At 71.4% G+C, this 55,895-nt stretch carries 54 protein-coding genes (2 of these 54 only partly in view); 27 read left to right on the top strand and 27 right to left on the bottom strand.

What is annotated here, in order from left to right:
* The 4 genes in view from B7438_RS07075 to B7438_RS07090 are tightly spaced (at most 22 nt apart) and all read right to left on the bottom strand, a layout consistent with a single transcriptional unit that may run on beyond the window.
* Positions 1 to 804 carry the 5' portion of an aldehyde reductase gene (locus tag B7438_RS07075; RefSeq protein ID WP_256921900.1) on the bottom strand. 222 nt of this gene lie to the left of the window's left edge, so only the first 804 of its 1,026 coding nucleotides appear in the window; the start codon lies at positions 802 to 804; the stop codon falls past the left edge of the window.
* Between the two features lie 22 nt (positions 805 to 826).
* Positions 827 to 1,480, bottom strand: a complete 654-nt coding sequence (locus tag B7438_RS07080) for a response regulator transcription factor (RefSeq protein ID WP_085368844.1) — start codon at positions 1,478 to 1,480, stop codon at positions 827 to 829.
* On the bottom strand, positions 1,477 to 2,625 hold the full coding sequence (locus B7438_RS07085) for a sensor histidine kinase (protein ID WP_085368845.1): 1,149 nt from the start codon (positions 2,623 to 2,625) through the stop codon (positions 1,477 to 1,479). The genes B7438_RS07080 and B7438_RS07085 overlap by 4 nt, the downstream gene beginning before the upstream one ends.
* Positions 2,622 to 3,176, bottom strand: a complete 555-nt coding sequence (locus B7438_RS07090; protein ID WP_085368846.1) for a hypothetical protein — start codon at positions 3,174 to 3,176, stop codon at positions 2,622 to 2,624. Before B7438_RS07090 ends, B7438_RS07085 begins: the two co-directional genes overlap by 4 nt.
* Positions 3,177 to 3,271: 95 nt before the next feature.
* On the opposite strand from B7438_RS07090, the gene B7438_RS07095 reads away from it, so the two are divergent.
* Positions 3,272 to 4,186, top strand: coding sequence for a fused MFS/spermidine synthase (locus tag B7438_RS07095; RefSeq protein ID WP_085368934.1), 915 nt, complete (start codon positions 3,272 to 3,274; stop codon positions 4,184 to 4,186).
* 9 nt (positions 4,187 to 4,195) lie between these two features.
* Here the strand turns inward: B7438_RS07095 and B7438_RS07100 are convergent, their stop codons facing one another.
* The 4 genes from B7438_RS07100 to B7438_RS07115 are packed head-to-tail and all read right to left on the bottom strand — an operon-like array spanning position 4,196 to position 7,138.
* Positions 4,196 to 5,098, bottom strand: a complete 903-nt coding sequence (locus B7438_RS07100) for a biotin-dependent carboxyltransferase family protein (RefSeq protein ID WP_085368847.1) — start codon at positions 5,096 to 5,098, stop codon at positions 4,196 to 4,198.
* On the bottom strand, positions 5,095 to 5,712 hold the full coding sequence (gene pxpB, locus B7438_RS07105; RefSeq protein WP_085368935.1) for a 5-oxoprolinase subunit PxpB: 618 nt from the start codon (positions 5,710 to 5,712) through the stop codon (positions 5,095 to 5,097). Before pxpB ends, B7438_RS07100 begins: the two co-directional genes overlap by 4 nt.
* Entirely contained in the window at positions 5,709 to 6,458 is a 750-nt protein-coding gene (locus B7438_RS07110) for a LamB/YcsF family protein (RefSeq protein ID WP_373270191.1), read from the bottom strand. Before B7438_RS07110 ends, pxpB begins: the two co-directional genes overlap by 4 nt.
* A 53-nt stretch (positions 6,459 to 6,511) precedes the next feature.
* Positions 6,512 to 7,138, bottom strand: a complete 627-nt coding sequence (locus tag B7438_RS07115) for a CGNR zinc finger domain-containing protein (protein WP_256921901.1) — start codon at positions 7,136 to 7,138, stop codon at positions 6,512 to 6,514.
* 47 nt (positions 7,139 to 7,185) lie between these two features.
* On the opposite strand from B7438_RS07115, the gene B7438_RS07120 reads away from it, so the two are divergent.
* Positions 7,186 to 7,827: a GNAT family N-acetyltransferase gene (locus B7438_RS07120; RefSeq protein WP_085368849.1), complete on the top strand. Its 642-nt coding sequence runs from the start codon at positions 7,186 to 7,188 to the stop codon at positions 7,825 to 7,827.
* Here the strand turns inward: B7438_RS07120 and B7438_RS07125 are convergent.
* From B7438_RS07125 to B7438_RS07155, 7 genes are all read right to left on the bottom strand, one after another.
* Positions 7,824 to 8,354, bottom strand: coding sequence for a SprT-like domain-containing protein (locus B7438_RS07125; RefSeq protein WP_085368850.1), 531 nt, complete (start codon positions 8,352 to 8,354; stop codon positions 7,824 to 7,826). The two genes, B7438_RS07120 and B7438_RS07125, sit on opposite strands and share 4 nt — an antisense overlap.
* A 90-nt stretch (positions 8,355 to 8,444) precedes the next feature.
* Positions 8,445 to 9,041, bottom strand: a complete 597-nt coding sequence (locus B7438_RS07130; RefSeq protein WP_247597136.1) for a hypothetical protein — start codon at positions 9,039 to 9,041, stop codon at positions 8,445 to 8,447.
* Between the two features lie 82 nt (positions 9,042 to 9,123).
* Positions 9,124 to 10,293 (bottom strand): sorbosone dehydrogenase family protein, encoded by a 1,170-nt coding sequence (locus tag B7438_RS07135; protein WP_085368851.1) that lies wholly within the window; start codon positions 10,291 to 10,293, stop codon positions 9,124 to 9,126.
* Positions 10,294 to 10,376: 83 nt separating this feature from the next.
* Positions 10,377 to 16,811 (bottom strand): DUF5979 domain-containing protein, encoded by a 6,435-nt coding sequence (locus tag B7438_RS07140; RefSeq protein WP_085368852.1) that lies wholly within the window; start codon positions 16,809 to 16,811, stop codon positions 10,377 to 10,379.
* Positions 16,812 to 17,047: 236 nt separating this feature from the next.
* A complete protein-coding gene (locus tag B7438_RS07145) occupies positions 17,048 to 17,350 on the bottom strand; it encodes a DUF427 domain-containing protein (protein WP_085368853.1) in 303 nt (100 codons plus the stop codon).
* A 43-nt stretch (positions 17,351 to 17,393) separates the two neighbouring features.
* The gene (locus B7438_RS07150; RefSeq protein WP_085368854.1) at positions 17,394 to 18,014 is read right to left on the bottom strand and encodes a 2-phosphosulfolactate phosphatase; all 621 of its coding nucleotides are present in this window, start codon (positions 18,012 to 18,014) and stop codon (positions 17,394 to 17,396) included.
* Positions 18,011 to 18,511 (bottom strand): EVE domain-containing protein, encoded by a 501-nt coding sequence (locus tag B7438_RS07155; protein WP_179150749.1) that lies wholly within the window; start codon positions 18,509 to 18,511, stop codon positions 18,011 to 18,013. The genes B7438_RS07150 and B7438_RS07155 overlap by 4 nt, the downstream gene beginning before the upstream one ends.
* Before the next feature lie 241 nt (positions 18,512 to 18,752).
* Between B7438_RS07155 and B7438_RS07160 the strand changes: the two genes are divergently transcribed.
* From B7438_RS07160 to B7438_RS07175, 4 genes are read left to right on the top strand one after another with little or no spacing between them, the layout of a single operon-like run.
* A complete protein-coding gene (locus B7438_RS07160) occupies positions 18,753 to 19,169 on the top strand; it encodes a YciI family protein (RefSeq protein WP_085368856.1) in 417 nt (138 codons plus the stop codon).
* 4 nt (positions 19,170 to 19,173) lie between these two features.
* The gene (locus B7438_RS07165) at positions 19,174 to 20,445 is read left to right on the top strand and encodes an RNA polymerase sigma factor (protein WP_085368857.1); all 1,272 of its coding nucleotides are present in this window, start codon (positions 19,174 to 19,176) and stop codon (positions 20,443 to 20,445) included.
* A gap of 44 nt (positions 20,446 to 20,489) precedes the next feature.
* Positions 20,490 to 21,053 (top strand): hypothetical protein, encoded by a 564-nt coding sequence (locus tag B7438_RS07170; protein WP_085368858.1) that lies wholly within the window; start codon positions 20,490 to 20,492, stop codon positions 21,051 to 21,053.
* Positions 21,050 to 21,709, top strand: coding sequence for a DUF1684 domain-containing protein (locus tag B7438_RS07175; RefSeq protein WP_085368859.1), 660 nt, complete (start codon positions 21,050 to 21,052; stop codon positions 21,707 to 21,709). Before B7438_RS07170 ends, B7438_RS07175 begins: the two co-directional genes overlap by 4 nt.
* Before the next feature lie 17 nt (positions 21,710 to 21,726).
* Here B7438_RS07175 and B7438_RS07180 read toward each other — a convergent pair whose 3' ends face one another.
* Entirely contained in the window at positions 21,727 to 23,949 is a 2,223-nt protein-coding gene (locus tag B7438_RS07180) for an ATP-binding domain-containing protein (protein WP_179150750.1), read from the bottom strand.
* A 276-nt stretch (positions 23,950 to 24,225) separates the two neighbouring features.
* On the opposite strand from B7438_RS07180, the gene B7438_RS07185 reads away from it, so the two are divergent.
* The gene (locus tag B7438_RS07185) at positions 24,226 to 25,890 is read left to right on the top strand and encodes a DEAD/DEAH box helicase (RefSeq protein WP_085368861.1); all 1,665 of its coding nucleotides are present in this window, start codon (positions 24,226 to 24,228) and stop codon (positions 25,888 to 25,890) included.
* Positions 25,891 to 25,974: 84 nt separating this feature from the next.
* On the opposite strand, the gene B7438_RS07190 is transcribed toward B7438_RS07185, so the two are convergent.
* From B7438_RS07190 to B7438_RS07205, 4 genes are all read right to left on the bottom strand, one after another.
* Entirely contained in the window at positions 25,975 to 26,562 is a 588-nt protein-coding gene (locus B7438_RS07190; RefSeq protein WP_085368862.1) for a TetR/AcrR family transcriptional regulator, read from the bottom strand.
* On the bottom strand, positions 26,555 to 27,439 hold the full coding sequence (locus tag B7438_RS07195) for an alpha/beta fold hydrolase (protein ID WP_085368863.1): 885 nt from the start codon (positions 27,437 to 27,439) through the stop codon (positions 26,555 to 26,557). Before B7438_RS07195 ends, B7438_RS07190 begins: the two co-directional genes overlap by 8 nt.
* Before the next feature lie 65 nt (positions 27,440 to 27,504).
* On the bottom strand, positions 27,505 to 27,987 hold the full coding sequence (locus tag B7438_RS07200) for a universal stress protein (RefSeq protein ID WP_085368864.1): 483 nt from the start codon (positions 27,985 to 27,987) through the stop codon (positions 27,505 to 27,507).
* Between the two features lie 44 nt (positions 27,988 to 28,031).
* Positions 28,032 to 28,481 carry a universal stress protein gene (locus B7438_RS07205; RefSeq protein ID WP_085368865.1) on the bottom strand — a complete coding sequence of 150 codons (450 nt, stop codon included), beginning with the start codon at positions 28,479 to 28,481 and terminating at the stop codon, positions 28,032 to 28,034.
* Positions 28,482 to 28,621: 140 nt separating this feature from the next.
* Here B7438_RS07205 and B7438_RS07210 point away from each other — a divergent pair, with 140 nt between their 5' ends.
* From B7438_RS07210 to B7438_RS07230, 5 genes are all read left to right on the top strand, one after another.
* Positions 28,622 to 30,484 (top strand): thioester domain-containing protein, encoded by a 1,863-nt coding sequence (locus B7438_RS07210; protein ID WP_143465688.1) that lies wholly within the window; start codon positions 28,622 to 28,624, stop codon positions 30,482 to 30,484.
* Positions 30,485 to 30,608: 124 nt separating this feature from the next.
* Positions 30,609 to 32,237 carry a GAF domain-containing sensor histidine kinase gene (locus B7438_RS07215; RefSeq protein ID WP_085368867.1) on the top strand — a complete coding sequence of 543 codons (1,629 nt, stop codon included), beginning with the start codon at positions 30,609 to 30,611 and terminating at the stop codon, positions 32,235 to 32,237.
* The gene (locus B7438_RS07220; RefSeq protein WP_085368868.1) at positions 32,234 to 32,878 is read left to right on the top strand and encodes a response regulator transcription factor; all 645 of its coding nucleotides are present in this window, start codon (positions 32,234 to 32,236) and stop codon (positions 32,876 to 32,878) included. Before B7438_RS07215 ends, B7438_RS07220 begins: the two co-directional genes overlap by 4 nt.
* Positions 32,879 to 32,982: 104 nt before the next feature.
* The gene (locus B7438_RS07225; RefSeq protein ID WP_256921902.1) at positions 32,983 to 33,588 is read left to right on the top strand and encodes a M15 family metallopeptidase; all 606 of its coding nucleotides are present in this window, start codon (positions 32,983 to 32,985) and stop codon (positions 33,586 to 33,588) included.
* 138 nt (positions 33,589 to 33,726) lie between these two features.
* A complete protein-coding gene (locus tag B7438_RS07230; protein WP_085368870.1) occupies positions 33,727 to 34,548 on the top strand; it encodes an alpha/beta fold hydrolase in 822 nt (273 codons plus the stop codon).
* A gap of 10 nt (positions 34,549 to 34,558) precedes the next feature.
* On the opposite strand, the gene B7438_RS07235 is transcribed toward B7438_RS07230, so the two are convergent.
* A complete protein-coding gene (locus B7438_RS07235) occupies positions 34,559 to 34,942 on the bottom strand; it encodes a UBP-type zinc finger domain-containing protein (RefSeq protein WP_085368871.1) in 384 nt (127 codons plus the stop codon).
* A gap of 38 nt (positions 34,943 to 34,980) precedes the next feature.
* Positions 34,981 to 35,556: an NUDIX hydrolase family protein gene (locus tag B7438_RS07240; RefSeq protein ID WP_085368872.1), complete on the bottom strand. Its 576-nt coding sequence runs from the start codon at positions 35,554 to 35,556 to the stop codon at positions 34,981 to 34,983.
* Positions 35,557 to 35,673: 117 nt separating this feature from the next.
* Between B7438_RS07240 and B7438_RS07245 the strand changes: the two genes are divergently transcribed.
* The 3 genes from B7438_RS07245 (at position 35,674) to B7438_RS07255 (ending at position 42,032) form a co-directional block, all read left to right on the top strand.
* Positions 35,674 to 36,324, top strand: a complete 651-nt coding sequence (locus B7438_RS07245; protein WP_085368873.1) for an alpha/beta hydrolase — start codon at positions 35,674 to 35,676, stop codon at positions 36,322 to 36,324.
* Positions 36,325 to 36,392: 68 nt separating this feature from the next.
* On the top strand, positions 36,393 to 41,243 hold the full coding sequence (locus B7438_RS07250; RefSeq protein ID WP_085368874.1) for a DEAD/DEAH box helicase: 4,851 nt from the start codon (positions 36,393 to 36,395) through the stop codon (positions 41,241 to 41,243).
* Positions 41,244 to 41,255: 12 nt separating this feature from the next.
* Complete coding sequence (locus B7438_RS07255) at positions 41,256 to 42,032, top strand: DNA-formamidopyrimidine glycosylase family protein (protein ID WP_085368875.1); 777 nt, start codon at positions 41,256 to 41,258, stop codon at positions 42,030 to 42,032.
* A 119-nt stretch (positions 42,033 to 42,151) separates the two neighbouring features.
* On the opposite strand, the gene B7438_RS07260 is transcribed toward B7438_RS07255, so the two are convergent.
* The gene (locus B7438_RS07260) at positions 42,152 to 42,727 is read right to left on the bottom strand and encodes an NADPH-dependent FMN reductase (protein WP_085368876.1); all 576 of its coding nucleotides are present in this window, start codon (positions 42,725 to 42,727) and stop codon (positions 42,152 to 42,154) included.
* Positions 42,728 to 42,829: 102 nt separating this feature from the next.
* Positions 42,830 to 43,657 carry a hypothetical protein gene (locus B7438_RS07265; RefSeq protein WP_085368877.1) on the bottom strand — a complete coding sequence of 276 codons (828 nt, stop codon included), beginning with the start codon at positions 43,655 to 43,657 and terminating at the stop codon, positions 42,830 to 42,832.
* A gap of 212 nt (positions 43,658 to 43,869) precedes the next feature.
* Here B7438_RS07265 and B7438_RS07270 point away from each other — a divergent pair, with 212 nt between their 5' ends.
* From B7438_RS07270 to B7438_RS07280, 3 genes are all read left to right on the top strand, one after another.
* Positions 43,870 to 44,409, top strand: coding sequence for a hypothetical protein (locus B7438_RS07270; protein WP_085368878.1), 540 nt, complete (start codon positions 43,870 to 43,872; stop codon positions 44,407 to 44,409).
* 21 nt (positions 44,410 to 44,430) lie between these two features.
* A complete protein-coding gene (locus B7438_RS07275) occupies positions 44,431 to 44,982 on the top strand; it encodes a MarR family winged helix-turn-helix transcriptional regulator (protein ID WP_085368879.1) in 552 nt (183 codons plus the stop codon).
* Positions 44,983 to 45,083: 101 nt separating this feature from the next.
* Positions 45,084 to 46,823: an LCP family protein gene (locus B7438_RS07280; protein ID WP_085368880.1), complete on the top strand. Its 1,740-nt coding sequence runs from the start codon at positions 45,084 to 45,086 to the stop codon at positions 46,821 to 46,823.
* A gap of 21 nt (positions 46,824 to 46,844) precedes the next feature.
* Here the strand turns inward: B7438_RS07280 and poxB are convergent, their stop codons facing one another.
* Positions 46,845 to 48,578, bottom strand: a complete 1,734-nt coding sequence (gene poxB, locus B7438_RS07285; RefSeq protein ID WP_085368881.1) for a ubiquinone-dependent pyruvate dehydrogenase — start codon at positions 48,576 to 48,578, stop codon at positions 46,845 to 46,847.
* Positions 48,579 to 48,703: 125 nt separating this feature from the next.
* The gene (locus B7438_RS07290; RefSeq protein ID WP_085368882.1) at positions 48,704 to 49,099 is read right to left on the bottom strand and encodes a hypothetical protein; all 396 of its coding nucleotides are present in this window, start codon (positions 49,097 to 49,099) and stop codon (positions 48,704 to 48,706) included.
* 118 nt (positions 49,100 to 49,217) lie between these two features.
* Here B7438_RS07290 and B7438_RS07295 point away from each other — a divergent pair, with 118 nt between their 5' ends.
* The 3 genes from B7438_RS07295 (at position 49,218) to B7438_RS07305 (ending at position 50,815) form a co-directional block, all read left to right on the top strand.
* Positions 49,218 to 49,565 (top strand): VOC family protein, encoded by a 348-nt coding sequence (locus B7438_RS07295; protein ID WP_085368883.1) that lies wholly within the window; start codon positions 49,218 to 49,220, stop codon positions 49,563 to 49,565.
* Positions 49,566 to 49,718: 153 nt separating this feature from the next.
* Positions 49,719 to 50,354, top strand: a complete 636-nt coding sequence (locus B7438_RS07300) for a ScbR family autoregulator-binding transcription factor (RefSeq protein ID WP_085368884.1) — start codon at positions 49,719 to 49,721, stop codon at positions 50,352 to 50,354.
* Positions 50,355 to 50,434: 80 nt separating this feature from the next.
* Positions 50,435 to 50,815 (top strand): DUF3566 domain-containing protein, encoded by a 381-nt coding sequence (locus tag B7438_RS07305; RefSeq protein WP_085368885.1) that lies wholly within the window; start codon positions 50,435 to 50,437, stop codon positions 50,813 to 50,815.
* Here the strand turns inward: B7438_RS07305 and B7438_RS07310 are convergent.
* Positions 50,796 to 51,440: a TetR family transcriptional regulator gene (locus tag B7438_RS07310; RefSeq protein ID WP_085368886.1), complete on the bottom strand. Its 645-nt coding sequence runs from the start codon at positions 51,438 to 51,440 to the stop codon at positions 50,796 to 50,798. The genes B7438_RS07305 and B7438_RS07310 overlap by 20 nt on opposite strands.
* Before the next feature lie 107 nt (positions 51,441 to 51,547).
* Between B7438_RS07310 and B7438_RS07315 the strand changes: the two genes are divergently transcribed.
* The 6 genes in view from B7438_RS07315 to B7438_RS07340 are tightly spaced (each overlapping or abutting the next) and all read left to right on the top strand, a layout consistent with a single transcriptional unit that may run on beyond the window.
* Positions 51,548 to 52,174 (top strand): biotin transporter BioY, encoded by a 627-nt coding sequence (locus B7438_RS07315; protein WP_085368887.1) that lies wholly within the window; start codon positions 51,548 to 51,550, stop codon positions 52,172 to 52,174.
* The gene (locus tag B7438_RS07320) at positions 52,171 to 53,331 is read left to right on the top strand and encodes a class I adenylate-forming enzyme family protein (RefSeq protein WP_256921903.1); all 1,161 of its coding nucleotides are present in this window, start codon (positions 52,171 to 52,173) and stop codon (positions 53,329 to 53,331) included. The genes B7438_RS07315 and B7438_RS07320 overlap by 4 nt, the downstream gene beginning before the upstream one ends.
* Positions 53,328 to 54,488 carry a thiolase family protein gene (locus tag B7438_RS07325; protein ID WP_256921904.1) on the top strand — a complete coding sequence of 387 codons (1,161 nt, stop codon included), beginning with the start codon at positions 53,328 to 53,330 and terminating at the stop codon, positions 54,486 to 54,488. The genes B7438_RS07320 and B7438_RS07325 overlap by 4 nt, the downstream gene beginning before the upstream one ends.
* Positions 54,485 to 55,171 carry an energy-coupling factor ABC transporter ATP-binding protein gene (locus tag B7438_RS07330; protein WP_085368888.1) on the top strand — a complete coding sequence of 229 codons (687 nt, stop codon included), beginning with the start codon at positions 54,485 to 54,487 and terminating at the stop codon, positions 55,169 to 55,171. The genes B7438_RS07325 and B7438_RS07330 overlap by 4 nt, the downstream gene beginning before the upstream one ends.
* Positions 55,165 to 55,761 carry an energy-coupling factor transporter transmembrane component T gene (locus tag B7438_RS07335; protein ID WP_085368889.1) on the top strand — a complete coding sequence of 199 codons (597 nt, stop codon included), beginning with the start codon at positions 55,165 to 55,167 and terminating at the stop codon, positions 55,759 to 55,761. The genes B7438_RS07330 and B7438_RS07335 overlap by 7 nt, the downstream gene beginning before the upstream one ends.
* A protein-coding gene (locus B7438_RS07340) for a CHY zinc finger protein (protein WP_179150751.1) crosses the window boundary here: on the top strand, positions 55,758 to 55,895 show its 5' end (the start). Its footprint extends 183 nt past the window's final position; only the first 138 of its 321 coding nucleotides appear in the window; the start codon lies at positions 55,758 to 55,760; its stop codon lies beyond the right edge, outside the window. The genes B7438_RS07335 and B7438_RS07340 overlap by 4 nt, the downstream gene beginning before the upstream one ends.

Below are 55,895 nucleotides of genomic sequence, written 5' to 3' on the forward strand. Positions count from 1 at the left end.
CCGGATGAGCAGGGCGACCTCCTGGGCGCTCATCACGTCGCCGGAGATGGCGAGGAAGCGCTGACCGGCCGCCTCCTGCCTGGTCATCGCGAGCAGGTGCAGCGCCGCGACGTCGCGCACGTCGACGATGCCGAAGCTGACGTTCGGCAGGCGAGGGAGCCGCCCATCCCGAACAGCCTTGATCAGCTGGACCGAGCTGGAGTAGTCGTGGCCGAGCACGGGACCGAGGATGCCGACCGGGTTGACGGTCGCCAGTTCGAGCGCCCCTCCCTCGCGCTGGACGAAATCCCAGGCGGCGCGCTCGGCGAGCGTCTTGGACTTCACGTACGCGCTCACGGGGACGCCGCTGTCGAGGTCGGTCCAGTCGTCCTCGGTGAACGGGCGGTCCGTCGGCGGGTGGCCGTAGCCGATCGCGGCGAACGAAGAGGTGAGCACGACCCGCTGCACGCCGGCATCCCGTGCGGCACGCAGCACGCGGAGGGCGCCGTCGCGGGCGGGGACGATGAGCTCGTTCTCGTCTTTTGGCTGCGTCGCGGGGAAGGGAGAGGCAACGTGCAGCACGACGTCGCAGCCCGCGACGGCCTCCGCCCAGCCGGCGTCGGCGGTGAGGTCGGCGACGGCGAAGGTCAGCCTGTCGCCTCCCGCATCCTCCAGGCCGCCCGCGACCAGTTGCGAGCGGACGTCGGCGGCACGGGCCGGCGTGCGGATGGTCGTGCGCACCTCGTATCCGGCCTGCAGCGCCTGCAGCACGCAGGTGGCGCCGACGAAGCCGGAGCCTCCGGTGACGAGCACTCGTTGTGTCATGCGGCCCATCCTCCCCCAGAATCTAGGAACGGACGAGGGCGATGACTTGAGCGCGGTCGCGAACTGCCAGCTTGGCGAAGATCGCGTTGATGTGCGTCTTCACCGTGGCGACGCTGACGAACAGCGTGGAGGCGATCTCGCCGTTGCTGAGGCCGTCTGCGACGAGGGCGAGCACATCCACCTCCCGTTTCGTCAGTGTCGGGAAGCGGGCGGAGAGCGATGGTACCGGCGCCGGCGCTGCGCTGCCGGTCAGGCTGTTGACGAGCAGCGCGCCGACCTCGGGCGCGAACGTCGACTGGCCGCGGGCGACGGCCCGCACGGCGGCCGCGAGCTCCGCGCGGCCCGCGTCCTTGGTGAGGTAGCCGCGGGCTCCAGCGCGCAGGGCGCCGAGGATCGACTCGTCGTCGGCGTACGTGGTGAGCACCAGGATCGCCGTTCCCGGTGCGTCGCGCACGATCCGCTCCGTGGCGGCGACCCCGTCGACACCGGGCATGCGCAGGTCCATCAGCACCACATCCGGATGCTCGGCCACGGCGAGCGCGACCGCACGCTCCCCGTCCTCCGCAGCGCCGACCACCTCGATGTCCGGCAGCAGGCCGAGCACGGTGACGAGGCCGTCGCGGATGATGGCCTGATCGTCCGCGACGACGACGCGGATCCGGGGTTCGTCGGTCATGACAGCCTCGCCTCCACAGTCACGGTGAAGCGGTCGCCGACGACGCCGGCCGTCGCAGCACCACCGAGCGGGAGGGCGGCGACGCGTTCGCGCATCCCGTCGAGGCCGTGCCCTCCTCCGGTCGCGGCGAGTTCGCCGACGTCGTCGGAGAGCGGGTTGGAGACGGTGAGGCGCACGCGACCACTCTGCCAGTCGATGTCGGCGCGCACCGGCTCGCCCTGCGCGTGCTTGCGCGCGTTGCTCAGCGATTCCTGCAGGGCGCGCTGCAGTGCGGCGCCCTGGGCGGCGGTGAGCTCGGCCAGCTCGCCGTGGGTGGTGAGGTCGACCACGCCGCCGAGGGAGCGGTGGGCGGCGAGCAGGTCGTCGACCGCCGCTGCGAAGGCCGCTGGCTCGACGACCATCCCGGATGCGCCGCTCCCCGCTGGATCGCGCAGCGCGGCGACCGCGCGCCTGGCCTCGCTCAGCCCGCTCGCGGCGAGCGCTCGCGCGTCGGTCACCCTGGCTGTCGCGGCCGCGGTGTCCCCCGCTTCGAGGAGGGCCTCGACCGCATCCAGCTGGATGACCAGCCCGCCGAGGCTGTGCGCGAGCACGTCGTGCAGGTCACGGGCGATGGCGACGCGGGCCGCCTCCTCGCGCATCTCGCGTTCGCGCTCCTGCAGCAGCGCCGCCTGCTCCTCCGACTGGCGGAACTGACGGCGGCTGAGCCCGGCGAACACCGCGAGCACCACGCCGCCCATCATGGCGAGCACAGCGCCGACGCCCGTTCCGAACGGCACGGCGCCGGCGGCGACGAGCGCCAGCGTCACCACGGCCAGACCGAATCCCTCCAGCACCGGCCGACGCGGAGCGCCGACCGTGGCGAGCACGGCGATGGCGGCCGGGACGACGGAGAGCCCGTCGGACGGTGCTGCGACGAGTCCGCCGGCAACGGCGGCGACGACCAGAAGCGCCGTCTCCCCGGCGCGGACGCCCGCGAGCGCGATGGCGCCGCGTGCCACCCAGGCGGCGTCCGCGATCAGAGCGAGGACCAGCACCCAGACCGGCCGCTCCGCCGAGTGCGACACGATCAGCGAGAACCCGATGGCCAGCGCGCCGACGAGGTTCAGCGCGAAGGCCAGCGGGCTCTGCTGTCTGGGCGGGTTCACGATCCCATCATGCTGCGATTCGGGTCCGCGGCGTTGACGGTGGCCGCAGCGTGGCGGCCGAGCCGCTGGGCGAACACCGCGGTGCGCGCCGCCCGGTTGGCCGCGAGCATGAGCAGGATGACGCCGGTGGATGCCGCCAGGTGCGATCCGGCCATCCCGGCCAGCACGTCGATGCCGACGCGAACGACGATCACGAGCACCCAGAGCGCGAGCCCCCACGCACCCGTGCGCGACTCGTAGGTCGCTACGTCCCTGCGGTCCTTGCCGATGTCGATCGGCTCCGGCAGCAGCCGGAAGTGGGCGATCGCCCCCATCCACGCTCCGATGCCGAGCGAGATCGCGAGCTCGACGACGAGGACACCGATGTCGAGGGCGGTGAGCGCGGCGGGCTTGGTGGTCTGCGCGATGAGGACGAGGCCGATGATGCCGAAGATCGCGGGACCCCGCCACATGCGGCCGAGCGAGACGGGCCGCCAGGTCATCTGCCGGAAGCCGATCCAGCCGATCGCCGCGACGATGAGAAGAGCGTTTCCGAGCATTTGGATGGTCATGACCGGCCTTTCGTGAGCGTGTGGCGCCGGGAGGTTCCCGGCACTGTTCCAGCGTGCTGCGCGGGCCGCGCATCCGGCACCGCCCGTGGGTGGAGATGCGGGTGGAGATCAGGCGGGCGGCGGGCGCGACTAGGGTGGATGCCGTGCCAGAGAACCCGTCCGTCGTGCTCAAGGAGAGCGGTTACCTCGCGACGATCGAACCGGACAGGTTCGTGCCGGGTTCGTACCAGCTCGTGGTCGACGGCACGCCCCAGTCGCACGTGAACCTCGACGACCCCTCCCAGCTGTTCTTCGAGTACGTGCAGCGGATGGGGAACGTCATCGACCTCATCGGCGATCCTGGCGAGCCGATCACCGCCGTGCACCTGGGCGCCGGGGCGCTGACGCTGCCGCGCTACATCGCGCACACCAGGCCGGGTTCCCGCCAGCAGGTGGTGGAGCTGGAGAGCAACCTCGTCGACCTGGTGCGCGAGAACCTACCCCTCCCCCGCTATGCGCAGGTGCGCATCCGGCACGGGGACGCCCGCGAGGTGGTCGGCAAGCTGCCCGCCGGGCTGCGCGGTTCCGTCGACCTGCTGGTCATCGACATCTTCAGCGGCGCCCGCACGCCCGCACACGTGACGAGTGTGGAGTTCTACCGCTCGGCCGTCTCCCTGCTCGCCCCGGACGGGATCGTGCTGGTGAACGTCGCCGACGGTCCCCCGCTGTCGTTCGCCCGCAGCCAGATCGCGACGCTCGGCGCCGTGGTGGAGAACGTCGCTGCGCTGGCCGAGACGCAGGTGCTCAAGGGGCGGCGGTTCGGCAACGTCGTGCTGGTGGGCTCGAATGCCTCCCTGCCGCTCGACTGGCTGCCGCGCCTGCTGGCGAGCGGGCCGCATCCGGCCAAGGCGGTGGCCGGGGCCGAGCTGAAGACGTTCGCCGGGAAGGCGCCGATCGTCACGGACGCGACGAGTGTGCCGTCCCCTCCCCCTGCGCGCAGCATCTTCCAGACGGGGACGCGCAGAGACTAGTCGCGGGCGTCAAGCGTGCCGGAAGGTGACGGCCTGGCCGGGCCGCAGCTGCGCGAAGGCGTCGAGCGAGGTGTCGGCGACGACGGCGATCACCGGATAGCCGCCCGTGACGGGATGGTCGGCGAGCAGCACGGTCGGCCTGCCGTCCGGTGAGACCTGCACGGAGCCTGCGACCATCGGCTCGCTCGGCAGCTCCGCGGGGTTCGACCGTTCCAGCAGCGGCACGGGATGCGCATCGACCCCGGCGGCGTGCGCCGGGCGACGCGGAGGGTCGAGCCGCGCGCCGACCCGGTTGCTCGCCGCGCTCAGCCGCCACTCCGCGGTGTAGAACGCGTCGATGGCCTCCGCCGTGAACCAGTCGGCGCGGGGACCGGGATGGGCGCGCACCTCCACCACGCCCGCCGCAGGCTCCGCAACGGGCACGAAATCGAGCAGGGGCACCTCGGCCCGCGGATGCTCGCCCACCGGCAGCACCTCCCCCGCCAGGACGGGCGCCGGCCCGAGAGCCGAGAGCAGGTCAGTGGAGCGCGACCCGAGCACGGGCTCGGCGATGACGCCTCCGCGCACGGCGAGATAGCTGCGCGCGCCGACCGCCGGCGGGGCGATCCGCAGCACGGCACCGGCTTCCGCGTGCTGCGCGAGGTGCGGATCGACCGGCACGCCGTCGAGCGTGATCGGCCCGGCTGCGCCGGTCACCGCGAACCAGGACGGTGCGTCGAACCGTGCGGTGAAGCCGCCGAACAGGATCTCCAGGCCCGCGCATCCAGCGTCGTTGCCGAGCAGGCGGTTGCCGAGGGACAGCGCTGCCCTGTCGAGCGCGCCGGACGGGCTGACGCCGAGGTGCGAGAGCCCAGGCCGTCCTCTGTCCTGGACGACGGTGAGCGGACCCGGCTCGATGACGACGATGCTCACGGCGCCTCCACGAACCGGACGACCGTGCCGGGCGAGAGGAGCGCCGGAGTCTCGGAGGCCGCATCCCAGACGGTCGCGGCGGTGCTGCCGATCAGCTGCCAGCCGCCGGGACTCGACCGCGGGTACACGCCGCTGAACTCGCCGGCCAGGCCGACGGCGCCGGCGGGGACCGCTGTGCGCGGGGTCGCACGGCGGGGCACCACGAGGCGGTCGTGGTCGGTGACCAGATAGCCGAAACCGGGCGCGAAGCCGCAGAACGCGACCCGCCAGGTGGAGCCGGTGTGCAGCGCGACGACCTCGGCGGGGCTCATCCCGAGCAGGGCGGCGACCTCGGCCAGGTCGTCGCCGTCGTACCGCACGGGAAGCTCGACGGCGCTCCGGTCTCCTGTGGCCTGTTGGTCGGGGACGGCGTGCGCCAGCCAGTTCGCCGCGACGCTCAGCGGCAGCACGGCCGGATCGACGGCGACGCCGATCGTGCGCGCGGCCGGCACCAGTTCGACGACACCGGCCGGGCGGGTGCGCTCGAGCGTGCCGTAGAGGGCGAGCACCGCATCCAGGTCGTCGAGCTCGGCCAGCAGGGCGCTGTCGCCGTTCGGGAGGACGCGCACGGTCATCGCCACGCCTCCACGCGCACGCCGGCGTCGGCGAGCGCCGCCCGCACGGCGGCCGCCATCGCGACGGCGCCCGGGGTATCGCCGTGGACGCAGAGCGAGTCGACGCGCACCTCGATGTCCGTGCCGTCGGCGGCGATGACCCGGCCGTCGAGCGCGAGGCGCACGGCGCGCTCCGCGATGGCGGCATCTCCGGAGAGGACGGCGCCCGGCTCGGTGCGCGGCACCAGGGTGCCGTCGGCGCGGTAGGCGCGGTCGACGAACGCCTCGTTGACGAAGCGGAGTCCGGCATCCCGTGCCGCCTCCGCGATGGCGGAGCCGGCGAGACCGAGGATCGGGAGGGACGGGTCGAAGGCGGCGACGGCGCTCGCGACCGCGCGTGCCTGCTCCCGGTCGGTGACGATGCGGTTGTAGAGGGCGCCGTGCGGCTTCACGTACGAGACGCGGGTTCCGGCGACACGGGCGATGCCGCTCAGCGCGGCGAGCTGGTAGAGCGTCTCGTCGCGCAGGGTGCCCGGCTCCACCTCCATGCTGCGGCGGCCGAACCCGGCGAGGTCCCGGTAGGAGACGTGCGCGCCGACGGCGACGCCCTGCTCGGCGGCGAGGCGGCAGGTGGCCAGCATCGTGGATGCGTCACCCGCGTGGAACCCGCACGCCACGTTGGCGCTCGACACCAGTCGCAGCATGGCGGCGTCGTCGCCCATCCGCCAGGCGCCGAACGACTCGCCGAGGTCGCTGTTGAGGTCGATCGAACGTTCCACCCCTCCATTGTGCCGGGTGGTCGCTCGCGCAGCCATCGAGGTCAGGCGGAGGCGGGCGGGGTGGAGGCGGCGGCGCGGGCGCGGTGGGCGCGGACCTTGGCGCGGTTGCCGCAACGCTGCATCGAGCACCAGCGGCGGTTGCCGGAGCGCGAGGTGTCGAGGTAGACGAGGTCGCAGTCGTCGGCGGAGCACTCCCGGATGCGGCCGTCCGCCTCCGCGGAGAACAGCCGGACCGCATCCCGGGCGATGGTGCTGAGCGCCTGGTGCGGCCGCGCGTTCGTCCTGCCCGCCTGACGGCCGCCGCCCGCCAGCACGGGAGGGATGTCCGGGGTCGCCGCGAAGAGGTTGACCACGTCGACGTCGTCGGGGCCGAGCGCCGCTCCGCCGCTCTGCTGCCTGGCGAGGCGGCCGATCGCGGAGCCGAGCGCCGACGCATCCCGGAACTCCCGGTCGCCCGCCGTCGGAGCGACCTCGGGGAAGCGGGTGGTCAGCCAGTCGTTCAGTTCTTTGGCATCATGGACTGTCTGCCATTCGCCGCCGTCCCGGTCGAGTCCGCCGGTGTACGAGAAGTCGAGCGCGAGCGATCCGGAGTCGAACCAGAAGTGCTGGCCGTCGGAGGAATCCATCCACTGCCCCGTGCCGCCGGTGAGTATCGCTTCGATCGCCATGTAACCAATATAGTCGGTTACTGTACCCCGGATGCGATACTGAGCGGATGGCCGCCACCCGCCCCGACCCCACGCACACCATCGACGGCAGCATCGTGCGCCTCCGCCCGCTGACGCGCGAAGACCTGCCGGACCTCTTCGACGCCATCGGGCATCCAGAGGTGTTCGCCGGAGGCTGGGGAGGCGGCCCTGCCGCATACCGGGACACCTACGAGGAGTGGCACGAGTTCATCTCGAACTACCTGCAGTGGGGCGCAGGCAACGTGACCGTCGTCTGCCTGCGCCAGGACGGCGACCGGGTGGTCGGGACAACCACGCTCGGCGACTTCGACCTCGTGAACGAATCGGCTCACATCGGCTGGACCGCGTACGCCCCGGAGGTCTGGGGCACCCTCGTCAACGCCGAGACCAAGCGTCTCCTGCTCGGCGCCGCCTTCGACAACGGCTTCGAGCGGGTCAAACTGCAGGCCGACGTGCTCAACACGCGCTCGCGGGCGGCGATCGCACGCCTCGGCGCGACGCCGGAGGGGATCCTGCGCCACATGCAGCGTCGCGCGGACGGGACCTGGCGGGACACCGCCGTATTCTCGATCCTGCGCGAGGAATGGCCGGAGGTGCGGGCCGGACTGGATGCGCGGCTCGCGGGAGCGGGCACAGGCACAGCTACCGGCACCGGCACCGACCGCTAAGCGCGCCCGGGCAGCTCGCTGCTCATCCCCTGCTCGCTCGCGGCCGACGCGGCCATCCTGCGCTGTGCAGGGGAGACGTCTCTGTGCTGCCACGAGATGAGGTTCGCCGCGTCGAAGCGGCGCGAGCACGCTCCGCAGGCGAGCGCTCTGGCCGGCTTGCGGTATCGGTAGTGCGTGTGGCCGCGCGGGCAGGTGCCGACCCACGGCGCGAGGTCGTCGGCGATGGCGCCGCCGTGCAGGCGTTTGCCCTCGTAACCGAGGTCGATCGCGGTGGAGCGCCAGCGCGGGCCGTGACCGGCGCGAGAGCCGGCAAGGGCGTGCGCGACCTCGTGCAGGAGGATCTGGTGGATCTCGTCGTCGTCGTACCGCGCCGCCAGATAGCGGGAGACCGTGATGCGCTTGGCCGTGTAGTTGCAGAGCCCGGCCCTGGTCTTCGCGTTGTCGAAGTCGAACGTCCACACGGCGGGGTCGAGATGCAGAGCGATCAGCGCGTTCGCCCAGCGCCTGACCCGCTCGAGATCAGCCATCAGCGCCCACCGAGAGGGGGATGCGCACGACAGCCGGACAACTCATATCAGAATCCTACGCGCGTTCCCCGCGGTCGTTCCAGGGCGGCGTCAGCGTGCGCGGTCGGACGACGGAGCGGACGACTCCGGCGGCTCGGGCGCGCGGTTGGCCGCATCCGGGCCCCGGCGCTCGGAGGCCGCGGCGGCCGCTTCGTCGCGCGCACCGCGGTTGGCGTCGGCGAACGACTTGACCACGGCGACCGCGATCAGCGAGCTCTCGATGTCGGCCGGAGACGCCCCCAGCTTCTCCCGCAGGAACACGGCGGCGGTCACGTCGGCGAGCGCGTTGTCGTACTCCTCGGCGTCGAAGTAGGCCTTGCCGCGGTTCTGCGTTGCGAAGGCTTCGAGGGCCGTCCACTCGTGCGCGTGGGCCTCGTCGACGCATCCCGTCAGCTCGGTGATCGCCTCGTCGAGCTTGCCCTGGAACTGCAGCACCTGCGCCCTGCGCACCCTGGCGCCGAGCAGCTGCTCCCTGTCGCCGGTGAACCTGGCCTGGCGCACGGCCTCGTTGCCGACTTGCATGGCCTCGTCCAGCCTGCCGAGCAGACGGAGCAGCACGGTCTTCTCGTTGAGCGCGCTGAGACTGCGCAGGCCGCCGAGTTCGTCGAGCCTCAGGCCGGCCGCGCGCAGGTCGACGCGCTCGCGCAAAGTGGTCGGGTCGTAGCCGAGGATGATGCTCAGGGTTCTGCTCCAGGTCGTGTAACCATCCCAGACTAACCCGAGAGGCGGATCAGCCGGGGTGCTTCACCGATTGCGCGGGGACGAGTGTGACCTGCACGAGCCTGTCGTCGCCGGGACGCGGGTCTCCCCTGCCGTCGGTGTTGTTCGTCAGCAGCCACAGCGTGTCGCCGTGCGCCACCGCATCCCGCAGCCGCCCGAAGGTGCCGTCGAAGAACGGCTTCACGGTGACGGGAGCGTGGCCGTCCGTCGTCCAGATGGTCCAGAGGCGCTGCCCGCCGAGCCCGGCCAGGAAGAGGGTGTCGCCCACGACGGCCAGACCGCTGGGACTCGCCACGTCCGTCGGCCACTGGAAGACGGGATCCGTGTACTTCGGATCTCCGCCGATGCCCTCGACGTTCGGCCAGCCGTAGTTCGACCCCGGCGTGATGATGTTCAGCTCGTCCCAGGTGTTCTGCCCGAACTCGCTCGCCCACATCGTCCCCCGCGAATCCCAGGCGATGCCCTGCGGGTTGCGGTGCCCGTACGACCAGACCGGCGAACCGGGGAACGGGTTGTCGCCCGGCACCCCGCCCTCCGGCGTGACCCGCAGGATCTTGCCGCCGAGGGAGGCGACGTTCTGCGCGTTCGCGGGGTTCGAGGCGTCGCCGGCGGTGATGTAGAGCATCCCGTCCGGTCCGAACCCGATCCGCCCGCCGTCGTGGTTGGACGCCTTCGGGATGCCCGTGACGACGTTCTCCTGCGTGCCGAGCGCGTAGCTTCCCGGCACGCCGGTGACGGGCATCCGCACGACACGGTTGTCGTCGGCCGTCGTCTCGTATGCGTAGAGGAACTTCGGCGCCTCCTCGTCCTGCACGGCCAGGCCGAGCAGTCCGCCCTCTCCGGAGTGCACGACTCCGGCGACGGTGCCGATCGTGCGCGTCCCGCCCTGCGGCAGGCGTTCGAGCACGGTGCCGCTGTCGCGTTCGCTGATCAGCACCGAGCCGCTGCGCAGCGGGACGACGGACCACGGAGCGACCAGCCCCTTTTCGAGATCCACGGTCTCGCCGGACGGCTCCCACGGGATCGCGGCGACCGCCGGGATGCTCCGCGTCGGCGACGGGCGAGGCTCAGGTGTCCGGGTGGTGGACGGCGGAGGAACGGGGGCAGGGGCGGTGCAGCCGGTGAGCGCCGTCGCGACGGCCAGCCCGGCTGCGAGCAGCGTCACGGTGAGTCTGTTCATCGCTCCGCCTCCCTCCCGAACGCGCGGACCGCCAGGGCCGTTGGGTCATGGTAACCCCACGGTCCTGGCGGTCGATCGGAGCGCTACGCCTGCCCGCGCCTGCGGCGGCTCACGAAGGCCGCGCCGATCAGCAGGAGGATGGCACCCCATCCGGCGACGAGGAGGTAGTCACCGGCCGATCCGGTTGCCGCCAGTCCACCGGCGGTGGTGCTGGGGGCCGGAGCGGGCACCGACGTGAACGTCGGCTGAGGCGTCGTCGTCGGCTTCGGCGTGGGCGTCGGCGTGACGACGGGACCGGTCGGCTCGCCGGGGCCGGCCGGGTCGACCGGCTTGTTCACGACCACCTGGGAGCAGGCGGCGTCCGGCAGACCGGAGCAGGTGCCACCCGTCGTCGGCGGCTTCCACGGCCCCACCGGCGGCGTGCTGACGGTCGCGATGTTCGCGTACGTCCCCGCGGCGGCGAAGGTGAGCGTGACGTGGACGTCGATGGATGCGCCTTTCGCCAGCAGCGGGATCGCCCAGCTCACCACACCGCTGCCTTCGGTGCCGCCGTGGTCGGCGGAGACGAACGTCGACCCCTTCGGCAGCGTGTCCGTAATAGTGAAGGCGGTCGCGTCGAGCGCGCCCTGGTTGGTGACCGTGATGGTGTACTGGACCGCGTCCTTCTCCATGACGCTCAGCGCCTTGGCGGTCTTGGCGATCGACAGCGCCCCGAACTCGTAGGTGTTCGTGATCGTCGCGGTCTGGGCGGCGGGGACGGCACCCGCCTGCTCGGTGGAGAGCACGTGGACGGTGCCTCCCGCGATCGAGCGGTCCGCCTCGCCGTAGCTGCCTGGAGCCCCGTGCTCGGCGACCGTGCAGTCCGCGCCGAGCGGGATGCCGTCGATCCGTGCGGTGAGGCCGGTGGCCGTCGCGAGCGTGAGCTGCGCCGCCGCCCCGAGGTCGACGGGCGCACCGGCCACCGTGCAGGCGACATCGGCGACGAACTGCGCGGGGGCGGACGATGCCGCGGAGCCCGTGACGATCTTGTCGACCTGCAGCGGACCGGTGACGATGGTCACACCCGCCTTGACGGGAGCGCGGCGCACCGTGCCTCCACCGGTCAGTGCTGCGGTCGCACCGAACTGGTTCCACGCGAAGGAGGGGGCGGACGCCATCGAGACGGGCGCCCCATCCGGAGCTGCCGAGGTCGCCGGGCGGTTCACCGTGCGGTAGGTCGCACCGACGGTCGCGCCGGGGGCGAGGGTGCCCGCCGCCGTCGTGCTGAAGTCGAGCGTCACGCGGAGGCCGGTGACGGCCGACCAATCGCCCGTGAACGCGGTGGACGGCGTCCACTCGGAGGCCACGGGGTTGGCGGAACAGGTGGGGTCGCTCGGCCAGGCGGTCGCTCCCGCTCCGACGCAGACGTCGGGAGCAGTGGTGACCTCCCACGTCACGGTCGTGCCTGTCGGCGCGTCCGCCACCAGGCCGTAGCCCTGATCGAACACCGGCCGGTAGGTGGAGCCACGGGCGGCGCCCGTGGCGAGCATCCTGTCGCCCGGGGTCGGCAGCGGCTCGACGAACACGAGGGCGTCGTAGGTGACGGTGCCGCTGTTCATCGCACGCAGGCGCCACTGGTCGGTTCCGCCGACGACGGTGTTCGCCGCGCACGGCGAGACGAAGTATCCGTCGGCGTCCGGGGTGCAGGTGGCGGACGGGCTGGACGGGTTGACAGCACCGGAGACGATGCCGCCGACCACGTCGCCCTTCACGCCCTTGCTGGTGTACAGCGACGGGCCGGAGATCGGCTGGACGTAGTTGCTCGTGCCGCAGGCGGTCGCGGCGAGACCGGAGAGCGTGCCCTGCCCGTTGCCGGACGTGTTGGTGCACGCATCCAGAGTCTGTGCCGTCGTGACCGAGAAGCTGTTGACCGCCTGCTGCGAGCCGGTGAGGCCCGGCTGCAGCACGAGGTTCAGCTGCACGGTGAACCGCTCGCCGGGCGACATCCGCGCCCCGCCGGCCGGCCAGGAGAGCGCGAGCTCTCGCGTCGCGGTGTCGAAGCCGGTCGCCGGCGTCACGGAGAGCGTGCCTCCCGGCGTCGTGCCGAAGGTCGGCGCCTCGCCGTCCCAGGCCAGGGAGGCCGGGAGGGTGTCGACGAGTTTCGTCACGTCGACGAACCCGGTGCCGGTGTTGGCGAAGGTCAGCGTCCAGCCGCCCGGGTCGCCCACGCTCACGGTGTGGATGCCGTTCTCCGGCGTCTTCGACACGTCCAGGCTGTGCGTGCCGGTCAGGAGCGCGATGCTCGCGGTGGCGTCCGCCGTCCTGTCGGCGTACACGGCCGGGCTGTCCGTGCGGTGCGTGAGGGCCGTCACGGTGTCGTCCACGGTGCTCGGGAACACGGTCGGCGAACCGTCGACGGACGCATCCCGCAGCTGCACGTGCAGGATAGCCGTCGCGGTGAAGTTCGCCGGCACGGCGGTGCGGCTGAACAGGTCGCCGTCCGCCCTGCTGAACACGAACCGGATGCCCGTGATCTGGTCGAGCGCGGTGGTCGGCAGGGACGCGGTCGCGGCGGTCGTGCCCGCGATCCAGGTGGAGGTGCCGCCGGTCTGCACGTCGACGCGCACGCGGTCGGCGCCCGCCGGCAGCGTCACGTCGCCCGCGGAGAGCCCGGTGAGCGCGAAGCGGTTCCAGAACCCGGAGTCGGTGTCGGTCAGCGTCACCTGGTGCGTGGCGGCCGTCGCCTGACCCTGGGTCGCTGTGAGGGTGACCGCGACCGGCGTGTGCCGGTCCTTCTCCAGCACCGACGGCGCGGAGAAGCTCTTGGCGGCCGTCACGTCGAGCGTCGCGGTCGTGAGCGTCAGGCTCGCGGTGTCGCTGTCGTTCGGCTGCGAGCCCTGACCGCTCGGGTAGAGCACGGGGTCGTAGCCCTGCGCGAAGGCGGCGTTGTCGACCCGGAAGGCCTTCACCTCTGCCGACGCGTCGCTGCGCTGGGTCACCCTGACCTGCGTGCTCAGCGTCATCACGAGGTTCTGGCCACTGACGATCGTGCCTCCGCCTGTCACGGGATTCGTTCCCTGGTAGACGACGCTGACGCCGACCACATCCAGCAGGTCGGCGGGCTGGAGCCCAGCCGCCTGGGTCATCGACACCCTCGTGGTACTGAGCGTGCCGTCGGACGCGCGGTGCCACAGCGTCACCTGCGAGGCGACCGGATCGACCTGGGCGGAGGGCGCCGTGAAGCGGATCCTGGTGAGGGTGAGCCGCTCGAACGGGTTGGCAGTGCTGTAGCTCGCGGCGGCGAACGGGTCGGCCGACCAGGCGTTCGCGGCGGAGAGGCAGGCGCCCATGGATCCGCTGTCGCACGGGGACGGGTCCGTCACCCTGATGTACGAGGCGCGGGCGGCGGCGGCGTTCTTCGCCGTGATGGTGAAGTCGTTGGTCGGGTATGCGGACGGGTCGACGTCGCCGGCCTTGGGCACGACCATCGTGGAGCGCTGGCTCGTCTTCGCGACGTCGACGAGCGGCGGCTGGTCGATCAGCGCGAGGTTGTCGGCGGCGTCGACGGGGCCGACCGGGGTTCCGTTGTGGACACCGGACGCCGAGCTGCGGTTCCAGATCGTGCCGGCCGTCGAGTCGTTGAAGAGCGTGTCCGCGGAGGCGAACGGGTCATTCGCGGCGGCAGGGTCGCGGAGCAGGTTACGCAGCTGCCAGACCAGGCCGAAGCTGCGGGACTGGCCGAAGGCGACCGTGGCGATGCCCGAGCCTGCCGGTGGTGCGGCCGGGTCGGTCGCCGTCGCTCTGGCAGGGTCGTTCGGGATCACGGTGATGCGCACGCCGGTGGTGCCGCTGAGCTCCGCGGGGGTGAGCGCGTATCCCTTGAAGCCGGTGCCGTTCATCCAGGTTCCGCCGGGCGCAGGGACGAGGTTCCATGCGCCGTCGTGGTAGAGGCGGATCTCGCTGACCGCATCCCATTTCAGCAGGGGCTGCGACGCGAAGCTGACCGCTGCGATGCTGACGAGGTCGAACGCCTGGAACACGGTCTGCGCCGGGTCGGCCTCGTTCGACGCGGGGTCGGAGATGGTCACCGAGCTGTATCCGGTGTCCGTGACGCCCCAGGAGAGCACCGTGCCCGCCTGCTGGCCGGACTGCGACGGCAGTTCGGTGAGGTCACCGGTGAGGTCGGGCTTCGTCCACTTCTTGGCGGTGCCGAGCGAACCGGAGCCGCTCTGACTCTGGATCGCGGCGGTGGCCGTCGCGGTCAGCACCGGGCTGACGACGGGCGGCGCTCCGGCGATGACGCCGGAGGCGTGCGAGCTCGCGAGGTTCTGATAGGTGCTCTTCGGTCCGTTGGCGACCGAAGTGGAGCCGCTACCGTCGCGGAGGGCGGCGCGCGCCTGCGCGGTGATGTTCGGGCTCACCGTCGTGCCCTGCCCGAATCCGGCCGGGTTGGCGAAGGTGAAGCGCAGCCCGGTGATGCTGCCGACGAGCCCGGCGGGGAGAGCGGCGCTGTAGTTCGTCGCCGCGGTGGTGGCATCGACCACGGTGAACACCGAGTAGGTGGCGCCCCCATCGGTCGAGTACTCGACCGTCAGCGTCGAGCCGAGCGGCACCTGCGTCGGTGCGATGGCGATCGGGTTGAACGCGTTGAAGAAGTCGTCTGCACGGCCGGAGCGCCAGGTGTCCTCGACCACGATGGTGTTCGGACGCACGTACGCGGAGTCGGTGGACGTCGTCGCCGGCAGCTTGGCCACGACCGTCGAGCCGGGCGAGACCGCACCGGAGGGCGCGATCGACTTCGACAGCTTCAGCGAGATCTCCGGGAAGAAGACCTTGAGCGGCGCCGTCGCCGTCCTGTTCGCCGTCCCGGCGGGGTTGATGCCGGTGACCGTGACGGTGTTCGTCACGTCGGCGGGGCTGGCGTTCTGCGCGACGTAGTCGGCGGCGGGAGCGATCAGGAACTGTGCGCTGCCGATGGCGCCGACAGCGACGGCCCCCGTGTACGCCAGCTCGAAGCCGGTGAGGTGGGCGCCGGTCGGTGCGGCGGGCGCGACAGGGGTGGCGCCGTCGGCGAACGGTGCGGACACGCTGCTGCCGTCCGAGAAGATCCAGACCACGGAGGCACCGGACGCGCCGGACGGGTACGACAGCGGGGCGGCGAAGCCGCCGAAGCCGAGCGACGCGGTGAAGAAGTCGCGGTCGCCGAGCGTCAGGGTGCTCAGCGGGCCGTTCGAGTCGTTCTTGCCGGTGATCGTGGCGGTCGCGGTCGTGCCCGCCGGGATGCGGCTCGGCGCGATGGTCTTGCCCGCGCTCACGAGCACCGTGAGGCCGCCGACGGTGAACGGAGCCTGCGCGGTCTTGGAGACCGGCGGCTTGCCAGGCACGGTGACGATGCCCGTGACCTTGTTGGTGACCGTCGCGCCGCCGACGAGCGAGGCGGCGGTGCTGCGGTTGACCGCGCGCTGTGCGACGGAGACGGCGACGCTGCCGGCTGCCCCGTTGGCCGCGAGCGTGGTGCCCGTGCTGCTCGAGTACGTGAAACGGAGACCGGCCACGTTCGCTGCTGCGACGCCGGAGGGGAGCTGGATGTCCGCCGCCGCGGTGGGCGGACCCGTCTGCCACTTCCACGCGTGGGAACCGCTGTCGTACACATACGCGTCGACCTGCACGAGGTCGGCGCCCGCGGGCAGGGTGACGGCGCCGAAGCCCGCGAAGTCGACGATCGCGAACGGGTTGGCCGCATCGAGGGAGGCCGCGCCGTCCTGCGCGACCGTCGGGTCCTGCACGGACAGCGTCGCGGCGGGGACGTTGGAGGTGTTCTGGCTGGTCAGCGTCACGGTCGAGGTCGCGCCGGGCGCGAACTGCTGGTTCGCCGGGGCCCAGGTCTTCCCGACCTTCTCGTCCACCGACACCGGGATGCTCACGGTCACGTCGGCCGAGCCGGTGTCGTCGGGAGCCGTGCTCGACGTGCCGAGCGCGGTGTTGGTGACCTTCACGCCGTTGTACGCCCAGTCCGGCGCGAGGTTCTGCGGCGCCTTGAGCGTCACCGTCACACGGTACGTCCCTCCCGCGGGGATGCCGACGCCCCCGGCGACCTGCTCGGTGAAGAGCACGGTGAGCACGCACGAGGAGGTGATCGTGTTCGTGCATCCTGTCAGCGACTTGGTGAACGGCTTCGAGCTCGGCGAGACGCTCGTGTCCAGGATGCTGAACCCGGCGAACTCGGCGGGGAGCGCATCCACCAGCTTGGCGTCGAGGCAGTCGTTGTCGTCGCAGCCCACCATCACGGTGTACGTGAACTCGGACCCGTTCGTCACCGCGACCGCCGCCTTGCCGTCGACGGACTTGTCGACGGACAGGGAGGCGGTCGCGGCGAACGCCGGCCCCGCCAGCACACTCCCGCCCACGAGGGCGACGACGAGTGCGACGGAGACGGCACCGAGGCGCTTCAGCCTGCTGAGGGCGAGAGCGCTGCTGTCTCGGTGCTTTGCTGTGGTGCTGAACGGAATGCGGGCATGACGGAAGGCACGACGAATCACAGAATCGGGTTTCTGAGTACGCGGAAGCCGGGTAAGCACGCGGTGAGCACGATCGGGTCAGCTCACACGGCGCGACCCCCGGTTCGGGTTCCGGGAGTTTCTTCCGCCCTTCATGTATATCCACTCAGGCGGGGTGGGTGGAAGCACCCTTGTACCCCACTTTATGGTTACAGTCCCCAAAAATGAGGACACCGCCGGGGTAGGCCCCGACGGTGTCCTCTGGTCCGAGCGGTCGGTCAGTCGACCACCTTCACGTCCTTCCAGAACGCGACGTAGTTGCTGTAGTCGGAGCCGACGCGGTCGAACGAACTCGGGTACGGGGTCGGGTAGCTCCACGCGCGGTCTTGCAGGAGCGTGTCGCCGTCCTTCACGGAGAAGTACTGGCACTCGCCCTTCCAGGGACAGGTGTACGGGGTGTCGCTCTTCTCCAGCAGGTCGGCGTTGACGCTCGCCGGCGGGAAATACCAGTTGCCTTCGATGCGGACGAGCTCCGACTCGGGAGCCTCGGCGATCACGGTGTCGTTCAGAACAGCTTTCATGGGTTGAAACCTCCTGCTGGGGCGAACGCGGCGCGGGGACGGATCATTCCGCTTCTGACGGGCCTCGCAGGATCGTCACGTCGTTCACGGTGTCCACCCGGCCGGCCGGGGCGATCTCCGCAGGCGTCCTGCCCGCTGCCACGTGCTCCTGACCGGACGCCGACGCGGTGAGCAGGTGCGCGACGGCGCCGCGCAGACCGGTGAACGCGGCACACGCCGCCGCGGCCTCCGGGGAGCTGTAGTCGATGCCGACGGCGGCGAGCGCATCCACGATCGCCCCTGCCGCGAGCTGGTCCTCGACGGCGAACCGCACGCCACCGGATGCGGTGGTCCCTCCCGCTGCGACGATCGCGACCATCGCGCGGCGGCCGAGCCGCACCTGCTCGGCGATGACCCACGCGGCGACGGCCGAAGCGGTGGTCAGGCCGCCGGCGACGACCGCGGCGGACTCGGGGATGTGGGGCAGCGCATCCCGTGCTGTCGCGTGCTGGTCGGCGCCCACCGGAGGGAGCACGTCGACCCAGACCACGATGTCGGCGTCGGAGGCGACCGTGGCGAGGCCTTCGTGCGCCCAGTCGAAGCGGAGCTGGTACTTGGCCTGCGCGTGGGCGGGGGATGCGGTGGTTGCGGCGGTGGCTGTGGATGCGGTGGCGTGCTCGGTCACCGGGACATCGTAGCCCGGCGCGCGAGCGGTTTCGCGTGTGGGTCGTCCGGTGACGGGCGGCGCATCTGACGGCGGATCAGCTCGAAGTCGTGGCGGGTGATCTCGATCAGCCCACGGCGCAGCTGGTAGCCCCAATCCGGCTTGTCCCTGGTGAAGTCGAGCACGGGCAGCAGGGGCCGGATGGGCGTCGCCTCCGCCTCGTGCTCCCAGTCGACGCGACGGCGCCACGGCTTGAAATCGCCGGCGGGACCGCGCATCGACGGACCCTGGGTGGTCTGGTAGATGTCGTCGTCCGCGATGCGGCCGATGGCGGTGAACTGCTTGAGCGGCTCGCCGTCTGGGAACGTGGTCTTGGGCGAGTAGTAGACGAAACCGTCCGCTGCGCTCATGCGTTCGAGCGGCGCCTTGGCCCCGTGGTTGACCTGCGCGATGCCTGCGGCGACCCCGCGGAGCACGTGGTCCTGCTGCACCACTCCCAGCCAGTACCGGATCGCCATGCTCCAGTTGTAGCGCACACCTCCGTCAGAGCCGCGATCAGCCGCGCACAGCCGCTCACACCGGCGACTTATCCACAGATTCCGTGCCTCGCTCGACGGGCGGGAGGCGCTCCCGCGAGACTGGCACGGAAGAAAACCTCCGCCGATGTCGATTCCGGGCCCGGTCGTTCGACGTGGAGGTGAGGGGCGCAATCGCCCACGGCACACGGCGGGGAATCGCCGGTCAGAGAAAGAGACAGCCATGAAGTACATGCTCATCCTCACAGCAGACGAGACGACGGAAGCGGGCGGCACCCCCAGCGAGGACGACCTCAACGCGATGGGCGCATACAACGACGAGCTGGTCAAGGCGGGCGTGCTGCTCGCGGGCGAAGGTCTGCACCCCAGTTCGGAAGGCGCGCGTGTCGAGTACGCGGGCGACGAGCGCACGGTCGTCGACGGACCGTTCACCGAGAGCAAGGAGCTCATCGCCGGGTTCTGGATCATCCAGACGGCGAGCAGAGAAGAGGCGCTCGAATGGGCGCGCCGCATCCCGCTCACCACGGGCAGCGTGCAGGTGCGCAAGGTGTTCGACGTTGCCGAGTTCGACCAGGACAACGTCTACGTGCAGAAGGAGAAGGCCTGGCGCGAGGCCGGCGGAGAGCCCAGGACGGCGTAACGGGATGGGGGATGCGGGCGGCGAGGCGGCGCGCACCGTCGAGGCGGTGTGGCGGATCGAGTCGGGCAAGCTGGTAGCCGTGCTCACCCGGCTGGTCGGCGACGTCGGCTTGGCCGAGGAGCTGGCCCAGGATGCGCTGGTCGCCGCCCTGGAGCAGTGGCCGCAGTCCGGCGTGCCCCGCAACGCCGGAGCCTGGCTCACCGCCGTCGCCAAGCGCAGGGCGATCGACGGCTGGCGCAGGCAGGAGCGCCTGGGCGACAGGTACGCGCAGCTTGCCCACGATCTGGAGACGGAGCGCGGGGCAGACGATCCGGCCCTGCTCGCCGAGGAGATCATCGACGACGACCTGCTCCGGCTCGTCTTCATCTCCTGCCACCCCGTCCTCACCAAGCCGTCGAGGGTGGCGCTCACCCTCAAGCTGCTCGGCGGGCTGTCCACCGACGAGATCGCCCGCGCCTACCTCGTGCCGTCGCCCACCATCGCGCAGAGGATCGTCCGCGCCAAACGCACCCTCAGCGCCGCGCGGGTTCCGTTCGAGGTGCCGGACAGGTCCGAGTTCGCCGCCAGGCTCGGTTCCGTCCTCGAAGTGATCTACCTGATCTTCAACGAGGGCTACGCGGCGACAGCGGGAGACGACTGGATGCGCCCCAGCCTCTGCCAGGAAGCCCTCCGGCTCGGCCGCGTCCTCGCCGAGCTCACCCCGCGCGAGCCCGAGGTGCACGGGCTGGTGGCGCTGATGGAATTCCAGGCGTCCCGGCTCGGCGCCCGCACCACCCCCGCCGGCGAGCCCGTGCTGCTGCAGGATCAAGACAGGTCGAAATGGGATCGCATCCTGATCACCAGAGGCGTCGAGGCGCTGCGTCGCTCGGAGCGCCTGGACCGCGGCCGCGGGCCGTACGCCCTGCAGGCCGCCATCGCCGCCTGTCATGCCACGGCGCCGACCGCGGAGGCGACCGACTGGGAGGAGATCGTCGCGATCTACGGCGCGCTCGCCGAGCTGCAGCCGAATGCGGTGGTCGAACTGAACAGAGCGGTAGCGCTGTCGATGGCGTATGGACCGGAGGCAGGCCTGGACGTGGTCGACCGGCTGGTGATCGACGGGGCGCTCAGCAGCTACCACCTCCTGCCGACGGTGCGGGCCGACCTGCTCGTCCGCCTCGGGCGGCTCGCGGAGGCCGAGCGGGAGTTCGAGCGGGCGGCGGCGCTCACCGGGAACGAGCGCGAGCGCGCGCTGCTGCTGGCGCGGGCGGAGGAGTGCCGACGCGGCAAAGGGTGAGAGCCGAGGGGTGAGACGCCGGCGGGATGCGCGACACTGGGGAGATGAGGGTTCTGCTGAAGTTCCTCCTTGACTGCGATCCGGATGCGGCCTGGCGCGCGCTGCAGAGTCCGACGGCGTTCCGCGAGGTCGCCCTGCCGTGGGTGGACTTCCGCTCGGACGAGCCTGCCGGGTTCCCCACCGTGTGGGGTAACGGCGAGCACCGCGTGGCCGTGCGGGCCTTCGGAGCGTTCACCGTCGGCACCCAGGCGATCCGGCTCAGCACCAGCGAAGTGGGTGAGCCGGCTCAGCCGGTGCGCATCCTGAGGGACACCGGCGGAGGCACGGGCGGCCTGCTCTCCGCCATGCCGCACCTCGACCACCGGATGGCCATCGCCCCCGACCCGGCAGGGCCGGACGCGGACGGTCGGCTGAAGACGCTCTACCGGGATCAGCTGATCGTGAAGGCCGGGGTGCTCACCCCGCTGGCCTGGTACACGATGTGGGCGTTCTGGCAGTGGAGAGGGATGCGGCTGCGACAACTCGCGCCGACGTGGGCGTACGACCCGCCGGCGCGAGAAGATGAGGCGTCGGAAGGTCCGGCGGCAGAGCGGGAGGAACAGGCATGACGATCGAGACACCGCAGGCGGCGAAAGCCGTCACCGCCGTGCAGACGGCCGACTGGCGGCGGCGCGTGTTCGGGATGTACGCGTCCGTGCGCAGGATGGCGGCGACCGACCCCGCCACGGCCCACGCGCACTGGATCTCCTGCCGCAACGACCTGTTCTCCTCGCATCCGGCCACTCCCCTGCTGCCGGAGGACAGGGACACGTTCACCGGGCTCCCCGTCGTCCCGTACGACCCGGAATGGCGGTTCGAGTTGCCGATCATCCCCGCCGCGGAGCCGCGGAGGATGGATGTGGAGACCGGCACGGACGGGATCGTGCCGTTCGAGCTGCTCGGCGCCGTGCACGTTCCGTTCGCCGGGTCGCTCGACGTGTGGCGGCTGTCGTCGTACGGCGGAGGGATCTTCGTCCCGGTGAAAGACGCGCTCGCCGGAAAGCCGGGAGGCACGTACGGCGGGGGCCGCTACCTGATCGACACCGTCAAGGGCGCCGACCTGGGGATCGACGCCGACGACGAGGCCACCCTGGTGCTCGACTTCAACTTCGCGTACAACCCGTCGTGCGCCTACGACCCGGCGTGGGCGTGCCCGCTCGCGCAGGCGGGGAACACCCTCGCGGTCGAGATCCCGGTCGGCGAACGGTACAACGGCGAGCACTGAGCGGCGCCCGACCCCGGCTACGCCCGCGTCACCAGGGTGAGCCGTTGCGTCGGGCGCGTCATCGCCACGTACAGCGACGCGGCGCCGCGCGGGGTCTCGCCGGCCAGCGCATCCGGGTCGGCCAGCACCACCGCGTCGAACTCGAGGCCCTTCGCCTCGTAGCCGGTGAGCACGGCGATCGGCTTCGACAGTCCTGCCGCCCCGCGCGCCGCCTCGTCGCCGAAGCGGAGCGTGACCGCCTCCGCCACCGCATCCACTGTCGCCGACGTCGCGATCACCGCCACTGTTCCGGAGGCGTCGATGCCGCGGTCGTGCCCGACCGCGTCCGCGACAGCATCCGGGAGCGCGTCGGCCGCTGCGGCCACCCTGCGGATGGGCCAGTCGCCCTCGCGCACAGCGCGCGTCGGCGTGATCGGCAGACCGGCCTGCGTCGCCAGCTCCTCCGCCTCCCGAGTGATCTGCGCGGGGGTGCGGTAGTTGACGGTCAGCTCCTCCAGACGCCAGGCGTCCTTGAACGACGGGCGCAGCGCTTCGTCCCAGCTCGTCGCACCGGCGGCCGACGCCACCTGGGCGATGTCCCCGACGATCGTGAAAGACTTCATCGGGCAGCGGCGCACCAGCATCCTCCACTGCATCGGCGACAGCTCCTGCGCCTCGTCCACCACCACGTGGCCGTACGTCCACAGCCGGTCGGCCTCCGCGCGCTCGGCCGTCGTGCCCGTGTCCTCGCGCTCGGCGAAACCGTCGGCCAGCTGCTCCGCGTTCACGAGGCCCTGCACCCCCATGTTCCGGATGGCCGCCTTCGCGTTCTCCACGTCCCGCTTCCTCTGCCGCTCCCGCTCGCGCGCCCCGGCATCCGGGCGCCCGGGGAAGTCGCCAAGCAGGTCGGCCGCCTCGTCGAGCAGCGGGACGTCGGACACCGTGAACCGGCCGGTGCGCTCGCGGAACAAGGACGCCCGCTGCGCGTCTGACCAGCGCGGCGTCAGCTCGGCGAGCCACGCAGGACGCGAGTACAGGTCTTGCAGGAACTTCTGCGGAGTGAGCGGCAGCCAGGCGGTGTTGAGCAGCACCCGCACGTCGTACGAGGTGCGCAGGTCTTCCCGAAGCACCTTGAGGTCGGCCTCGTCGATGGTCGAGCCGCCCGCCCTCAGCTGTGCGGCCAGCAGGTCGACCAGCTCGCCGAGCGCGTGCTTCACGAACGTGACCCTCGCCACGTTGTGCGGCTTGCCCGTGCGCTGGGCCCGGGAGATCGCGCGCTGGATCAGCTCGGGCTGCACGGTCAGCCGCTCGTTGTCGACCACCACCACCTGCTCGGCGTCCGGCGCCTTCTGCCGGGAGCGCACAGCACGCGACAGCAGCCGCACCATCTGCACGGAGCCCTTCAGCTTCGCCGCCTCTGGCTCGTCGTCGCCACTCGCCTCCACGCCGGGGAACATGTCTCCCAGCGTGCGCAGCACGACGCCGGTCTCACCGAGCGACGGGAGCACCGCCTCGATGTAGCGCAGGAACGCGGGAGACGGACCGACGACGAGCACACCGGATGCGCTCAGCCGCTGCCGGTTCGCGTACAGCAGGAACGCGGCCCGGTGCAGAGCCACGGCCGTCTTGCCCGTGCCAGGGCCGCCCTGCACCACGAGGGCTCCACGCAGGTCCGACCGGATGATGCGGTCCTGCTCCGCCTGGATGGTCGCGACGATGTCGTGCATCCGGCCGGTGCGCTGGGCGGTGAGCGCCGCGAGCAGCGCGCCCTCCCCCTGCACCTGCCCGCTGTCCGCGTCCTCCCCGTCGAGCAGTGCCTCGTCGAACACCTCGTCGTCGACGCGGACCACCTCGCGGCCCGTCATCGTCAGGTGCCGTCTGGCGCGGACTCCCATCCGCTCGTTCGCCGTCGCCTGGTAGAAGGCGCTGGCCTGCTGGGCGCGCCAGTCCACGAGGAGCGACCGCTGGTCGTCGTCACGCAGCCCGATGCGGCCGATGTAACGGTGGGCGGAGCCGTCGACCGGCTGTTCGAGCAGCAGCCTGCCGAAGACCAGGCGGGAGTCGACCTCGCGCAGCTGGGTCAGCTGGTCTTCGTAGAGGCGCGCGAACGCATCCCGTTCGCTCCGCGCCTGGTGGTTGCTCCCGACGCTCTCACGCCGCACACGGGTGAGCCGATCCTCGGTTTCCGCTCGGAGCGCATCCAGTCGCTCATACAGTCCGGAGACCACGGCGCGCTCACGTTCGAGTTCCGTTTCCTGCACGCAGACCACCCTCTCGATTCGGGCCGATAGTCTACTTCCTCCGGCAGGGAAGTCGCCTGTGCCGAGTTCCCAGCCTGATCGGGTAGGCTTTCAGTACTTGCGAGTCCGTGTCGGACTCCCTGCGTCGCAGAACGCACCACGCACAGCGCCGGGCATCAGCCCCGCCTGCGTCACTTTCTACGGCGAACGATCGTGCCGCTCGGCACCTTCGCCACTACTGCCCCGAACCTGCATCGACAGGATGCGCGGGGTCCTGATGCCCGAAAGGCACCACCTTTGTCTCAGAACACTTTCGCCGGTCTCGGCGTGCCCGCCCCTCTCGTCGCCGTGCTCGCAGCCGACGGCAAGACCGAGCCGTTCCCGATCCAGGCAGACACCCTGCCGGACACCCTGGCCGGCCGCGACGTGCTCGGCCGCGGCAAGACCGGGTCCGGCAAGACCATCGCCTTCGCCCTGCCGATGGCCGCGCGCCTCGGCACCAAGCTCGCCGGCGGCAAGCGTCGCGCCGGCCGTCCCCTCGGCCTCGTCCTCGCCCCCACCCGCGAGCTCGCCACCCAGATCTCCGCCACGATGCAGCCGCTCGCCGACGCGTACGGCCTGAAGACCACCACGATCTTCGGCGGCGTCTCCCAGCAGCGCCAGGTCGCAGCACTGAAGGACGGCGTCGACATCGTCGTCGCCTGCCCCGGCCGCCTCGAAGACCTGATGAAGCAGGGCTTCGTCTCCCTCGACGCCGTCGAGATCACCGTGCTCGACGAGGCGGACCACATGGCCGACCTCGGCTTCCTGCCTGTCGTCACGCGCATCCTGGACAAGACGCCCACCGGCGGCCAGCGCCTGCTGTTCTCGGCGACGCTCGACAACGGCGTGGACAAGATCGTCAAGAAGTTCCTCAGCAACGAGGTGCTGCACTCGGTCGACGACGCGAACAGCCACGTGGATGCGATGACCCACCACGTCTTCGAGGTCGACTCGCTCGAAGCCAAGAAGGACCTGGTCGAGAAGCTCGCGTCCGGCGCCAGCCGCCGCATCCTGTTCACCAGGACCAAGCACCACGCCAAGAAGCTGGCCAAGCAGCTCACCGCCTCCGGGATCCCGGCGGTCGACCTGCACGGCAACCTGTCGCAGGTGGCCCGCGACCGCAACCTCGCCGCGTTCGGTGCAGGGGATGTGCGCGTGCTCGTCGCGACGGACGTCGCGGCCCGCGGTGTGCACGTCGACAACGTCGAGCTGGTCGTGCACGTCGACCCGCCGATGGAGCACAAGGCGTACCTGCACCGCTCGGGCCGCACGGCCCGCGCAGGCAGCTCGGGCGACGTGGTGACGGTGATGCTGTCGTCGCAGAAGTCCGACGTGAAGACGCTGCTCCGCAAGGCAGCGATCGACGCGGCGCCCCAGGCGGTCACCGCGACCTCGGCCGCTGTGGTCACGCTCGTCGGCGAGACGGCCGCGTACGTGAAGCCTGCTCCGAAGGAAGCCGTGCAGCAGCAGCGCGGCGGTGGCCAGTCGCAGGGTGCGAACGCCCAGCGCAAGCGCGCCCAGCGCGACGGGTCCGGAGCTGACGGCGAGCGCGGCGGTCGTGGCGGCGGACGCGGTCGCGGCGGACGCGGCGGCGACGCTTCGCGCGGCGACGGCGGACGCGGACGCGACGGCGGCCAGGGCCGCGACGGACAGGCTCGCGACGGACAGGCTCGCGACGGGCGCGCATCCGGTGAGGCCGGGCGTCCGCGCCGCGACCGCTCCGGACGCCCGGCCGGCGCAGGCCGCGGAGCCGCAGCGACCACGTCGCACGGTTCCGGCTCGGCCTCGGCCGGCGGCCAGCGCAGCGGCGGCTCCGGCAACGGCGGCCAGCGCTCCGGCAACGGCGGCGGCCTGCGCGTCGGCAGCCTCGTCGGCGGCAGCACCCAGCGCGGCAACGGCCCGCGCCGCGCGCGCGGCTAGTCCCACCAACCCCTCAGCACTCGAGCCCAGGGTTCTCGCCTCACGGAGGCGAAGAACCCTGGGCTCGATTGCGTTCGGCGCCGGTCAGGCGGGCGTCAGCGACTCGATGCCGCGGAGCACGCCGTCCATCAGGAACCTGTAGCTGCGGTCGAGATCGTCGGGGAGGCCGAAGCCGCCGCCGAGTTCCAGGGTGACGAACCCGTGGATGGCGCTGCGGAGCATCCGGAGGGCGTCGACCGTGCTGTCCTCCGGCAGGTCGAACGCGCGGAGGGCCGCCGTCAGGACGGCGAGCGCCTCTGCCGCCCGCTGCGCGAGCTCGGCGTCCGCGTCGTCGCCGAGGCGCGGCGCCACCTGCGTGGCCGCGTACCGCCCGGGGTGCGCGTGCGCGAAGGCGCGCATCGCGTCCGCCGCCGCGTGCAGGGCGTCGCCGCCCGAGCGTCCGATGGTCGCCGCCGCGAGCATCCTGGTCAGCTCGGCGACGGACTCGGTGGCGACCAGGCGGCGGAGGTCGTCGAGCGACGAGACGTGCTTGTAGAGGCTCGGCACCGCGACGCCAGCGCTGCTCGCGACGGCCGCCAAGGTGAGGCGGTCGAACCCGGCCGCGCCACCCGCATCCACCAGGTCGAGGGCGACGGCGGTGACCGCCGCCCGCGAGAGTCCCGCCCTAGGCACGGGCGGCCCAGGCAGCGGTGACCGCGTTCGCGCCCTGCTCGGACCCGTCGCGCAGGCGGCCGAGGAAGTCGACGGTCTGCGGCACGGTGATGTCCGGCCGCGCTGCGTGCGGGTAGTGTCCCGATTCGCCCACCAGCACAGTGGTGGCGCCGATGGATGCGATCCACGCGGCCTCGGCCACCGGGTCCTTGTAGTCGGGGTCGAGTTCGCCGACGAACGCGAGGATCGGGGCGTGCACCTCCGGCAGCCGGGGTTCGACCACCGAGTGGGTGAGTTGCAGGGTGAGGCGACGGAACGACGACAGGCGGCCCGGCTCCTTCATGTTCGTCTTGATGGCGGCGACGTGCTCGCCCAGCCACGGGGCCTGGCGGCCCTTGTTGAGCGTCGAGCGGTAGTAGCCGGACCACATGGATGCACCCCACGGCGCCGCGAACAGCACGCGGTACATCCCGTGGATCGACGCGACGGCGAAGGCGCTCATGGCCGGGTCGCGCAGGAGCGGGCCGTACAGGGCGAGCCCGGCGACCGCATCCGGTCGCTCGGCCGCCGCCCACGCCGCGGCGGCCGCTCCCATCGAGTTGCCGAGGATGACGGCCGGGCCGCCGAGTTCGTCGATGAGGGCGATGATGTCGCGGCCGGTGGCGATGTCGCCGAACTCGCGGAAGGTGGTGTCGCTGTCGCCGTGCGCCCGCAGGTCGGTGACGGCCACGCGGTATCCGGCGTGGACGAGCGGGCCGACGAGCTCGCGGTAGCTGGAGCGGAGGTCGCCCATGCCGGGCACGGCGACGACGAGCGGGCCGGAGCCCTCGACGGTGTAGCTCACGCGTCCCTCGGGGCGCTGGAGGAAGTGGACCTCACGAGCGATGGAAGTGTTCATAGCTGTAAAGCTAATACAATTAGCTAAAGAATGCAAGGGTGACTTTCGGGCGCATCCTGCGGCGGTCAGGAGCGCTTCGAGTCGTTCCCCTGTCGCATGACGAGCACGGGGCACGAGGCGTGCTCGACGCAGGCCGAACTCACCGAGCCGAGCAGCAGCCCGGCGAACCCGCCCAGCCCGCGGTTGCCGACCACGAGCATCTCCGCGCCCTCGCTCTCGGCGAGGAGTGCGCGAGCCGCAGCACCACGCCGCACCACGGAGGAGAAGCGTGCGGGAGGCTGAGCGCCGTACACCTCGTCGGCTGCCTGCTGGGCAATACTCTTCGCATCCTCCTCCGGCGACCATCCGGAGATGTTGTATCCGGGCCACGACTGCGGGTACTGCCACGCGGTCAGCGCGACCACCGTGCAGCCCAGAAGCGCCGCGAGCTGGTCTGCCCTGCGCAACGCGGCCAGTGCGGCCGGGGAGCCGTCCACCCCGACGACGATCCGGCCACCCCCGTGATTGGGATGCTCGAGCTCATGGATCTCCGTCGTTGCATCGTCCATGCGGCAATGCTAAGCCCGCCCCTGCCATCGGAATAGAGCGAAAGTCACACGGGTTCTGCCACATCCGGGCCGACGATGAGCACAGGGCAGCGCGCGTGCGACGCGCAGTGCACGCTCACCGAGCCGAGCAGAGCCTTGGTCAGCCCGCCCCTCCCCCGGCTGCCGAGCACCAGATACGACGCCGTCCGGCTCGCCTCGACGAACACGGCACCCGGATTCCCCGGCTGCGCTCGCGTGCTGAACCAGTCCGGCGGCTTCGCGCCGAACGCCGCGGTCGACGCTTCCTGCACGTTCCGCAGCGCCATGGCCTGCGGCGACGAATCCGGATCGGGGTAGTACGCGTCGTACATCGAGGTCGACGGCTGCCAGACGGAGACGGCTTCGAGCGGCCGCCCGAAGGCCTGGGCCAGGATGACAGCCTCCCGGAGCGCCGCCAGCGCCCCGGTGGAACCGTCGACGCCCACCAGCACAGGTCGGTGATCGTGATCGCCCATGGCACTCTCCCTCACCCCATCGAGATGTCCCGCGCCTCATTGTCCACCCCGCGCAGCGGAAGGCCAAGGCGGGACCAAAGCCTCTACGGGCTCCGAGAGAGCCCTCGTACGGTCGGCACATCCACCGGAGGGAGACAGACGTGCGTGAAAAGACAGCTGCGACGAGGAAAGGCGGTCCGGCTTCGGCCGACCACGCACGCACACGGGTGCGCAGCGCCATCGCCGCACTGGCGATGATCGGCGCGGCGGCGCTCGTGGTGCTTCCGCTCGGACAGGCGGCCAACGCCAACCTCGGAGAACCGCAGCCTGCCATCGAGCCCGCGACCGGCCCGGACAGCGAGATCCGGATCGCCTCGACCGGCGCCGGACTGACCATCGTCGGGCTGGAGCCGCCCACTGCGAGCACCCAGGATCCCGCAGCGCCGTATCCCGCCGCCGACCCGGCCGGATACACCTCGACCTCCACGTTCGCCGGCACGATCATCGCCTCCAGCATCTCCGACCCGACCCGGACTGCGGCGATGTACTGCATCAACCTCCGGGTGTCCACGCAGGTCGGAATCGGCTACGAGTCCGGCACCTGGGCGGAGTCGAACGTGCCGAACATCGGCTATGTCACGTACATCCTCAACCACTACTACCCGACCACCAACCTCCCGAGCGGCACGACAAACGTGCAGGCCGCCGCTGTACAGTCGGCGATCTGGTACTTCACCGACGGTTTCGTGGTGAGTTCCTCCAACACCACGGTGCGACCGCTGGCGGCAGCCATCGTCGCGGACGCCCAGGCCAATGGCCCGTCGGTCGAGCCGCCGCCGCCGAACGTGACCGTCACCCCGGCGAGCGCCTCCGCCCCCGTCGGCGAGAGCGCAGGGCCCTACACCGTCCAGGCGGACGCAGGCGCCACGGTCACTGTGTCTGTGCCCACCGGCTACGAGATGTTCGCCGACGAGGCCGCCACGCAGCCGATCGCGAATCCGAGCACCGTCCCCTCCGGCACCCAGGTGTGGGTGAGGAGTACGTCGGCGACACCGATCACCGACACCGTCCTGCGCGCTCGGGCCGCCGTGACCGTGGAGAGGGGCGAGGTCTATCTGTACGACGGGTACACCCCGGACCTCGCGGACGCGCAACGGCTGATCCTCGCAAACACCACAGAACTGGATGCGACGGCCAGCGCAGCAGCGTCGTACTTCGCCGTCGGCGAGCTGACGGTGAACAAGGCCTTCGCCGGAGACGCGGTGGGGCAGCAAGGACCGAGCCAGCTCGCCATCGACTGCGGCGACGGCTACGTTTTCACCGCCGATATCGCCGCGGGCGCAACGACGACCCAGACGTTCACGTATGCGGGCATCCCGGTCGGCGCCACCTGCGTCGTCACCGAGCCGTCGACGGGCGCGGGGGCCGCGGTGGACGTCAGCACGGACGCACCGCAACAGGCTGCCATCGTGGAGGCGGGCGCGTCCGTGACGATCACGAACACCGCGACGTTGCGCCCTGGTTCGCTCACCGTCACGAAGGTCGTCACCGGCGCGGCAGCGGGTCAGCAGGGCGAGATCGTCCTCGCCGTCACCTGCGGTGACGCCCTCGACGAGACCTTCACCATTCCCGCGTCGGCGCCCGCCGGCGACTACGCGCAGTCGTACACCGGCATCCCGGCAGGAACAGCCTGCACGGTGACGGAGCAGGAGACCGGCGCAACGAGCACGGTCGCCGTGAGCGAAAGCGGGCCGGTCGATGTGACCATCGAGGCCGGCGTCGCCGGCACCGCCGAGGTGACGAACACGGTCACGGCCGTGACGCCCGTGCCGCCGGTCGGACCGGTCACTCCGGTAGACCCCGGCCAGCCTGTCGCGCCTGCTCCGTCGCCGTCCGGCCTGGCGTACACCGGGAGTGATGTGTCGGCTGTCACCGGAACGGCAGCGGTGGTCGGCCTGGCCTTCGGAGCGGTGCTGATCGCGGTCGGTCAGAGGTCGCGTCGCCGCCGTACCACCGGAAAGTAGTTTCGGATTTCGCCCCTGACCAAGGCTTTTTTGGTTGGCGTTTTCCCGAATCCGGGTTAAAGTGCGGCGTAGGGGCATCAGTGCGCGGCCGGGGACGGCCGCGGAGGCTCCAGGGGGAGGGGCGATGAACGACGGGATACGGCAGGATCACAGCCCGCCGGAGACGGATTATTCGACGAGCCAGGTCGGGGCACTCATCGAGAAGAGCCGCCGCATGCTCGCCGCCCAGGAGCGGATGCAGCGGCTGCTGCGCGCCAGCCAGGTCGTCTTCGACGGCATCGAGCTGGATCGGGTTCTCCGGCACATCGCCGAAGCCTCCGTTGCGCTTTCGAACGCGGCATACGGAGCGCTCTGCATCGTCGATGCCGACGACCGGCCCGAGCAGTTCATCCTGGTCGGGATGCCGGACGATGTCGCCGCCCAGTTCGAACCGCCGCTTCGCGAGAATCAGCGCCTCCTGAGGGTGCTTCAGAGCTCCGTCCCGGTGTGTCTGAGCGATCTGGTCGAGTTCGACGATGCGCACACACCGTTCGACGAGCGCCCGTTCCCGTCGGCGTTCCTCGGTGTGCCGGTGCGCGTCGACGGCGGCGCGTACGGAGCGCTTCTGCTCGCCAACGGGGGCGACGGGCCGTTCAGCGACGAGGACGAGGAACTGCTCACCGCGCTGGCCGCAACGGCGGCCACCGCCATCGGCAACGCCAGACAGTACGAGGAGTCGCGACGGACCCAACGCCTCAGCACCGAACTCGGCAGGGTCGCCGCGACTCTCCTCTCCGGGGACGTGCAGGAGACCGACGACGCGCTCGGCGTCGTGGCGGAGCACGCGGTCGACCTCGCAGACGCCGACCTCGCCACCGTGCTCACCCGCGACGCGTCGACCGGGCGCATGACGGTCGTCGCCGCGCGCGGACCGGGCGGCGACCTGATCGAGGGAACGCCGTCCTTCGCGGAGCGGCTGCCAGGCGGTTCCACGATCGCGGTGCCGCTCGTCGCATCCCGTACAGCAGTGGATGTGCTCTACGTCACCCGCTCCAGCCTCCGTCGGCCGTTCTCCTCCGCCGACCGCGCCACCGTGTCCGAGTTCGCCGCGCGGGCGGGACTCGCCGTGTCGGAGTCGCGGGAGCGTGCTCAGCGACAGCAGCTCGCGATCAGCGAAGACCGGGCGCGCATCGCCAGGGACCTTCACGACCATGTCATCCAGCGACTGTACGCGGTCGGCCTCGCCCTGCACGCGCTGGAGAGGACATCACCAGAGCACGCTCCACTGCTCGAGGATCAGATCGACGAGATCGACAGGGCCATCGGCGACATCCGGACAGCCGTCTTCGCGCTGCAGGCGTCGTCGGCCGAGTCTGCACGCCACCGTGTCCTGGATGCAGTCATCGCCATCACGCCCCGGCTGAGAACGGCACCCCACGTGACGTTCTCCGGTCCCGTGGATCTGGTCGCCGTCGGCGATCTCGCCGGAGACGTCGTCGCCGTGGTGCGGGAGTCGCTGACGAACGTCGCCAGGCACGCCGGGGCGTCGTCCTGCGCGGTCACCGTGGCCGTCACGGACTCGGGCATCACGGTCACGATCGACGACGACGGCGACGGCGTCCCCGCCCACGTCGAGCGCGTCAGCGGAACGGCGAACCTCGCTGCCAGAGCGGATGCCCGCGGCGGCACGTACACCCTGAGCCGCCGGCCGAGCGGCGGAACCCGGGCGGTCTGGCGCATCCCCGCCCCGCCAGCGCGCGGAGGCGGACGATGATCGGCGTGTTCCTGGTCGACGACCACGAGATGGTGCGACGCGGGGTGACCCAGCTCGTCGAGACCGAGTCCGACCTGCGCGTCGTCGGGGAGTCTCCGACGGTCCGGGGAGCCATCGGGCGCATCGCGGCGACCCGGCCGGACGTCGTCCTGCTCGACGTGCACCTGCCGGACGGCAGCGGCATCGACCTGTGCCGCAGCATCCGCGCCACTCGGCCGGAGAGCGCCTGCATCATCCTGACCGGATTCGACGAAGACGCCGCCGTCGAGGCGGCCGTGCTCGCCGGAGCGGCCGGATATGCAATGAAGACGATCGGCGGGGACGCGCTCGTCCAGGACATCCGCCGCGCCGCCGGCGGGGCGAGCCTGATCGGCGCTCAGACGGTGCAACGGGCGCAGGACTCGCTCGCTGCGAAGGCGCGCCGGTCGCGCACGGCGAGCGTCGAGCTCACGCTGCGCGAGCGTCAGGCTCTCCAGCTCATCAGCGAGGGACTGACCAACCGGCAGATCGGCGCCAGACTCGGGATCGCCGAGAAGACCGTCAAGAACTACGTGTCCGGGTTGCTCGCGAAACTCGGCCTGGAACGCCGAACGCAGGTCGCGGTCTACGGGGTGATGGAGGGAACCGACACCGACGTCTGAGCCGCGGTCGGGTCATCCCTCCGATGGACACGGTTGCATCCGCGGCCGGACTCGGAGGGGCCGGTGCGGACGCGAGGCTGGTGGGGAACCGAAAGGACCGCACCGTGCGTCTCAGAAACCTCCTCGTCGCCGTGACGGCGGCGACCATCGTCGTCGCAATCACCGGATGCTCCTCCCCGGGCATCCACTCGGGCGCCGGCTCGCTCGGGGCGGCGCCTCAGCTGCCGTCCGCGGGGTCTGGGTCGGGCGCAGGCTCGGGCTCGGCGCAGCTCGGCCAGGACGACGGGTACATCCCCACGGGCGAGACCGTCGCGCTCACCGACGACGTCCCCGCCGTGACCCGGCTCGACCCCCGGCTGCTGGAGGCGCTGGACAGGGCCGCGACGGCGGCCGCCGACCGCGACGTGACCTTCACCCTCACCGACGGCTGGCGCAGCGAGCGCTACCAGCAGACCCTCTTCGACGATGCCGTGCAGAAGTACGGCAGCGAGGAGGAGGCGAGCAAGTGGGTGAAGCGGGGAGACGAGTCGAAGCACGTGCGCGGCGAGGCGGTCGACATCGCGACGGCAGACGCGATGGACTGGCTCACCCGGTTCGGCGGGGAGTACGGGCTGTGCCAGGTCTACGCGAACGAGGCGTGGCATTTCGAGCTGACGGCCGACAGTGACGGGGTGTGCCCGGCGCAGCTGCCGGATGGGACGGCCGGCTGACGGCTCGGCGAACGCCTGCGGAATTCTCGCCCCCGCCCTTCCGGTGCGCGCATACAGGGCCGTATCGTCGGACGTGGCAGCACCGTCGCCGTCGTCCTGCAGCGAGTCCGCACAGCACCGAACCCAAGGAGATCGCACATGCCGTACATCACCACGTCCGACGGAACACAGATCTACTACACCGACCAGGGCGAAGGCCGGCCGGTCGTCCTGAGCCACGGCTGGCCGCTCAGCTCCGACGCCTGGCAGGTCGAGCTCAAACTCCTCGCCGACAACGGCTACCGCGCCATCGCCCACGACCGCCGCGGTCACGGGCGCTCGTCGCAGCCGTACACCGGCAACGACATGGACACGTACGCCCGCGATCTCGCCGAGCTGGTCGAGCAGCTCGACCTGCACGACCTCGTCGTGATCGGCCACTCCACCGGCGGAGGCGAGGTGGTGCGCTACGCCGCGCAGCACGGTGTCGGCCGCGTTGCGAAGGTCATCACCGCGGGCGCCGTCCCGCCGATCATGGTCAAGTCGGACAGCAACCCGGACGGCACCCCGATCGAGGTCTTCGACGAGATCCGCGCCGGCGTGCTCAAGGATCGCTCCCAGTACTACCTCGACCTCGCCGTCCCGTTCTACGGTGCGAACCGCGACGGGGCGGAGGTGTCGGACGGTGCGAAATACGACTTCTGGCGCCAAGGGATGCTCGTCGGGCTGACCGCCGCGCACGACTGCATCAAGGCGTTCTCGGAGACCGACTTCACCGACGACCTGAAGGCGCTGGATGTGCCGATCCTCATCGCCCAGGGCGACGACGACCAGATCGTCCCGATCGCCGACGCGGCGCACAAGTCGATCGACCTCGTCTCCCACGGCACGCTGAAGGTGTACCCGGGCGCCCCGCACGGCATCTACGGTGCGTACCAGGAGGCTCTGGACACGGACATCCTGGCGTTCATCGCCGGCTGATCGCCCGCCCTCAGCTGTGCGGGCCCTCCTCCGCCTGCACGATCTCCAGCCAGTTCCCCGGCACACGACCAGCTGGGCCGGGGACCGGCTGCGAGTCCGGCCTGCTGGTCGGCGGCGCGAGCCGCGGCCCGTCGGCGAACTGCTGCGCGCTGTAGTCCCAGAACCAGTCCTCGCCGGGCTCGAAGCTCTGGATGTACCGATGACCGGTCTGCTCGGCGTGCGCGGTGGCGTGCCGGTTGATCGAGTCGTCGCAGCAGCCGATGTGGCCGCAGGTCGCGCAACGGCGGAGGTGCACCCACCAGCTGCCGTCGCGGTCGCACTCCACGCATCCCGTGCCTGATGGCGGGACGTCCTGGTGGATCCCGGTGTCTCCCGCGCCCGTCGTGTCGCTCATGCAGCAGCCCTCCGTTGTGTCAGATGCGTCAGACCGGGTCAGACGATGCGCCCCACGGACGCCAGCGCGGCCTTGAGCAGGATGCCCCTGCCGCCCTCCATCTCTTCGCAGACCGAGGGGGACACCGCTTCCTCCGGGGTCATCCAGGTGAGTTCCAGCGCATCCTGCCGCGGTTCGCAGGTGCCGGTGACCGGCACGACATACGCCAGCGAGACGGCGTGCTGCCTGTCGTCGGTGAACGGCGTGACGCCCGGCATGGGGAAGTACTCCGCCACCTGGAACGGGATGGGACTCGCCGGCAGTTGCGGGAACGCCATCGGGCCGAGGTCTTTCTCCAGGTGCCGGAACAGCGCCTCGCGCAGTGTCTCCCCGTACATCACCCGGCCGGACACGAGGGTGCGCGTCATCTCACCCACCGCGTTGGCGCGCAGCAGCACGCCGAGCTCCGTCACCTGCCCGAGCCCATCCACCCGCACGGGCACCGCCTCCACGTACAGCAGCGGGAGGCGCCTGCGCACCTGCTCGAGCTCGATATCGCTCAGCCACGCCGGGCCCTGCTGGCGACCGTCGTCGGGCAGCGGGTCTGGGGTCGGGTCCGGAGTGCGTACGCTCATGCACCGATCCTACGGAAACGCCGGATGCTCGGGCACCCTTCCACCGGATGCTGTGGAAAAGACACGAGATTGCCGCCCTGTGCAGAAACCACCCGCATCCCCGCGCCAGAATGAGGCATGCCCTTCCCGACACCCGACCTCCGCATCGACAGGGACGCCGTGCTGTGGTCCGCGTCGGAACGCGACAGAGCCGGCCGGCCGCTCCTCGTCCTCCTGCACGGATACGCCTCCGACGAGGCCGACCTCTTCGGCATCTCCGCCTATCTGCCGCTGGAGCCGGTGATCGCCTCGGTGCGCGCCCCCATCCCCGAGGGCCAGGGGTTCGCCTGGTTCTCCCGGTACACCAACATGCCGGGCGACCCGCTCGCCGCCAACGCCGACGCAGCGGCGGCGGCCGTGCTCGACTGGCTCGACGAGCAGCCGCAGACACCGACCGGCCTGCTCGGCTTCTCCCAGGGCGGCGCGATGGCCCTGCAGCTGCTGCGCAGGGCGCCGGAGCGCTTCGACTACGCGGTGCAGCTGTCCGGATTCGTCGTGCACGGAGAGCAGGACGGGGACGCGCACCTGGCCGCATCCAAGATCCCGGTGTTCTGGGGCCGCGGGACGCTCGACGAGGTGATCTCGTCCGACGCCGTCGACCGCACGACGGCCTGGCTGCCCGACCATTCAGCCCTGGATGCGCGCATCTACGAGGGCATGGGGCACAACATCTCCTCGGCCGAACTCGCCGACGTGTCCGCGTTCATCCGGAGCGGCCTGCGTCGCTGAGCGGGGCCGCGGACGATCCGGCCGAAGGAGCCGACCACGATGTCGGTGGTGGGGTGTTGGATGGAGGGATGAGCGACGTGCTCGAACGGTTCTCCCCCGCCACCCGTGAGTGGTTCAGCGGGGCTTTCGACGCGCCGACGCCCGCCCAGATCGGAGCGTGGGATGCGATCTCGCGCGGCAGGCACGCGCTCGTCATCGCGCCGACGGGGTCGGGCAAGACGCTCGCCGCATTCCTGTGGGCGATCGACCGGCTGGCGGCCGCCGACCGCGCTGCGGAGGGTGGGGCCGAGAGCCCGTCCACCACACCGGCCACGCGCGCCAAGGCAGCACCGGCGGCCAAGCGCGGCACCCGCGTGCTCTACATCTCGCCGCTGAAGGCGCTCGGCGTCGACGTGGAGCGCAACCTGCGCGCACCGCTCGTCGGCGTCACGCAGACCGCCAAGCGGCTCGGGGCGGAACCGCCGCACGTCACCGTCGGCGTCCGGTCCGGAGACACCACCTCCGCCGACCGGCGGGCGCTCGTGTCGACACCGCCCGACATCCTGATCACCACGCCGGAGTCGCTCTTCCTCATGCTGACCTCGGCGGCGCGGGAGACGCTGACCTCGGTCGAGACCATCATCATCGACGAGGTGCACGCGGTCGCCGCGACCAAGCGCGGAGCCCACCTGGCGCTGTCGCTCGAACGACTGGATGCGATGCTCGCCACCCCGGCGCAGCGCATCGGGCTCTCCGCCACGGTTCGCCCGCCGGAGGAGGTCGCCCGGTTCCTCGGCGGGCGCGCACCCGTCGAGGTGGTCGCGCCGCCGTCCGGCAAGCGGTTCGATCTGCGGGTCGTCGTCCCGGTCGAGGACATGAGCGAGCTGGGCACCTCCACCTTCGCGAGCGACAACGACGACGGCTCCGCGCCGCAGTCCGGCTCCATCTGGCCGCACGTCGAGGAGGCGATCGTCGACCGCGTGCTCGACCACCGGTCGTCGATCGTCTTCGCGAACTCCCGCCGCCTCGCCGAGCGCCTGACCGCGCGACTCAACGAGATCTACGAGGAGCGCATCCTGGGTGGCAAGGAGGACGGTCCGTCCGACGGGTTCGTGCCGCAGCCGCGTGGCCCGCGTGGCTCGCGTCCCCCGGCGGAGCTGGCGGGAGGGTCCGGCCAAACGCGAGGGTCGGATGCGGCGCGCGGATCGGATGCGGCGGCGGGCGCTGCGCCCGGCGCGCAGGGCGCCCTCGCCGACGACCCAGGGTCGCTCGTGCTCGCGCGCGCCCACCACGGCTCGGTGAGCAAGGAGCAGCGCGCCATCATCGAGGACGACCTCAAGGCCGGGCGGCTGCGCTGCGTCGTCGCGACCTCGAGCCTCGAACTCGGCATCGACATGGGCGCGGTCGACCTCGTCGTGCAGGTCGAGTCCCCTCCCTCCGTCGCGAGCGGGCTGCAGCGGGTGGGACGAGCGGGCCACCAGGTGGGCGAGGTGTCGCGCGGCGTGGTGTTCCCCAAGCACAGGGCCGACCTCATCCACTCCGCGGTGGCCAGCGAGCGGATGACCTCGGGGCTGATCGAGACGCTCCGGGTCCCGGCCAACCCGCTCGACATCCTCGCGCAGCAGACCGTCGCCGCCACCGCGCTGGAGTCGATCGACGCGGACGAGTGGTTCGACACGGTGCGCCGCAGCGCGCCGTTCGCGACCCTGCCACGCAGCGCATACGACGCCACCCTCGACCTGCTGGCCGGACGATACCCGTCCGACGAGTTCGCCGAGCTGCGCCCGCGCATCGTCTGGGACAGGGATGCCGGCACGCTCACCGGGCGTCCAGGAGCGCAGCGCCTGGCCGTGACCAGCGGCGGCACCATCCCCGACCGCGGCCTCTTCGGCGTCTACATGGTGGGCGAGAAGGCCAGCAGGGTCGGCGAGCTGGACGAGGAGATGGTCTACGAGTCGCGCGTCGGCGATGTGTTCGCGCTCGGCTCGACCAGCTGGCGCATCCAGGAGATCACCCACGACAGGGTGCTCGTCACTCCCGCGTTCGGCGAGCCGGGACGACTGCCGTTCTGGAAGGGCGACGGCCTCGGCCGCCCGGCCGAACTGGGCCGCGCGGTCGGGGAGTTCATGCGCGAGGTGAGCAGCGCATCCGAAACGGACGCCGAGCTGCGCTGCGTGGAGGCCGGGCTCGACACCTGGGCCACCGGCAACCTGCTCGCCTTCCTCAGCGAGCAGAAGACGGCGACGGGACATGTCCCAACCGATCGCACCCTCGTGGTCGAGCGGTTCAGGGACGAGTTGGGCGACTGGCGCGTCGTGCTGCATTCCCCGTACGGCATGCAGGTGCACTCGCCGTGGGCACTGGCCGTGCAGTCGCGGGTGCGCGACCGCTACGGCATCGACGGCGGGGCGATGGCGGCGGACGACGGGATCATCGTTCGTATTCCCGACACGGAATCCCAGCCGCCCGGCGCTGAGCTGTTCGTGTTCGAGCCGCAGGAACTGGATGCGCTGGTCACCGAGGAGGTCGGCGGCTCCGCGCTGTTCGCCGCGCGATTCCGCGAGTGCGCCGCCCGTGCTCTGCTGCTGCCGAAGTACAACCCCGGCAAGCGGTCGCCGCTCTGGCAGCAGCGGCAGAAGGCGTCGCAGCTGCTGGATGTCGCACGCAAGTACCCGAGCTTCCCGATCATCCTCGAGACGGTGCGCGAGTGCCTGCAAGACGTCTACGACCTGCCGGCGCTCGACGAGGTGACGCAGCAGATCGCTCAGCGGCGCATCCGGCTGGTGGAGGCGAGCACCGAGGTGGCGTCGCCGTTCGCGCGGTCGCTGCTGTTCGGCTACGTCGCGGCCTTCATGTACGAGGGCGACAGCCCACTGGCCGAACGCAGGGCGGCGGCGCTCTCGCTCGACGCCGGGCTGCTGGCCGAACTGCTCGGGCGCGCGGAACTCCGCGAACTGCTCGACCCCGCGGTGATCGAGCGCGTGGAGCGGGAACTCCAGCGACTCGCCCCCGAACGACGGGTGCGCGGGATCGAGGGCGTCGCCGACCTGCTCAGGATGCTCGGCCCGCTGTCGGCGGAGGAGGTCGCGGAGCGGCTGCAGGGCGACGTGGTCGCGGCGGCTGCGATCGCAGTGACCGCCGAGCCCGAGTCCACCTCGGGCCTCGAGTCCACCTCGGGCCCCGAATCCACCACCGACCCGCTCCTCCCGCCCGCTGCCGACGTCGCCACCGCCGCCGCACACCTCGCGGCGCTGGTCGACACCAAGCGTGCTCTCGCCGTCCACATCGCCGGCGTGCAGCGCTACGCCACCATCGAGGACGCGAGCCGGTTGCGCGACGCGCTCGGCGTGCCGCTGCCGATCGGCGTCCCTGTGGCGTTCATCGAGCCGGTCGACGACCCGCTCGGCGACCTGGTCAGCCGGTTCGCCCGTACGCACGGCCCGTTCGTCACCTCCGACGTCGCAGAGCGTTTCGGGCTCGGCGCCGCCATCGTCCACGACGCGCTCCGTCGTCTCGCGCACGACCGGCGCGTGGTCGACGGCGAGTTCCGCCCGCACGCCCACGGCTCCGAGTGGTGCGACGCCGAGGTCTTGCGGCGACTGCGGAGGATGTCGCTCGCCGCGCTCCGCCACGAGGTCGAGCCGGTCGACACCGCCACCTTCGCGCGGTTCCTTCCCGACTGGCAGCACATCGGCGGAACCCTCCGGGGCGTGGATGCGGTCGCCTCGGTGATCGAGCAGCTGGCCGGGGCGCGCATCCCGGCGTCGGCGTGGGAGTCGCTGATCCTGCCCAGCAGGGTGAGCGACTACAGCCCGGCGATGCTCGACGAGCTGACGGCGACCGGCGAGGTGATCTGGGCCGGAGACGGTGCACTGCCGGGCAGCGACGGCTGGATCAGCCTGCACCTGGCCGACTCGGCGCCGCTCACCCTCGCTCCTCCCGGCGACCACGAGACCGACGAGCTGCAGCGCTCCGTCCTGGAGGCGCTCGGCCGCGGAGGAGGGTACTTCTTCCGCCAGCTGTCCGACGTGCTCGGCACAGCGGCGGGCGCTCCGGTGGACGACACCGCGCTCGTGACCGCCCTGTGGGACCTGGTCTGGGACGGCAGGGTGACGAACGACACCCTCGCCCCGCTGCGCACGATGACCGGAGCATCCGGAGCCCACAAGCGCCCGAAGCAGGCGCCGCGCTCGCGGCTCTACCGCGGCAGGGCGGCGACGCGCTCCGCGATGGTGACCAGGATGGGCCCTCCGACGGTCGCCGGTCGCTGGTCGCTGCTGCCCGAACGCGACCTGGAGTCGACCGTGCGCGCGCACGGGCAGGCCGAGACGCTGCTCGACCGCTACGGCGTCGTCACCCGCGGCTCGGTGATGAACGAGGGCTCCCCCGGCGGCTTCGCTTTGGCGTACAAGGTGCTGAGCGGGTTCGAGGAGACCGGGCGCGCCCGCCGCGGCTACTTCGTCGAGACCCTCGGCGCCGCGCAGTTCGCCACCGGCGCCACCGTCGACCGGCTGCGGTCGTTCGCCAGGGACCACACCCAGGATGCGCCGCTCGAGTCCGTCGCGCTTGCGGCCACCGACCCCGCGAACGCCTACGGAGCAGCGCTCCCCTGGCCGGGCGTCCCCGGCGACGCGGGCACCGGACACCGGCCGGGCAGGAAGGCGGGGGCGCTGGTGGTCCTGGTCGACGGCGCGCTCACGATCTACGTCGAGCGCGGAGGCAAGAGCCTCCTCTGCTTCGCCGACCAGGAGCAACCGGATGCGCGCCCGGCGCTGCTCGCCGCATCCCGGGCCCTCGCCGCGCTCATCACCCGGGGTCGCGTCGACAAGCTCGCCATCGAGACGGTGAACGGGGCGTTCGTGCTCGGCACCCCGCTCGGCGACGCCCTCGGCGAGGCCGGGTTCCTCCCCACCCCGCGCGGGCTGCGGCTGCGATCGTGATCGAGCATCCCGGTGCCTGAGGGCGACACCGTCTGGCGTGCGGCGAAGCGGCTGAACGCCGCCCTCGCCGGGAAGGTGCTCACCGAGACAGACTTCCGGGTGCCCGCATACGCGACGGTCGACCTGTCCGGGCGACAGGTGGATGCCGTGGTGAGCAGGGGAAAACACCTGCTGATGCGGGTGGGCGACGCGACCATCCACAGCCACCTCAAGATGGAGGGGTCGTGGGAGCTGTACGCGCCTGGTGCGCGCTGGCGGCACCCGGCGTTCGAGGCGCGGGCCGTGCTGCGCACGGAGGACGTGACGGCGGTGGGCTTCCTGCTGGGCATCCTCGAGGTGATCCCGCGCGACAGGGAAGACGACGTGGTCGGCTACCTCGGCCCCGACCTGCTCGGCCCGGACTGGGACGCCGACGAGGCGCTGCGACGGCTGGCGGCGCACCCCGACCAGCCGATCGCCGTCGCCCTGCTCGACCAGCGCAACCTCGCCGGACTCGGCAACGAGTACGTCAACGAGCTGTGCTTCCTGCGGGGGATGCTGCCCACCCGCCCCGTCGCGGAGGCCGACCTGCCCGCCGCCGTGTCGCTCGCGCGGCGGCTCATCCTCGCCAACCGCGACAGGCCGAACCGCGTGACGACGGGCGACACCCGACGCGGGCGCACCAGCTGGGTGTACGGGCGGAGGGGCGAGCCGTGCCGTCGCTGCGGCACGCGCATCCACCGGTCGGCGCTCGGGCGCACCGACCTGGAGGAGCGGGTCACGTACTACTGCCCGTCCTGCCAGACCTGACGCACGCGCCCGCTCGCCCGCTCCGCGCCCCGATCATCGAGTCCGAAGTTGTTCACGCTGCGCGCGGCGTTTCGCGTGAACAACTTCGGACTCGATTGTGTGTGAGTCCGGGAAACGGGTCAGGCGGCGAGGGAGTCGGCCTGGGTGCGGACGGAGGCGAGGGCCTCCGACCAGGACTCGACCTGGTCGAAGAGCGGGGTGAGTGCTGCCTCCTGCTGGGCGGTGGGGTTGAGCGACCAGTTCTCGAAGTCGTGGGCGAGGCTGAGGCCCACGTGGGCGCTGACGGTCGCGACCTGCAGCTGCGACAGCACCAGACGCAGGTGCTCGACGGCGCGGGCGCCACCGAAGACGCCGTAGCTGACGAACCCGGCCGCCTTGTTGTTCCACTCGGCGCCGACGAAGTCGATCGCGTTCTTGAGCGCGCCGGAGGTGCTGTGGTTGTACTCGGGAGTCACGAAGATGTATCCGTCGAACTCGTCGATCTTGGCGGCCCAGGCCTTGGTGTGGTCGTTCGCGTACTGGCCCATCGCGGCGGGCATGGCCTCGTCGAGGTGGGGGAGGTTCCAGTCCATCAGGTCGACGAGCTCGTACTCGACTCCGTCGCGGGTGGCGGCGTGGTCGTAGACCCAGCGCGCCACGGCTTCTCCGTTGCGTCCGGGGCGGGTGCTTCCGATGATGATGGCGATCTTCGTCATGTCAGGCCTTTCGTGTTGGTGACGTGTCACCTAACGCGAACCCGGGATGCGCGCGGAACATTCCCGGCGCGGTCGGCGGCCTGGAAGCGGGCTGGAAGCGGCCTAGAAGAAGTCGCCTCCACCGAAGTCTCCCCCGCCGAAGTCCCCTCCGCCGAAGCCGCCGTCGCCACCGAAGCCGCCGCCGTTGTCCCAGCCGCCGCCGTCCGCGGAGACCGTGCCCGCGTCGCCGCCCCAGCCGCCGGCGTCGGACGAACCGGCGCCGCTGTCGCCCGAGCCGGCGTCGCCCGAGCCGGTGTCGCCCGAGGCGTTGTCGGCGGAACCGTTGTCGCCCGAACCGTTGTCACCATCGGTGGAGCCCGCATCCCCGGCCTGCTGGTCGACGGGAGACGGCAGGAACGCACTGACGAGCGCGGAGCCGATGACGTATCCGGCGACGCTTCCGAGCAGCGAGCTGGCGAACATCCCGCCGAAGCCGACACCGCCGCGCCCGCCGCCCATGCCGCCACCCATGCCGTTGCCGCCGCCGAGGGACCGCTCGAGGGTTCCCGGCTGCCGGAGCTCTGCGCGGGTGGCGGACTGCGCGAGCGAGTGCGCGTCGTCGCCGCGCGGCTGCTCACCGGCGGGCGCGTTGGCGGAGAGCTGCTGGAACAGGAGCGAGCGCTGTTCGGGCGTCAGCTTCGCGAACGCCTCCTCGTGCACCTGCTCGATGGTCTCCGGCGGCGCGGTGCGCAGCAGGTAGCGGTAGCGCTCGACAGCGATCTCGTCCTCGGAGCGCTGCTCGGCTGCCACCTGGCCGCCGGCGGGTGCGCCCGCGGAGGCGTTGACGGGCTGCCGCTGTGCAGGAACCTGCTGCGCGGGAACCTGCGCAGGAACCTGCTGCGCTGGCGCCTGCTGCTCGTCGCGTCCGAAGAGACGGTCGAGGAATCCCATGGTGTTCTCCGTTCGAGGCGACGCTCCCGCGTCGGCGACAGTGTGTGAAAGTGTGTGAAACCGTACAGAGAAGTGTTCCGTGAGCGGCTGAGCGAGCGCTGTGTCCGCGCTGCGACCTCGCCGCGTGCCTCGCGGGTAGGCTCGATCCGCGCGGTGAGCGGTGCTGCGGCGCGGTGCCAACGGCCGCGGCGAGCGCGGGAGACGAGGACGGAATGGCCAGGCGAGACGAACCGAGCGACACGCGACTCCCCGACGACGCCACCCCGGATGAGCGCAGACAGGCGGGCGACCGGCTGCGCGAGCGGATCTACGCCACCTTCACCGCCCTCGCCATCCTGATGGCGCTCAGCAGCCACGGGGAGACGCTCGATCCGCTGAACGTGCTGCTCACGCTCCTCATCTCAGTCGGCGGTGTGCTGCTCGCCGGGCTCGCGTCCGACCTGGTGTCGCACATGATCGTGCACAACACGCTGCCGAGCGCGCTGGAGTTCCGGCACATGGTGGCTGTCGCATCCCGAGCGCTGACGGTGCTGTTCGTGCCCGCCGTGATGCTGCTCATCGCCGCGGCGGGCGGTGTGAGCGTGAAGGCGGCGATGACGACCGCCGTCGTCGCGCTGATCGTCTCGCTGGCGGTGATCGCACAGATCGCCGTGAAGCGCACCAACCTCGGCACGGGCAAGCGCATCCTGGTGCTGGCGGCGATCGTCGCACTCGGAGTGGCCGTGGTGACCCTGGAGCAGCTGGCGCACTGAACCCGTGGGAGGATGACTGCCATGTCCCCTATCCGCCAGCGGCCAGACCCGAGGAAGCTGAGCGACGAGGAGATCGAGCTCTTCAACGCGTTCTATGTGATGCGCCGCGGGTTCGACCGCACGCTCGACGCGCAACTGCAGCGGGATCACGGCATCTCCATCTCCGAACTGGAGGTGTTGATGGCGCTCGTGCGCGCACCGGGTCGGCGCCTGCGGGTGCGCGAGCTGGTCGACGTCACCGGCTGGGAGAAGAGCAGGGTCTCGCACCAGGTGACCAGGATGGCCGCACGCGGATTCGTCGAACGGCAGGAGTGCGCGGAGGACAGGCGCGCCAGCTACATCCACCTCACCGGGGATGGGCGGAGGGTGCTGGTCCGGGCGCTGCCGGAGCACACGGCGACGATCAGGCGGGTGCTGTTCGACGTGCTCTCGGACGATCAGCAGGCGGAGTTCCTGGAGATCGCGAAGAACATGATCGCCGCGAACGAAGCGGAGACCGCCGTCTGCGAGCGGGAGGACGCGGCGGAGTCCGAGCCTGCCGATGAACGGGTTCGCAGCGACGTCACCTCCTGAGCGGCGCCGATCTGGGAGCACGGCCCGGAAAGCCTGACGATTCGTCGAGAAACGCATGGATGGCCAGGGCTCTCGCAGGGTTGCACCCCTAGCGTTTCCCTGTGCGACGCCCGACCTTCCCCAGCCCCGAGGAACCCAGAGACCCTCGGCAGCACTCCGGCGACCCCGAACCGGCCACCGAGGTGTTCGGCCGGGTGCCCCAGCCTGACCCGCGCCGCCCGGTCCGCGCCACGCGGCCCGCCGACGGCCGGTATGGCGGAAGCCGGGCTGCCGGTGCAGCGGGAGCCGCATCCGGTGGTGGCGTCGACGCGCTGTTCGGCGGCGCAGGCGGAAGCTCCGGGCGCGACGGCGGCGGGCGCAACGGCGGCGGCGGCAACGGCCACGACGGCGGCGACGGCACCGGCGACGGTCCAGACTCCCCCACCCCCGGCGGCCGGAAAGGCCGCACTCCCCGCAAGCGGCGCTCCCGCACCAAGCGCATCATCGGCTGGACGGCCTTCGGCCTCGCCGTGATCCTCGTGGTCGTCGGCGGCTACGCCGCGTACAGCTACTTCCGGTTCGTCAACAACGTCAAGCACGTGGATGTGATCTCCGAGCAGCACAAGCCGAAGACCGACGTCGACGGTTCCGACCAGAACATCCTGCTCGTCGGTGACGACCACCGGCCGGACGGCGCATCCCAGGCCGAGCTCGACCAGCTCGGCACCACCGACGACGGGGGCGGCACCAACACCGACACGATGATGGTGCTGCACATCCCGGCCGACGGGAAGTCCGCCACCCTCATCTCCCTCCCCCGCGACTCGTGGGTGGATGTGCCGGGCCACGGCATGAACAAGCTCAACTCCGCCTTCTCCCTCGGCGGCGGCGCGACCGATGCGACCAGCGGCGCGAAGCTCCTCATCCAGACCGTGCAGAACCTCACCGGTCTGACGATCGACCACTACGTGCGCATCTCCCTGCTCGGCTTCTACGACATCGCCCAGGCGCTCGGCCCCATCCAGGTGTGCCTGAACAACGCCGTCGACGACCCGTACTCGCAGGCCAACTTCCCCGCGGGGGTGTCGACACTGGATGCGCACCAGGCGCTCGCATTCGTCCGCCAGCGCCACGGTCTGCCGCAGGGTGACCTCGACCGCGTCGTGCGCCAGCAGTACTTCCTGTCGGTGGAGGCGCACAAGTTCCTCTCCGCGGGCACGCTGCTGAACCCCGGCAAGCTGTCGAAGGTCCTGGATGCGGTGAGCGGGTCGCTCGAGACCGACCCCGGCCTCAACTTCCTCTCCCTCGCGGCACAGCTGCAGGGGCTCACCGGCGGCAAGATCCAGTCGGCGACCATCCCGATCTCCGGCACCCCGACCATCACCGTCGACGGCGAGGACCTGTCGATCGTGGAGGTGGACACGGCCGCGATGCCCGCGTTCATCCAGAGCCTGATGGGCACGCCGAGCGCGTTCGAGAAGGCGACGGCCGCAAAGCCGGCTGACACGACCGTCACCGTGCTGAACGGCGGGGAGACGAACGGCGCGGCAGGAACCGCGACCGCGACGTTCGCCGCCGCCGGCTTCAAGACGGGCACGGCCGGGGATGCGGACACGCAGCCGACCACGGTGATCAAGTACCCGAGCGGGCAGGAGGCGCAGGCCAAGGCGGTCGCGGCGTACCTGCCCGGCGCGTCCGTGCAGGAGACGTCGTCGGTGTCCGGCGTCACGGTGGTCCTCGGCGACGACGGGCTGATGCCCGCGGCGCCCGCAGCCGGCGGGGCGCCCGCCTCCGGCGGAGCACCCGCGCCGACCCCGTCGTCGCCCGCGAAGAACTACAGCGACACGGTCTGCATCAATTAGCCGGGATCGACGACCCGCCCGCTAGTCGAAGAGCCTCCGGAACACGTTCGTGTCCGCCAGGTCGACGAGCTCGTCGCCGCGGCCGGACATGATGGTGCGCAGGGCGTAGAGGGTGAAGCCCTTGACCTGCTCGGCCGTGATCGCCGGCGGGATGGACAGCTCCTGGCGGGCGGTGACCACATCCACCAGGGCCGGTCCGTCGTGGTCGAAGGCGGCGCGGAGGGCGGCCTGCAGGTCGTCCGGCTTCTCGACCCGCTGACCGTGGATGCCCATCGCGTTGGCGACGTCGGCGAAGTTCGGGTTGTCGAGCCCGGTGCCGAAGTTGACGAAACCGGCCGCCTTCATCTCCACCTCGACGAAGTTCAGCGACGAGTTGTTGAACACGACGATCTTCACCGGCAGCTTGTTCTGCCGCAGGGTGAGCAGTTCGCCGAGCAGCATCGCCAGCCCGCCGTCTCCGGCGAGCGCCACCACCTGCCGGTCGGGGAATGCCGACTGCGCGCCGATGGCGTGCGGCAGGGCGTTCGCCATCGTGCCGTGCGAGAACGAGCCGATCAGGCGGCGTCGCCCGTTCATCTCCAGGTAGCGGGACGCCCACACGACGGGTGAGCCCACATCCGGGATGAACACGGCGTCGTCGGTCGACAGGTCGCTGATCAGCTTCGCCACGTACTGCGGGTGGATGGGCGTGCGGTTGCGGTCGTTCGTCGCGAGGTCGTCGAGCCCCTTGCTGGACTTGCGGTAGTGCGCGGTGGACGAGTCGAGGTGCTTGGTGTCGGTGCGGTCCTTGAGCAGCGGGAGCAGCGCATCCACGGTGTCCCGGACGCTGCCCACCAGGCCGAGGTCGACGGGGGTGCGCCTGCCCAGGTTCTCGCCGCGGATGTCGACCTGGATGATCTTGGCCTTCGACGGGTAGAACTGCTGATAGGGGAAGTCGGTGCCGAGCATCAGCAGCACGTCGCAGCTCTCCATCGCCCGGTAGCCGGAGGCGAACCCGAGCAGGCCGGTCATGCCGACGTCGTACGGGTTGTCGTACTCGATGAACTCCTTGCCGCGCAGCGCGTGGACGACCGGCGCCTTGAGCTTGTCGGCGATGGCGACCAGCTGCGGGTGAGCGCCCTCCACGCCCGCTCCGCCCAGGATGGTGACCTTCTTGGCCGAGTTGAGCAGGTCGGCTGCCGCGTGCAGCTCGGCGTCGGCGGGCCGGGTGACGCGCGGCGAGAACGCGATCGGCGCCGACTTGCGGCGGCCGGTGCTGTCCTTCAGGAAGATCTCGCCCGGGATGACGACCACCGCGACGCCGCGACGCTCGATGGCGGTGCGCATCGCGATCTCGAGCACCCGCGGCAGCTGCTCCGGCACGCTGACCAGCTCGGTGTAGACGGCGGCCTCGCGGAACAGGTCCTGCGGGTGCGTCTCCTGGAAGTATGTGCTGCCGATCTCCGGACCGGGGATCTGCGCGGCGATGGCGAGCACGGGAACCCTGCTCCTGTTCGCGTCGAACAGCCCGTTGATGAGGTGCAGGTTGCCCGGCCCGCAGCTACCGGCGCAGACGGCCAGCTCTCCGGTCAGTGCTGCCTCCGCTGCAGCAGCGAACGCCGCGGCCTCCTCGTGCCGCACGTGCTGCCAGGCGACCGATCCGTTCCTGCGCAGCGCATCGGTGAACCCGTTGAGCGAATCGCCCGGCAACCCGTAGACGCGTTTCACCCCCGCGTCCTCGATGATCTCGACGATGGTGTCGGCGACGGTCGGCATAGTGCACTCCCTCGAATCGGCGGATGCATCCAACGTACGCCGAGGAAGGGGGCCAGCGGGAGAGGCGCTGGGACGATGTGCAGGGTGCGGGGTCGCGGGTGCGCGGAGCGTGGCCGGGGTAGCCCTCAGCGCAGGTCGGCGAGCGTCGCCACCCGCACGGTGCCGCTCGCGGCCTCGGCGAGCGCTGGATCGAGGGCGATCAGCGCATCCGCCTGCAACTGCGTCACGGCGATGTACTCCGCCGGGAGCGTGTCCGGGAGGCCGAGCGCGTCCGCCAGTTTCCAGGCCGTCGCCTGGGAGACGCGGTCGCTCAGGTACCGGATGCGCAGCCCGCGCAGGTAGTCGAGCCTGCGGGACGCGTCCTCCCTGGTGAGGTCGCCGCGCGCCACCGCCTGGTACAGCTGGGACAGCACCTGCGATTTGAGCAGGGCGGGCGCGACGAGGCTGTCCGCTGCGTCCACCACCGTCGCATCGGCAGCGAGGCGCAGCGCGGCGGGGGCGTCGATGACGTATCTGGGCATCCGGTGTCCTCCCGCTCGACGCAACGCTAAGCCTGTGGATGCGGCAGGGCAAGACCCGCGCGCAGACCGCACCACCGCATCCATTGCCCACGGCCGAACATGCGCGCACAATCACTGCATGAGCAATGAGGTGGACTACTTCGAGATCGGGTCGCCGGACCCGGAGGCGAGCACGGCGTTCTACTCCGGGATGTTCGGGTGGGAGATCGGGCCGCCGTCCCCTGCCGGCTACAGCATGGTCGGCGGGGACAAGGGCGGGTTGTGGGACACGAACGGCGTCGGGGGCGGGTCGTGGGCCGTGTTCTATGTGCACGTCGACGACGTCGCCGCGGCGGTCGAGCGGGCGACGGCGCTCGGGGCGACCGTCGCGCTGCCGCTGGTGGACAACGGGTCGATCCAGTTCGCGCACCTGCTCGACCCGACGGGGAACCGGTTCGCGGTCTGGCGCCCCAACAACACCGACTGAGAGGGGGCGTGAGCCGACAGACAGGTCGTTTCGCTAGACGATGCGGTCCGCGCGGAGATTCGGACAATGCACACAAGTCTCGATTACGGTGTGCTTACCCCCGTTACTCTCCCACACGACACTCGTCGTCGTCCCCATAGGAGAACCCACCTCATGGTCAAACAGGCGCGCGCCCAAGCCACCAGAGACGCCATCATCCTCGGCGCAGCCGAGACGTTCGAGCGCTCGGGTTACGGCTTCTCCTCGATCGCCGACATCGCCACAGCATCCTCCGTCACGAAGGGCGCGCTGTACTTCCACTTCCAGTCGAAGGACGACATCGCCAGGGCGGTGATCGACGAGCAGCACGAGCGCGCGTTCGCCTCCGGCTCCGAGGTCATGGCGAAGAAGCTGCCGGCCCTGCAGACGATGGTGCTGCTCTGCGCCGGACTCGCCCAGCAACTGCTCACCGACCCGGTGGTCAAGGCCGGCATCCGGCTGACCACGGACAGGTCGGGGTTCGAGCAACCCGTCGACGGCCCGTACGACGACTGGCTGCGCGCCGTCGAGGACCTCACCGTCCGCGGCATTGCGGAAGGCGACATCGTCGCGACGGTGGACCCGTCGATGTTCGCGCACTTCCTGATCCCGGCGTTCACCGGCGTGCAGCTGGTCTCGGAGACGCTGTCCGACCGCGCCGACCTGCTGCAGCGGGTCAGGGAGCTGTGGATCGTGCTCCTGCCCGGCATCGTGCCGCCGGAGAGGTACGAGGCGCTGTCGACGCTCCCCCTGCTCGTCCCTGAGGGCTGAACGTCGCGCCCGCCGTTACACTGACAGCGGGGATCGCCTCTGAATCATGGTGGCGAACAGCGACACCGGGAGGGGCCGATATGAGCGCAGCACGGAAGGCCAAAAGCAAACGCGCAGTGATGCGCATGGTCTACATCGATTTCTGGTCGGCGCTCAAGCTGTCGTTCCTGGTGGCCGTCGTGCTCGCCGTGCTCACGGTGGTGATCGCCCTTCTGGTGTGGAGCGTGCTCGACAAGCTCGGCGCGATCGGCTCCCTCCGCGACTTCCTGGAGAGCATCGCGGGGACGCAAGGCTCTGCGCTGGTCTCCGACCTGACGTTCTCGAACATGCTCACGTTCACGCTGGTGGTCGCACTGCTCGAACTGATCGTGGTGTCAGCGCTCGGCGCGATCTTCGCCGCCCTGTTCAACCTGGCCACCCGCGTCGTCGGCGGCTGGAAGCTCACCTTCGGGAGCGACTGAACTCAAGCCCGCCCACCAGCAGGTCGACGCCGAACCGGAATGCAGCAGCGGGGTCGTCCTCGTCGATGCTGGATGTGGTCACACCGCCGGCGACCACGCCGAAGCTGTCGTACTGCATCCGCTGCTGCTCGTGCGAGACGTGCCCGAGGATGAAATGCAGCAACGCGGTCGCCGCACGGCCGCTGGTGTGGTCGTCGAACCCGCCGAGCGCGACGGCGGAGGCGAGCCGGTCGACCGCCGCGGTGGACCCGAGGCCGAGGGCGAACGTGCTGGAGACCACCTCGGCTCCGTCGCGGTAGGCGAGCAGCGCATCCCGGAGCGCGGCGGCCTCGGAGCGGACGGCGTGCATCCAGTCGGTGGGCGCGGTGGCGGTGGATGCGGTGGCGGTGGATGCGGGGGCCATTGCGGCGGGGCGGCCGTGGGAGACGATGCGGTCGGCGAGCTCGGCCAGCAGCGTCTGCTTGTTCGGGAAGTGCCAGTAGAGGGCGCTCGGCTGCACGTCGAGGGCCGCGGCCAGACGGCGCATGGTGAGATCGGGGAGGCCGTGGTCGTCCAGGATGCGCAGGGCCGTGCGCGCCACGTCGTCGCGGGTGTGCCGCCTGCCGGTGCTTTCCGTTTCCGTCACCCGATCAGTATAGTGAACGCTGTTCAGGTGAACAGTGTTCAGGTGCGAGCCTTCCGATGAACGGCGTTCCGGAGCAGCACCCGCACCCCGACCGTGAGGAAGCACCCATGTCCCGACCCGCCAGCACGCGCATCGACGCGACAGACATCGCCAGGATCGCGGTCTTCGCCGCCATCGTGGCCGTCCTCGGCCTCCCCGGCGGCTTCTCGGTGTTCGGCGCCGTCCCGATCACGGCGCAGACGCTGGGTGTGATGCTCGCCGGAGCGATCCTCGGACCGTGGCGCGGCGCCCTCTCGATGCTGGTACTGCTCGCCCTGGTGGCGGTCGGCCTCCCCCTGCTCTCCGGAGGCCGCGGCGGCATCGGCGTCTTCGTCGGCCCGTCGGCCGGCTACCTGTTCGGCTGGGTGGTCGGCGCGTTCGTGATCGGCCTGATCGTGCACGCGGGCGGCCGCACCCCCACCTGGACGAGGACGATCGTCGGCATCGTCACCGGCGGCATCATCACGATCTACGCGTTCGGCATCCCGATCCAGGCACTCGTGACCCGCCTCCCCCTCGCGGAGACGGCGCTGCAGAGCACGGTGTTCCTGCCCGGCGACCTCATCAAGGCGGCGCTGGCGGTGGCCATCACGATGACGCTGGCGCGGGCATACCCGCGGGCGTTCCGGACGCGCGGGCGCGTGCGGGCGGACGAGGAGCGCGAGCCGGTGCGCGACGAGGCCGGGGTGTCGTGACCGGGGTGATCGTGCCGCTGGTGGGGGCGGGTTCGGCGACCGCGGGTGCGGCGCGCGAGCTGATCGACCGCATCCACTCGGTGCGGGCTGCGGGCGATGTGCCGCTGGTCGGCGACGACCGGTGGCCGGAGGAGCAGTGGCGGCAGGTGCGCGCGACCGCGGAGGCGGCGGGGCCGCTGCCGGGGATCGGGTGGGCGACGCTCACCTCGGGGAGCACGGGCGCGCCGCGGATCGTGGTGCGCACCGCGGAGTCGTGGTCCGCGTCGTTCGCCGCAGTGGATGCGCTGCTCGGCGTGCAGGACGGGGACGTGCTGGCGCTCCCCGCGCCCGCGGCATCGTCGCTGTCGCTGTTCTCGATCGCCCGGGCGACGGAGGGCGGACCCGAGCTGCTGATGCCGGGAGGCCACGCGGTGGTCGTGAGCGACTTCGCCGACGCCACCCTGTTCCACGGGACGCCGCGCGCACTCCGCACGATCCTCGACGCCGGCCCGGCCGCGACACCGCTGCTGCGGGCGGCGCTCGTGGGTGGCGCCGACCTGGATGCGGGAACGCGCGCCCGCGCGGAGGAGCGCGGCATCCGGGTGGTGGCCTACTACGGCGCGGCCGAGCTGTCGTTCGTCGCGGTCGACCACGGCGACGGGCTGCGACCGTTCCCGGGGGTGGAGGTGGAGATCCGCGACGGCGAGCTGTGGGTGCGGTCGCCGTATGCGGCCTCGGGGTATCTGGGCGGCGACGGCCCGCTGCGGCGGGACGGCGCCTGGTGCACGGTGGGCGACCGGGCGGAGATCGTGGATGGGCGCATCCGGTTGTCGGGGAGGGCGGACGACGCGATTCTCACGGCGGCGGCCACCGTCGTGCCCGCGGAGGTGGAGGCGGCGCTGCTCGGGTTGCCTGGCGTGACGGATGCCGTGGTGTTCGGGCTGCCGAACGACGGGGTCGGGGCGCTGGTGGCTGCGGTGGTGGAGCTGGCGCGGGGTGGTGCGGAGGGTGAGGTGCTCGCTGGTGAACTGCGCGCACAGGCGCGGGCGGTGCTCGCGCCGACACACGTCCCTCGGCGGTGGTTCGCCATGGACGCGCTGCCCCGCACCGCGTCGGGGAAGCCTGCGCGGGCGGAGCTGCTGCGCAGCGTCCTCACGGGTGAAGTGAGCGGACTGTGAGCGGCGATCCCATCGTGGTGGCGGCACGCCGCACCCCGATCGCCACACGTGGCCGGGGGCTGGCGGAGGTGACGGTGGACCGGCTCGCCGCGCCCGTGCTGCGCGCGGTGCTCGAGGACTGGGCCGCCGCATCCACTCCCCCGCATCCCACCCCTACCGTCGCCGTCGCGGACGTCGTGCTCGGCAACTGCATGGGCCCGGGCGGCAACCCGGCCAGGGTCGCTGCACTGCTCGCGGGGCTCGGGGTCGAGGTGCCCGGCATGACCGTGGACCGGCAGTGCGGGAGCGGGCTGGCCGCCGTCATCGAGGCGGCAAACGCGATTCGCGGCGGCGACGAGCGGCCCAGGATCGCGGGCGGGGTGGAGAGCGCGTCGACGGCGCCCGTACGGTCGGTCGACGGCGTCCCGTACGACAGGGCGCCGTTCGCGCCGACCGGATTCCCCGACCCCGGCATGACCGAGGCCGCTGAGCGGTTGGCGGCGGAAGACCGCATCCCGCGGTCGCGTCAGGATGCGTACGCTGCGCGCAGCCGTCGCCGTTCGCTCGCGGCGGTGGCCGACGGGCGGTATGCGGGCGAGCTGGTTCCGGTGGAGGGGGTGTCGGGCGACGAGCTCGGCGCATCCGGAGCGGACGAGCGTGTGTTGGCCCGGTTCGCGCCGCTGTTCGAGGGCGGCAGCGTGACCGGCGGGAACTCGTGCCGGGTGAGCGACGGGGCGGCTGCCGTGCTGCTCGTGCCGGGGGCGCTGCGCGGGGTGGGTGTTCCTGGACTCGCGCTGCGGGCGGACGCGGTGGTCGGCTGCGATCCGGCGCTGCCCGGTGTGGGGGCGGCGGCGGCCATCCTCGAAGCGCTCGGGCGCGTGGGTGGCACCGGCCGCACCGTGGCCGACGTGGCGGCGTTCGAGATCGTGGAGGCGTTCGCGTCGCAGACCATCGCCGTGCTCGACCGGATCGGGGTGGCCGACGGCGACGTCCGCGTCTGCACCGACGGCGGTGCGCTGGCGCTCGGGCATCCGTGGGGTGCGAGCGGGGCGGTCGCCGTGGTGCGGCTGTTCAGCAGGCTCGTGCGCGGTGGGGCTCCCGCGGGGACGCTCGGCGTCGCGGCGGCGTCCGTCGGCGGCGGGATGGGCGTCGCGGCCGTGTTCGAGGTGGTGCGATGAGCGCCATCGCCCTCGACCACCTCACCGTGCAGCTCGGCGAGACCGTCGCGCTCGACGATGTGAGTGTCGCGCTCGACGCATCCAGGATCGCCGTGGTCGGCGCCAACGGGTCGGGCAAGTCCACGTTCGCGCGCGTGCTGGCCGGGCTCGTGGCGCCCAGCTCGGGGAGCGTCCGGGTGCACGGGCTGGACCCGGGCAGGCAGGCTTCCGCGTTGCGGCGGCTGGTGAGTGTGGTGTTCAGCAACCCGGATGCGCAGATCATCATGCCGACGGTGGCGGAGGACGCCGCGTTCTCCCTCCGCAGCGAGCGTCTGCCGGCCGCCGAGTCCGCCGCTCGGGTGGCCGACGCCCTCGACCGGTTCGGGCTGACCGGGCTCGCCGACCGGGCCGCCCACGACCTGTCCGGCGGGCAGAAGCAGCTGCTCGCGCTGTGCGGGGCGTTCATCCGGCGGCCGCAGCTGGTGATCGCCGACGAGCCGACGGCCTACCTGGATGCGCGCAACGCCCGCCGCGTGGCCGAGCACCTGTTCGAGGACGCCGGGCACCAGCTGGTGCTGCTCACCCACGACCTGCGGTTGGCGGAGCGGTGCGAGGTGGCCGTGCTGTTCGACGCAGGGCGCATCGCGGCGGTGGGTGCTCCGGCGGACGTGATCGCCGAGTACGAGGCGAGCCTGCGATGGTGACCCTCTACCGCCCCGGCACCGGCTGGATGCACCGCGCCCAGGCCGGACCGAAGGCCGCCGTGCTGCTCGCGGTCGTGCTCGCCGTCTCCTTCCTGCCGTCCACCTGGTGGGCGGCCGGGGTCGCAGCGGCGATCGCCGTGGTCGGCTACCTCGTCTGCGGGCTCGGGATGCGGGAGCTCGGCCGGCAGGTGGTCGCGGTCCGCTGGGTGGTGGTCATCACGCTGGTCGGTCAGCTGATCTTCCTCGACGCGGAGGCGGCCGTCGCGAACACGGCGCGGGTCGTCACCGCGATCCTGCTCGCCGGGATGCTCGTCCTCACCACCCGCGTCGCCGCGCTCCTCGACGCGTTCGAGCGTGGGCTGCGACCGTTCGAGCGTCTCGGGGTGGACGCACAGCGCGTCGCCCTGATGCTCGCAGTCACCATCAACACGGTGCCGGTGCTGTCCCGGCTCGCGGCCGGGGTGCGGGAGGCACAGCGCGCCCGCGGAGCCAGGCCGGGTATCGTCGGCTTCGTGATCCCGTTCCTCGTCGTCTCGCTCAAACACGCCGACGACCTCGGTGATGCCCTCACGGCGCGAGGCGTCCGATGACCGGGATGCGCGTGCTCGGTCCGACCGTCGACGACCAGACCCGGTGCATCCACTACCGGACGGAACTCGACGTGATCGCCATCCGGTTCGCGTGCTGCGGCGAGTACTACCCGTGCCATCTGTGCCACGCGGAG

The organism is Leifsonia sp. NCR5, assembly GCF_002105485.1.
In the GTDB taxonomy this organism is placed as follows: domain Bacteria; phylum Actinomycetota; class Actinomycetes; order Actinomycetales; family Microbacteriaceae; genus Leifsonia.

Excerpts from the sequence above, each read along its gene's own strand:
- B7438_RS07275 (WP_085368879.1), top strand. The coding sequence starts at position 44,431 with ATGTCCCCTATCCGCCAGCGGCCAGACCCGAGGAAGCTGAGCGACGAG.
- B7438_RS07265 (WP_085368877.1), bottom strand. The coding sequence starts at position 43,657 with ATGGGATTCCTCGACCGTCTCTTCGGACGCGACGAGCAGCAGGCGCCA.
- B7438_RS07155 (WP_179150749.1), bottom strand. The coding sequence starts at position 18,511 with ATGGCGATCCGGTACTGGCTGGGAGTGGTGCAGCAGGACCACGTGCTC.
- B7438_RS07200 (WP_085368864.1), bottom strand. The coding sequence starts at position 27,987 with ATGGACGATGCAACGACGGAGATCCATGAGCTCGAGCATCCCAATCAC.
- B7438_RS07335 (WP_085368889.1), top strand. The coding sequence starts at position 55,165 with ATGGTGACCCTCTACCGCCCCGGCACCGGCTGGATGCACCGCGCCCAG.
- B7438_RS07145 (WP_085368853.1), bottom strand. The coding sequence starts at position 17,350 with ATGAAAGCTGTTCTGAACGACACCGTGATCGCCGAGGCTCCCGAGTCG.
- B7438_RS07175 (WP_085368859.1), top strand. The coding sequence starts at position 21,050 with ATGACGATCGAGACACCGCAGGCGGCGAAAGCCGTCACCGCCGTGCAG.
- B7438_RS07235 (WP_085368871.1), bottom strand. The coding sequence starts at position 34,942 with ATGAGCGACACGACGGGCGCGGGAGACACCGGGATCCACCAGGACGTC.
- B7438_RS07195 (WP_085368863.1), bottom strand. The coding sequence starts at position 27,439 with ATGAACACTTCCATCGCTCGTGAGGTCCACTTCCTCCAGCGCCCCGAG.
- B7438_RS07165 (WP_085368857.1), top strand. The coding sequence starts at position 19,174 with ATGGGGGATGCGGGCGGCGAGGCGGCGCGCACCGTCGAGGCGGTGTGG.
- B7438_RS07240 (WP_085368872.1), bottom strand. The coding sequence starts at position 35,556 with ATGAGCGTACGCACTCCGGACCCGACCCCAGACCCGCTGCCCGACGAC.
- B7438_RS07300 (WP_085368884.1), top strand. The coding sequence starts at position 49,719 with ATGGTCAAACAGGCGCGCGCCCAAGCCACCAGAGACGCCATCATCCTC.
- B7438_RS07215 (WP_085368867.1), top strand. The coding sequence starts at position 30,609 with ATGAACGACGGGATACGGCAGGATCACAGCCCGCCGGAGACGGATTAT.
- B7438_RS07315 (WP_085368887.1), top strand. The coding sequence starts at position 51,548 with ATGTCCCGACCCGCCAGCACGCGCATCGACGCGACAGACATCGCCAGG.
- B7438_RS07205 (WP_085368865.1), bottom strand. The coding sequence starts at position 28,481 with ATGGGCGATCACGATCACCGACCTGTGCTGGTGGGCGTCGACGGTTCC.
- B7438_RS07080 (WP_085368844.1), bottom strand. The coding sequence starts at position 1,480 with ATGACCGACGAACCCCGGATCCGCGTCGTCGTCGCGGACGATCAGGCC.
- B7438_RS07135 (WP_085368851.1), bottom strand. The coding sequence starts at position 10,293 with ATGAACAGACTCACCGTGACGCTGCTCGCAGCCGGGCTGGCCGTCGCG.
- B7438_RS07245 (WP_085368873.1), top strand. The coding sequence starts at position 35,674 with ATGCCCTTCCCGACACCCGACCTCCGCATCGACAGGGACGCCGTGCTG.
- B7438_RS07295 (WP_085368883.1), top strand. The coding sequence starts at position 49,218 with ATGAGCAATGAGGTGGACTACTTCGAGATCGGGTCGCCGGACCCGGAG.
- pxpB (WP_085368935.1), bottom strand. The coding sequence starts at position 5,712 with ATGACCGTGCGCGTCCTCCCGAACGGCGACAGCGCCCTGCTGGCCGAG.
- B7438_RS07305 (WP_085368885.1), top strand. The coding sequence starts at position 50,435 with ATGAGCGCAGCACGGAAGGCCAAAAGCAAACGCGCAGTGATGCGCATG.
- B7438_RS07230 (WP_085368870.1), top strand. The coding sequence starts at position 33,727 with ATGCCGTACATCACCACGTCCGACGGAACACAGATCTACTACACCGAC.
- B7438_RS07095 (WP_085368934.1), top strand. The coding sequence starts at position 3,272 with ATGCGGGTGGAGATCAGGCGGGCGGCGGGCGCGACTAGGGTGGATGCC.
- B7438_RS07125 (WP_085368850.1), bottom strand. The coding sequence starts at position 8,354 with ATGGCTGATCTCGAGCGGGTCAGGCGCTGGGCGAACGCGCTGATCGCT.
- B7438_RS07250 (WP_085368874.1), top strand. The coding sequence starts at position 36,393 with ATGAGCGACGTGCTCGAACGGTTCTCCCCCGCCACCCGTGAGTGGTTC.
- B7438_RS07170 (WP_085368858.1), top strand. The coding sequence starts at position 20,490 with ATGAGGGTTCTGCTGAAGTTCCTCCTTGACTGCGATCCGGATGCGGCC.
- B7438_RS07220 (WP_085368868.1), top strand. The coding sequence starts at position 32,234 with ATGATCGGCGTGTTCCTGGTCGACGACCACGAGATGGTGCGACGCGGG.
- B7438_RS07090 (WP_085368846.1), bottom strand. The coding sequence starts at position 3,176 with ATGACCATCCAAATGCTCGGAAACGCTCTTCTCATCGTCGCGGCGATC.
- B7438_RS07115 (WP_256921901.1), bottom strand. The coding sequence starts at position 7,138 with ATGGCGATCGAAGCGATACTCACCGGCGGCACGGGGCAGTGGATGGAT.
- B7438_RS07290 (WP_085368882.1), bottom strand. The coding sequence starts at position 49,099 with ATGCCCAGATACGTCATCGACGCCCCCGCCGCGCTGCGCCTCGCTGCC.
- B7438_RS07270 (WP_085368878.1), top strand. The coding sequence starts at position 43,870 with ATGGCCAGGCGAGACGAACCGAGCGACACGCGACTCCCCGACGACGCC.
- B7438_RS07120 (WP_085368849.1), top strand. The coding sequence starts at position 7,186 with ATGGCCGCCACCCGCCCCGACCCCACGCACACCATCGACGGCAGCATC.
- B7438_RS07260 (WP_085368876.1), bottom strand. The coding sequence starts at position 42,727 with ATGACGAAGATCGCCATCATCATCGGAAGCACCCGCCCCGGACGCAAC.
- B7438_RS07330 (WP_085368888.1), top strand. The coding sequence starts at position 54,485 with ATGAGCGCCATCGCCCTCGACCACCTCACCGTGCAGCTCGGCGAGACC.
- poxB (WP_085368881.1), bottom strand. The coding sequence starts at position 48,578 with ATGCCGACCGTCGCCGACACCATCGTCGAGATCATCGAGGACGCGGGG.
- B7438_RS07160 (WP_085368856.1), top strand. The coding sequence starts at position 18,753 with ATGAAGTACATGCTCATCCTCACAGCAGACGAGACGACGGAAGCGGGC.